Here is a 56689-nt window from a genome sequence, read left to right as displayed (position 1 = left end):
AGCGGGCCGGAGAACCAGGCCGAGATCAGCAGATCGTCCTTACTGAAGAAGCCGGCGGTTAACGGAAAGCCGGCTAATGCCAGCGAGCCGACGATGAACGTCCAGTAGGTGACCGGCAGCTTGTCTTTCAGGCCGCCCATGTGGCGCATATCCTGTTCATGGTGGAGCGCGATGATCACCGAGCCGCAGCCCAGGAAGAGCAAGGCTTTGAAGGCGCCGTGCGTCAGCAAATGGTACATGCCGGCGCTGTAGGCGCCGAGACCGCAGGCCATGACCATGTAGCCGAGTTGGCTGACGGTCGAGTAAGCAACGACGCGTTTGATGTCGGTCTGGGTCAACGCGATGGTCGCGCCGAGCACCATCGTGGCGGCTCCGACCAGCGCGACCACGGTCATGGCGGTCGGCGACAAGTTATAGAGGGGAGCCAGTCTGGCCACCATGAAGACGCCGGCGGTCACCATCGTGGCGGCATGAATCAACGCAGAAATGGGCGTCGGGCCTTCCATGGCATCCGGCAGCCAGACATGCAGCGGCACCTGCGCCGATTTGCCGATGGCGCCCGTAAACAACAGCAGGCAGATCAACGTAAACACCGACACAGTCCAGGTTCCGCCGAAGGGGCCCAGCACATTCATCGTCAGGTTGGCCGCTTCATGGGCTGCGGGAAAAATCTCCAGATAGTTCAGCGAGCCGAAGGAGTACCAGACCAGCAGGAGGCCCAGCATGAAGCCGAAGTCTCCCACGCGATTGACGAGAAACGCTTTGGTCGCGGCGGCGCAGGCCGGGGCGCGTTCATACCAATGGCCGATCAAGAGATACGAGCAGAGCCCGACCGCTTCCCAGAAGACGAACAACTGTAACAAGTTGTCCGCCAGCACCAGCATCAGCATCGAGAACGTGAACAGGGCGATGTAGCTGAAGAAGCGGGCATAGCCCGCTTCCCCGTGCATGTAGCCGATGGTGTAGATGTGGACGAGCGAACTGACGGTCGTGACCAGCAGGAGCATCACGACGGTCAGGCGGTCGAGATAGAGTCCGATGTGGATGTCGAGATGGCCGGACGTCAGCCAGGTATAGAGCGGTTGGCTGATCGGAGAGCCCTGGGCGACTTCAAAGAATGCGAACGCGGAGAGGAACCACGACAGGACCACCGCCGGCACGGCGACGAGGTGCGCGCGTTCCTTGATACGGTTGCCGGCCAGGCCCAGAACGAGAAAGGCGGCCAGCGGGAGCAATGGAATAAGTGCGTACAACATAAGTGAAAGCCGTCAAACGTCAATCGTCATTCGTGAAGAGGAGCCGGTGGCCGACTTCCCCATACTCCCACGCGTGACGCTTGACGAATGACCATTGGCGATTTTTACCATTTCAGCAGATTGAACTGTTCTACGTTGATCGTGTCTTTGGACCGGTGCAGCGCGATGATGATCGCCAATCCGACCGCCACTTCGGCGGCCGCCACGGTGAGGGCGAAGAAGACGAAGACCTGTCCGCCCAGATCGCGCAGATGTTCGGAGAAGGCCACGAAGTTGATGTTCGTGGCGTTCAGCATCAATTCCACCGACAGCAGAATCGCGATGATGTTGCGGCGGATGAGCACCCCCACCAGGCCCGTCAGAAAGACGACGGCGCTCAAGACCAGATAGTAAGTGATTGGGATGGTCATCGTGCTCTCGTGATGGGTGATGCGTGATGGGTGATAGGCATGTTATGAAGCGAATGTCTTTGCAGTCTCATCACTGATCACCCCTCACTCTTCACTTCCCCAATGTCTCGTTTCGCCAAGACGATGGCGCCGATCATGGCCACCAGCAGGATGAGCGAGGCTACTTCAAACGGAAATAAGTAGGTCGAAAAGAGGGTTTCTCCGATCGCCAGCGTGTTGTCTCCGGTCTCGATATCCACCCGAGGCAAGGCGGCGGGCGGAGCGGACAGGCTGCCGGCCAGGAGCACGAAGAACTCAATGAGCAACGGCCCGCCGACAAATGCGGCGGCCCGCCACTGACTGTGGTAGCGATCGTCCGTCTTGAGGTTGAGCAACATGACGACGAAGAGGTACAGGACCAGGATGGCGCCGGCATAGACAATGATCTGAACGGCGGCCAGAAATTCGGCGTGCAGCGTCACGTACAGCCCTGCGACGTGGAAAAACATGATGAGCAGCGAGAGGGCGCTGTAAATCGGATTCTTGAACGCCACGACGAACAGGGCCGTCAGAGCGATCACGCCGGCGAAATATCCAAAAAACAAGTGGTCCACGTCGTTTCCTCTAGGACCGTGCCCTGTCGTGTGACGGGCACAGCTTCATCACAGCCCGGCCTCTCCGTTTGAGAGCCGGGGCACCTTCAACGGCCCGTCCTCAATTCGGTTTTTGCGGCACGTGTTTGAACGCCACATTAAAGAAGGCCACGTTCGGGTGCTGGAGTTCCAGCCGCTTCTCACGGACGGGGAACGACCGGTCGCCGATGGCGAGCAGTTGTTGTTTGTTCAGCTGGAGGTCGCGCTTGTCGTAGACCGCCCACTCGAACTCCCGGGTCATGCCGAGGGCATCGACCGGACAGGCATCGACGCACATGCCGCAAAACAGGCAGCGGGTCATGTCCATGTAATATTCTTTGGAGTAGCGTTTCGTGGGTTCTCCCGGAATCTCGGCACTCACGACACGAATCACGCGCGACGGGCAGGCGGCTTCGCAGAGGTCGCATCCGACGCACTTCTCCGTCCCATCGTCGTAGCGCAGGAGCGCAAGCATGCCGCGGTAGTTGTCCGGCAGGGTCCGCTTTTCATGCGGGTACTGCAGCGTGATGGGCTTGTAGTGAATGAGATGCGACATCGTGGCTTTCATCCCGACCAGGAGTTCGTAGAACGTCATGGTCTTGAGCCAACCGAGGAAGCGCTCTGTCGTCGTTGCCTGGGCCATAGTCGTCGGCGGTCTTACTTGAACTGGTTATAGATGTACATGGCGATGGCCGTCACCACGATGTTGGCCAACGCGATCGGGAGCATGACCTTCCAACCGAATTTCATCAGCTGGTCGTAGCGCAGACGCGGCAGCGTGGCGCGCAACCAGAAGAACAGAAACAGGAACCCGTACACTTTCACGGTGAACCAGGCCACCCCTTCGATCCAGGCGAAGGGCTCCAGTCCGATATGCGCGAGAATGGTGCCGGGATAGGGCGCATTCCATCCGCCGAGGAACAGAGCCGCGGCGACGCAAGAGACCAACACCATGTTGGCGTATTCCGCGATGAAGAAGAACGCGAAACGCATCCCGCTGTATTCGGTGAAGAAACCGGCCACCAGCTCGCTTTCGGCCTCGGGCAGGTCGAAGGGCACGCGGTTCGTTTCCGCGACGGCTGAAATCACGTACACGACGAACGCGAAAATCTGCGGAGCCGGGAAGGCGAACACGTACCAATGCCAGAATCCGCCTGCCTGGGCATCGGTGATCTTCACCAGACTGAGCGAGCCGGCCATGATTAGCACACCCACGATGGCCAGGCCGACGTTCAATTCGTAGCTGATGATCTGCGCGGCCGACCGGAGCCCGCCCAGCAGCGAGTACTTGTTGTTGGAAGCCCAGCCGCCCAGGATGATGCCGTAGGCTCCGATGGAGGCAAAGGCCAGAATGTAGAGAATCCCGATGTTGATGTCGCTGATGATGAAAGGCTTGATCGTGATGCCGAAGACCTCGATCGTCTGATCGGGGCCGAAGGGAATGACGGCAAAGCCGATCAACGCAGAGACCATCGCCAGAATCGGCGCGAGGCTGAACAGGAACTTATTGGCGCCGGCCGGGACGATGTCTTCTTTGAAGAAGAGCTTCAGTCCGTCGGCGATCGGTTGAAGAATGCCGTAGGGGCCGACTTCCATGGGGCCCATCCGATCCTGCATCCATCCGAGCACTTTCCGCTCGGCGAGCGTCAGGATCATCACGGTGAGCATCACAATGCCCATGACCGCGGCGATTTGTGCAAGCGAGACAGCGAGACGCAAGCTGAGTTCAGTCACGATGACACCCCTGGATTAACGACCGTCAACATCGACACAGTTTTCTCACGAGACTTTCACCATCGAGACGGAGGTCGTCCGGATATACGGCACCTTGGTCTCGGTATCCATGACACAGGCAAACAGGTTGTTCACTTCCTGGCTGAAATGGTCCGGGAACCAGGCGTGGCCTTCCGGTACTCGGTCCGCGACTTTGACTTCCGCGGTGACCTCGCCCTGCGAATTGGAGAGACGGACGCGGTTGCCGTCGACCAGGCCAAAGCGAACGGCATCGCGCGGGCTGAGGCGCAAGGAGCTTCGGCCTTCGATTTGGATCAGCCCCTTCGACTTGGTCGACAACTTGCCCGAGTGGAACAAGCTCTGTACGAGCTCAATCTGTACCGTCCCGTCCGGACGCGACGGCGTCCGCGGTATCTGATAGCGCCCGGCGAGATCGCGTTCAAAGCCCTGGCTGAGATAGCGATCCATGGTCGCGCGATCGACTTTCGCCGGGACCGGAGCCGGTCCTAAGGAGCCGTATCCCGGGATCAGACTGCGAATCTCCTTCAGGATCTCACGGCTCTCGCTATAGTCCAGCGGGGTACCGAGCAACCCCGAGAGGGCGGAGAAGATTTCCCAATCCGGACGGGCTTCGCCGACCGGCTCGACGGTTTGTCGGACCGCCTGGACGTGGCCTTCCGTATTGGTAAACGTGCCGTCTTTTTCGAGCGACGAACAGACCGGCAGGACGACATGGGCCAGCGCGGCGGTGTCGGTCAAGAAGAGTTCCTGGCAAACCAGCAGTTCCAGCTTGTCGAGCGACTCGCGCACTTCTACCGGAGCCGGCAGGCTGGCCAGAGGGTTTTCGCCGACAATGAACATCGCTTTAAGCTGGCCGGATTTGGCGTGGGCCAGCATGTCGATCAGTGTATGGCCAGCAGTAGACGGTGGCGCTTCTTTCCAGATATCCACGACCCGGTCTCGTCCGCTTTTATCGGTTACATCGACAGGACCAGGCAGGAATTCGGCGACCCCGCCCATTTCAATCGCGCCCTGGTCGTTGTTTTCTTCCGCCAGCGGAGCCAGCCCGCATCCCGGCTGATCGAGCTTCCCCAGGAGGAGCAGCAGATCCAGCAGATTCATGGCGCCGGCATAGCCCTGATCGCTGCGCAAGAGGCCCTGTCCGGTGACGACGACGACGCGCTTCCCTTTGGCCAGCGCCTGCGCGGCGGCGGCATAGACTTGCTGGCCTGCTCCCGTGGCGGCCTGGATGTCCTGCCAGGACAGTGGTTGCAACCGTGCCGTGACGGCCGTGACGAAGCTCGTTCGTTGTTGCGTCAGGTCAGCGGTCACTAGATTCTGTTCGACCACGGCTTTCTGCAAGCCGAGGATGGCGGTGCGGAACAGCGTGGGTGACACGCAGAAATGGTGCTGCGAGAGATTCGCGATGTTGCTGATCGTGCCGATCGCGGGCAGCAGCGATTCGATCGTCATCAGCGTCGCCTGTCGTTTCTTGACCGCTTCTTTGATGGCAAGCCCGGTGATCGGATTCGTTTCCGTGATGTTCGTCCCGACCAGTAACAGGACATCGGCGGCTCCGAGATCCTCGAAGGTCACGGTCCAGCGAGGCGTGCCCTGCACCCGGCGCATGGCCTGTATGCTGTTCATGTGCCCGTACCGGGCGCTGCTGTCGAGATGGTTGGTGCCGAGCGTCAGCCGCATGAATTTCTGGAAGAGATACAGCTCCTCATTCGTGCATCGGCCGGTGATTAGACCGCCGAAGGCCTGGCCGCCGTGCGCCTGTTTGATCCGGCCGGCTTGCTCGGCAATGAACTCCAGCGCCTCTTCCCAGGTGGTTTGCACCAGGGTGCCGTTCTTGCGGATCAAGGGATGCGTGAGCCGCTCGGGATGGCTGGTGGCGTGAAAGCCGAAGAACCCCTTCGCGCAGAGATCGCCGTTGTTGCGTCCGGCGCCGTAGGCGGAGTTCACTTCGATCAAATCATTGTTCTTGGTCTGGACGGTAATCTGACACCCATCGCCGCAATAGCCGCAGATCGTCTCGGCGCGTTTCAGCATCCAGGGGCGGTATTCATACATGGACAGGCGGCTGGTGATCGCGCCGACCGGACAGATCTGCACGCAGCCTCCGCAGAACTCGCAGTCCAGCGGATGGGCTCCGAAATGTTTGATCTCCGTCATCGTCCCGCGGCCGACCGGAGCCAGGGCTTTCACGTCCATGACTTCATCGCAATAGCGGACGCAGCGCAGGCACTGCACGCAACGGTTCATCTGCGTTTCGATCAACGGGCTGAAATATTCTTTCTGGAAAATGCGTTTCGTCTCGGCGAACCGGCTCGTCGTCGCGGTGTATTGATGCGAAAAGTCTTGCAGGTCGCACTTCCCGCCCTGGTCGCAGACGGGGCAGTCCAACGGATGATTCGCGAGAATGAATTCCAGCACGGATTTATGGGCGTCGTTCACGACCGTCGTCGCGGTCCGGACGCTCATGCCGTCCGCGACCGGCGTGCTGCAGGCTGTCTGGAGCTTGGGCATCTTCTCAATTTCGACCAAGCACATGCGGCAGTTGGCGTCCGGCTTGAGCTTGGGGTGGTAGCAGAAATGCGGAATCATCGCGCCGACGCGCCGCGCGGCTTCGATCAGCAACGTGCCTTTGGGCACGCTGATCGCATGGCCGTCGATCGTCACGCGAACTGTTTCAGACGTATTCGGCATAGTCTCAGTGTCTGGTCCCGACGGATTCCGGGCGGATCAAGTTGGCCGCCTCGGCTTCGTGAATCAACGTCACGTATTCATGCCGCCAATGTTTCAACGTGCTCATGATCGGCGACACCTCGGCATCGCCGAAGGCGCAGACCGTGCGGCCCGCGATGTTCTTGCACAGATCTGTGAGGGTTTCAAGGTCTTGCATCTGGCCGCGTTTGGCCATAATCCGGCGCATGGTCTGCACGAGCCAGGAGCTGCCTTCCCGGCAGGGGCTGCATTTGCCGCAGGACTCGTGATAGAAAAATTCCATCAACCGGAGTGCGGCCCAGACCATACTGGTACCTTCCTCCATGACGGTGACTCCGCCGGAGCCGAGCATCGACCCGGCCGCTGCGACGGACTCAAAATCCAGCTTCACATCCAGATGATCGGGTGTCAGAAAGGGGGCCGAGGCCCCGCCAGGGATAAAGGCTTTCAGCGGCTTGTCCGACCGCATGCCGCCGGCATGTTCAAAGACCAGCTCGCGAATAGTCACACCCATCGGCAATTCATAGTTGCCGGGGCGTTTCACATGGCCGCTCACGCAGAAGACGCGTGTGCCGGTGCTCTTGGGCGGCGAGCCGATGGAGGCGAACCATTCCGGCCCGCGCGACAGGATATGCGGCAGATTGGCCAGCGTCTCGACGTTGTTGACGACAGTCGGCTTGTTGTAGAGACCGTGGGTCGCCGGGAACGGCGGCTTGACCCGCGGGAGGCCCCGCTTGCCTTCCAGCGATTCGAGCAACGCTGTTTCCTCTCCGCAGATGTAGGCGCCGGCGCCGCGATGGACCCAGACGTCCACCGTGATGCCCGTTCCAAGGATGTTCTTGCCGATGTAGCCGGCGGCGCGGGCTTCCCCGATGGCTCGTTCCAGGATCTTGGACCCGAGGACCATTTCGCCGCGGATATAAATGTAGGCGGATTGGGCGCCGATCGCATAGCAGGCCAGCACAATGCCTTCGAGGAGCTGGTGCGGATCCCGCTCCATGAGCTGCCGGTCCTTGAACGTTCCGGGTTCGCTTTCGTCGGCGTTGCAGCAGAGATAGCGCGGGCCTTGATAGTCTTTCGGGAGAAATCCCCACTTCACGCCGGTCGGGAAACCGGCGCCGCCCCGGCCGCGCAGACCGGATTTCATGACCGTGGTGGTCACGTCGGTCGGTGCGATTTTGCCGAGCGTGTTGCGCAAGGCTTGATAGCCGCCGGTCTTTTCGTAGTCCGCCAAGGACCCGGTGTATCCGAGCTGCATCATATTTTTCAGAAGGACCAGTTCGTGTTTCGGCATCTCAACAACCCGTTGTTCGTGAAGCGTCGCTCGTGAAGCGCGATCCGGACCGGTTCCTATTTGCGAACGACGAGATACGCTTCACGCTTCACGCTCCCGGTTTCGCTGATTCCGGCCACATATAGGGGCCGCTTTTTAGCGGGCTGGTTCCGGTGGTCCGGAGGTCCGCCAGGATTTTGTCGACCTTCTCTTCCGTCAGCCGTTCATAAAAATCATCATTGATCTGCATCATCGGCGCGGTGCCACAGGCCGCCAGGCATTCGACGGCGGTCAGTGTAAACAAGCCGTCTGCCGTCGTTTCGCCGGGGCCGATTCCGAGCTTGGTCTTGATCCAGCCGATCACGGTATCAGAGCCGACCAGGGCGCACATGAGCGATTTGCACACCTGGATATGGTGTGTGCCGACCTTCTTGAGGTTCAGCATCGTGTAGAAGGTCGCGGTCTCATAGACCTGCGGCGGCGTCAGCTTCAACAAGCCGGCGATTTCCGTCATCGCCGCTTCCGTCACGTAGCCATGCTCACGTTGCGCGAGATACAGCAATGGAATCAGTGCCGACCGTTTCACGGGGTACCGGGAGAGAATCTCCTCGATTTCCTTTCCGTACTTTTCCTTCAGCACCTTCTCCCCCCACTTTTCTTCACCGAGGTGGCGGCCAGGATGTTCCAAACTGCGCGCATTGCCCGAGCGCATTCCCATCGTGCGCGGGCAGCGAGCACAGGAGCATCCTGGCCGGCACACCTCATCTATCGCACTCCCCCATCACGATGTCATAGGACCCGAAGATCGTGATGATGTCGGAAATCAAATATCCCCGCGCCATATGATCGAAGGCGCCCATGTGGACGAACGAGGGAGAGCGGATCTTCAATCGATAGGGACGTGGGCTGCCGTCGCTGATGATGAAGAATCCCAACTCGCCCTTCGGGGCTTCGGTGGCGCAATAGGTTTCGCCTTTCGGCGGCTTGAACCCTTGCGTGAAAATAATGAAATGGTGGATCAGGCTCTCCATGTCCCGCATGACTTGTTGCTTGGGCGGCGGGATGTATTGCGGCACATCCGCCATGATGGGCCCCTGAGGCATTTGATCCAGGCATTGCGCGATGATCCTGGCGCTCTGACGCATTTCTTCCATCCGGACCCAGTACCGGTCGTAGGTGTCGCCATGTTTTCCGAGCGGCACATCCCACTCCACCTTGTCGTAGACTCCGTACGGTTCCAGCTTGCGAATATCGTAGTCGACTCCGGAGCCGCGGAGCGTGGGGCCGGTAAGCCCGAAATTGATCGCATCTTCACCGGAAATGACGGCCACGTTCTTCGTGCGTCCGATCCAGATGCGGTTGGAGGCGATGAGCGAATCGTATTCGGCCACCTTCTGCGGGAACGTGCTCAGGAACGCGCGCAGCCGCAGGACCAGCTCCGGCGTGAAGTCGCTGTCGACTCCGCCGATCCGGTAATAATTGAGCGTCAGGCGCGCGCCGCAGAGCTGTTCGAACAGGTCCAGTAGAATCTCCCGCTCGCGGAAGGTCCAGAAAAAGACGGTCATGGCGCCGATGTCGAGCGCCTGCGTGCCCAGCCAGAACAAGTGGCCGATGATGCGCTGCATCTCCGCCACCAGCGTACGGATGTATTCGGCGCGCTCAGGGATAGTGATGTCGAGCAGTTTTTCCACAGCTCGTACGTAAGCGTAATTGTTGGCCATGGCGCAGACGTAATCGAGCCGGTCGGTATGCGGAATGACCTGCATGTAGGCCAGGCCCTCGGCCAGCTTTTCGACGCCGCGGTGGAGATAGCCGAGATCCGGCGTGGCTTTCACGATGCGCTCCCCGTCGAGTTCCAGTACGACGCGCAACACGCCGTGGGTGCTGGGATGCTGCGGCCCCATGTTCAAGAGGAGTTCTTCACGCCGGCGCGATCCGGGAGCGCCGTTCGCGGCAATGAACGGTTTCTTTTCCGCTTCCGAATACTCGCCTTCGGTCATCTCCTCCGGCGCTTCGTCGAGGCGCGGAATAAAGTCGAACTGGCTGCGCCAGCCGCGGCCCTCCGCGGGGAAATCTTTCCGGAGCGGATAGCCTTCGGCATAGTCTTCCGGCATGAGAATCCGGCGGAGGTCCGGATGGCCTGTAAAAATGATGCCCATCATGTCGAACACTTCCCGTTCGAGAAATTCCGCGCCGCGCCACACGCTCGTCACCGAAGGGATTGACGGGTTGTCTTCGGTGACACGGGCTTTCACCCGGATCCGGCGGCCGTGCGGCAGAGACAGCAGATGATAAATCACCTCAAACCGGTTCTGGTCTGCGGGGTAATCCGCCGAGCAGATATCGGTAATGTGGTCGAAGGCCAGCTCGGGCGCGTCATGCAGGTAGCGGGCGACTGTCAGCATGTCCGCTGCGCGCACCTGGGCGGCCATTTCACCGCGGCCCGTATCGAGATCGACGGAGAGCACGGCGTCCGGAAATTGTTTCACGAGCCTGTCGGCCAGCGCTTGCAACATTACTTTACGAACACCTTTTCGCGTTGAATCTTCTCTTGGAGTTTCAGCAACCCATCCAGCAGCGCCTCCGGCCGCGGCGGGCAGCCCGGCACATACACATCCACCGGAATGATCTGATCGACGCCCTGTACCACCGCGTAGCTGTTGTAGTGATTGCCGGAAGTGGCGCAGGAGCCCATCGAAATCACATAGCGTGGCTCCGGCATCTGGTCGTAGATCCGGCGGATGACGGGAGCCATCTTGCGGGTGACCGTGCCGGCAATGATCATCAGATCCGACTGGCGCGGGGAAGCGCGGAACACGCCGGCGCCGAACCGGTCGAGGTCATAGCGGGACGACACGCTGGCGATCATCTCGATCGCGCAACAGGCGAGACCGAAGGTCATCGGCCAGAGGGCCGACTTCCGCGCCCAATTCACGACCGCGTCCAGATTCGTCGTGAGGATATTGGCTTCGAATTGTCGTTCTAAAAAGCTCATGTCCAACCCCGTGACACGTGACAGGTGACGCGTGTGATGCCCGCTGCACTCTTCAGTCCCATTCCAGTGCTCCCTTTTTCCAGGCGTACCAGAATCCGACGACCAGGATGCCGATGAAGGTCACCATTTCCGCGAGTCCGACGAACCCGAGCTTTGAAAATGCCACGGCCCAGGGAAACATGTAGACGATCTCGATATCGAAGATCACGAACAGCATCGCGATAATGTAATAGCGCATCGGGATCTGGACGCGGGCATCCTGAAACAACGGGCTGCCGCTTTCGTAAGGAGCCAACTTGGCGCGGTAAGGACGGCTTGGCCGGACGAACCACCCCGCCAGCAGCGACACGGCGCCGAAGGCGATCGCGATCCCGATAAACAGGAGGATCGGAAGATAGTTCGCTGGAACTGCGGCGTTTCCCATAGCGTCCCTTAGGCTGCGTGATGCAACGTCAATGCGGATCCGAAGAACGGCTTGAAGGCCAGTCCGTCGAGCGTCGGCATCTCGATGCCTTTATGCTGAATGAGCACCTTGAATGTGCGCCCCATCCCTTCCGGTCTTACCAGATGAATGGCCGCGCGAAACTCGGCGCCTTCGGGATCCATCTTCGAGAGAACGTCTTCCAGGCCGAGCCCCATCAGGAAGCTCATCTGATTGGTAAAGCCGGTCACGCGTAGACCCTGTTTTTCGCCGACGGTGGCGAGGGTCGAAAAGTCCACATGGGAGGTCATGTCCTGGAGACCGACCCGCTCATAAGGATTTTCCGAGGTCATCTGCGAGTAGTAGCAGAGCAGCGTTCCCTTCGCGCGATCGGGGCCGTAGAGATCCTGCGCGGTGTGGCCGTAATCGATTGTAATCGCCAGGCCGCGGTCAATCGCGCGGGCGACCTGTTCCATCCAGCGCACCGCAGCCGTGTTGATCTCCGTCTGGTAGCCGTCCGGAAGCGTCAGCTTCAGGTTGTCCAGATACTCGTGGATCTCCGGCGACGACAAGGGGCGGAGACATTCCACGAATGTCGTGCCGTCATAGTCGACGTAGATTTCCTGCGCCCGGCCGTTCTCGATCTGGATTCGGTGGACCGGAAACGCATCGGGCAATTCGTTGCTGAAGCACAGGCCGGTGACGCTCCGTTCTGCCAGCGAATCGAGTCCTTCAAGCCAGGTAATGCGGCCCGGTTCACAGAGCCCGTGTAACAGATTCTGGCGTTGCAAATCCTGCATCGCCGGGCTGCGCTCAATGAGGACATAGCGGAGGCGCTGGCTGAACGAGTCATCCGGATTCACGCGGCAGGCCGACAGGAAATGCTTGGCCAGTAAGCCTTTTCCGGGTCCCATCTCGACGACGGTGAAGGGATCGGGATGTCCGAGGATGGCATCGAGCTGTCGCGCCTGTTTCGCCAGCGCCTGGCCGAGAATCGGATGGACGTCTGAACTGGTATAGAAGTCGCCGGACCAGCCGATGCGCTCGGCGCCGGACTCCGGCGGACGCATGTAGTAGCCGAATTGGGGATGATAGAGCGCCAGTTCCATAAAACGGACGAAGGGTATCGGCCCCGAGGCGGCAATCTCGGCGGTCATGGCGGCAACGAGTTCAGGATGCCCGATCGTCACAAAGAAGTCCGTTTCTCTGCTGACAAGGCGCGTCAGTGAATACACCAATCCACGACCGGTAGACTTCACCCGTCGAGACGGTCAAAAAGTGGGCTAGAGTAGCCTTCCAGGCTTCGCTAAGTCAAGGCAGAATCAGGCAGAAAGAGAACCGTGGATAGACGTCTGGCAGTCGATGCTGCCTTGTTGTCGCAGGGTTGTCAGAGAGGAAGAAAAATGAGGCGTTTCCGGGTTCTGTGTGGGTACAGGAACGAGGTTGCGCAGTCGTAATGATGCTGCCCATCCCTTTCAACCCCTCCTTCGTAAGGAGGGGCGAGGGGGAGGTCGAAGCCTGGGGGCGGCCACAGGGGCACGTGGAACTGTCTGACCACCGCTTCCAGTGAGGCGCTCTACCCCTCCTGGCCTCCCCTTACAAAGGGGAGGTCGGGGAAAGGTGCAGGCTACAAGATGTTGACGAACGAGATGAGTGCCCCTCTCGATATCCGCAAGCGCCAAACATGACCTGGTCTCTCGGAGTCACGCGTGGGGGGCCGCAGCTGAGCGGCGCGTTGCGAGGCGTTGTCGGAGGTTTGTCACAAATGCGGTGTGGGTAGTTTCTAGACTCTTCCGGATTTCTGCCGTGACCTGAGCCTGCTCTCGAAGATAGCTTTCGACCTCAAGCTGGTGAGTAAGGTAAAAGGCCAGCACATCGTAAACCTGAGCCAAGGCGAGGGCCGGAAAGTCTTGGCAGATCTCCTCCGGAGTGGCGCCGTCGAGGAAGCCCTGAACGATGGAGTCAATGGTGACCCGCGTTCCGGCAACATGGAGCGCTCCTGAAGGGGCGCTCGACAGCAGATTTGGACGCATTTCGTTCAGCTTCATAAAACTTATCGTAATCCCAACCGAAATCGAAGGCAACTTCTAATCTGCTCTCTGTTGCAACGCTAGGCTTGTCTACATTTCGAAGTATACTGATTTGTATGCGAGTGAGGCTGTGCGTCATTATATTTGTCGGCTGTTGTAGCCTGTGGCTGCCTGTCTTAGATGCCACGGAACTTGTGCGTGAAGAGCCCATCCCGATTCAATCGATTCTCGCCAATCCTCAAGCCTTCAATCTGCGGGTCGTACGTCTACAGGGTGTTGTCCAGGCCTTAGAACGAATCCCACACACCGGTGGTTGCGGGCCAGCTGATGATTCATACATCTTTACGCTTAATGATACAACTGGAGAACTCGCAATCGTCGACCATGGGACATGTCAAAATGAGTTCTCGTTGCCGGCGAAACCCCTGATGACGGATTTTGCAGTAGGTGACAACGTTGAGGTCGTCAGTGATGTCTCCTTACTGTTTTCTCCAAACTTCGATTCGCGTAAATTGGAAGGGAAGCTACGATGGGTAAAACGGATACCCAATTCGCAGGTATTTGATCATCCCTGAGCCGATGATCTTTGTGATTGCCCGCAGGATTCAACGACTCGTTGCTCGTGCACTCGATCAGTGATTAACACGAGCTTTTCGAGAGAGGGTAGGAGCACGCATATTTCATCCCCTTGAGATCGATCGGTATTTCCTATTTGCTGAATGGTGTGCCTTTCGTTGAATGAGTGAGTACCCACCGAGACTTCGGCAGGATAGATCCTCCCGTTCCGAACATCTCCACTTTGTATACCAGTTAATGAAGAAGTTGGTGGGCGTTCTTGATGATCCGTGAGGCGATGGCTTCTATGGATAAGAGGGAAGCTCCTTGGGGAACGGGTTTGATCTGTATAAACGTGTCCACCGATACAATATCGCCATCTTCGATGGAGAGAGGTGCGAGGGGGGGCTGTCCAGGAACGCAAGGGAATCTTGGCCGAACAGAGATGACGAGAGCCCCTGTTCCATCGTCGAGGGTGAATTGATAGGCGGGGTGAACAAAGTAACACCGTTGTGGCAAGTCAAGTGTGCCTCCATCAGCCCGATTTAGTCGAATGTCCTCGTCGGTTTGCGGAAGAATGGTCACGTCCCGCACCGTCCCTGAAAACAGAACGGTGCGGGCATGAAAAGCTTCTGGCTGGGCGAGCACGTTGACAATCAAAACAGTGTCGCTCGCTCTCGCGTATAGCGGGGTCAATAGGACCAGAAGGGCAAGCAGGACATGCATAATCATGGTCTTCATGCTCTCAGAGGAAGGGTGGCCCCTTCTCTTGCTGGCCAGCACATACCGCTGCGACTCTTATTCCTGTATCCAAACAAGCTTCCCCCAGATGTATCGATTGCAATAACGGATTAGTATTGCGTCAGGGAATGCCCGAGAATTCGGTTGCGCTGAAGGGTTCCGTTGCTTATCGGTGCACCCGTCGATGATCGCAATTCCCAAGTTCCCGCCGATGAATTCCCGCCGGTAATCAGGACATTGCCCGTGTCCGACTGTACCTGAGCTCCATGTCCAAAGCGACTCGCCCATAGCGTCCCGTTCGAGACAAGTGCGCCGTTCTGATCGCGGATTTCCCAATTCTGCAAGTTGGCTTGTCCCCCTATGACAATAATATTCCCGTTCAAGAGACGGTTACAGGTGAAGTAAAAATCCCGACTTGCCCAGAAGAACCCTGTGCTGACCAAACCACCCGCATTGTTGCGGATTTCCCAGGAGCCCAACGAGCCGCCCCCGCCCCCAATGAACACATTACCGTTGGTTAGTTCAACGGCGCAGTGATTCCACCGAGTCGCAAAAGGTGTTCCACTTGACACTAGCCCACCAGCGCTATTGCGAATCTCCCAACTAAAGGTAGAGATGGAGCCACCCACAATGAGGACGTTTCCGGTTGAAAGCAATGTTGCTGTATGATCCTTGCGAGAGGCATTCAAAGTTCCTGTGCTCACGAAAGCACCTGAGCCGTTGCGTATTTCCCAGCCATTAGGGGTTGCTTGTCCTCCAGCGATAAAGATATTCCCGCCACTGAGGACGGTGCAGGTAAAGCCGTTATCTCGGCTTGCTGCCATGCTGCCATTGGAGACAAGGGCGCCACTAGAATTCCGAATTCCCCAGGTGCTCGCCGATGACGTTCCCCCTCCCAGGAAAATATTACCCGTTGAAAGTCGTACGCCGCACTGGTAGAGACGGGCAGCAAGTAGGCTCCCCGAGGAGATGAGGCCTCCTGCATTATTTCTGATTTCCCACGTTGTTGAAGGCAAGGCCCCGCTTCCACCAGCAACAAGATTATTGTTTCCCAAAGCCCATACCGGCGAGAAGACCAACCATGCTGTGGCAAGGGAGATGTTAAGGCGTTTCATCACCAACCTCCTTTGCGTGAGAGCATTGCTGAACGAATACAGGGTATCTGCCTCAATGAGCATCTAGCTTCTTCCCTAAGTAAGGCCTTTGGGTTTGTGGGGTAGTTGGTCTTGATCTGCTAATGGCCCACATGCTCCGACGGACATTTGCTCGTGCGTTCTGTCAGCGATCAGAACCAGAGCGTCCCTATTGGCAAGAAGGACGCAGAGTTCAGCGCCTTTCGCTGAGTCGAAATCAGCAACCTGCTGAATGGTTGGATTGTCACCAGAGAAACTGTAATCACTGATCGATTCTTCCCGGTCATGAATGACCGCAATCCCATTTGCCGATTCCGATGTATAAGAAACAACTATCTCCATGCCGGGTTGCCCGTCCGTGTCCACTAGTTGATTTACCGTTCCTGAATGCCAATGAGATTCATTATAGATTTTAGCCTGCTCATTCTGATCATGAATGATGCAGACGCAGGCCAAGCTATTGTTGCGGTCCCTGATTTCTACGATGAGTTCTTTCCCCGGGCGTCCGTCCGCGTCTTCTATGTAATAACTTCCGAGTGTCGACCAAATCGGGCTGTGATAGGTATGAATGGTCCGCTCCCGATCGTGAATCACACATATACATTGGAGCGCATCCTGGTTGTCGCGAGCCAAGATGAACACCTCAGATGCCTTGTCCCCATCGATATCAGTTGTGGCGAAGATGCTTGCTGTGTGCCAGCCTGCAGCGCGATAGCTCTCGACCGCCCCAGTGCGTTCATGGATGACGCAGATACAAGCCAGGCTAGCGTCTTTGGAAATAGCTACCACGATTATTTCGCTTCCCGCTTCTCCGTCGGTGTCGTGTACGGCCACCAACGACACGGTTTGCCAGTTCGGGTTTGAATATATGGATGGAGATGAGAGGCCGTCATGCTTGATGCAGACTCTGGCTGATCGGCAGAGATAGACTTCTTCCTGTGATCCGTCTCCGTCAGTATCTGCCTGAAAGTATGCGATCTCAGGCCGTTCGTGTGGTGCCAGGCCAGCCAAGCCGCCGGAGTTTTCCCCGGAGACCGATTCTTGCCAATCAGCTGTCAGAAATTCAGGCGTCTCAACCGGATCAAGAGTTAGGCCCGCCGCTTGATGCTGATTAGGTCCATTTTGCGAAGGGGCATCTGATTGATCGCACGCCGTCAGGCTGGAGCCAGCAAGGATGAATAGAAACCCAACAACTATGCTTGGTACGGCAGGGAGAAGCACGAGACTCATGGCGTCACCATCCCTACGCCCGCGATGATCGTGTTAACTCACATGGGATGTAGTTCACTGGATGTTCAAAATGGTGTAGGGCTCATATCATTCAATGGATTATCTGATTGCTGATGCAAGGTACGCTATCACTCGAACCTTTCAAGCGCACCTGGCGAGTTCGCCAGGTAGCGGTTGAATACAGAGCTGCGTGAGAAGCGCAATGCATTCATAATCAAGCGCTTCCATGCCGATCAGAATCGACCGCTATTTCTAATCAGTGAGAGATCTATGCTGGAAGGGCTGTGAACCAAGTGGTGCGGCAGGTTGAAGGGCGGCTTTTCTTCCCCTTCCTTCTCAGCGGCAGATGATACTGCCGTGTCCTTCGCGGTTCTGCCGAGACTCTGGCAGGATGGAAAGCGGACGCTGCGACTTTCCTCTACTTCCCCTTCCTTTGCTGGGCGATGGGGATCGGAGCTTCGGTGCTTGGCATGCGTGGTAGTGGTACGAGTGGCCTTGTAGGCCAGGCGCACCGGCACTGCGACGCTTCGGCGCAGTTTTACAGGCGGGTTCGGAGAAGAACGGAGAGGATCAGTAGTAGTGGTGGGTTGTCACGTTATGCCGAAGAACGAAGCTCTGGTCCCCATGGCCCAGCTATCCCCTCTTCACGTTCCGTGGCACTTTTTGTACTTTTTCCCGCTCCCGCAGGGGCAGGGATCGTTCCGGCCGACTTTATCGTCGACCCGCTCCACGGTCTTGGGGGCTTCGGCGGCTTCGCCGCGATTGAGCGTCAGCGTCGGCTGCGGACGGGCGATGACCGGAGGGAGAGGAGGCGGCGCGGCAGGGGCGGGCTCGCCTTCCTCATGTTTTACGGCCTGGACGCGGAACAGCCGTTCCAGGGCATCCGATTTAACCCGCTGCATCATGCCGGCGAAGAGGTCGTAGCCTTCCTTCTTATATTCAATCAGCGGATCCTTCTGCCCGTAGCCGCGGAGGCCGATGCCGTCGCGCAGATGGTCCATGCCAAGGAGGTGGTCTTTCCAATGGTGGTCGATGACCTGGAGCATGAAGGTCTTTTCCAGGAAGCGCATCAGCTCCGAGCCCAGCTCCTGTTCCTTCCGCTCGTAGCCGTCGTGCACGAGTTTTTTGAGATCTTCGATCAGCGCGTCGCGGCCGAGATCGCGGAGCGAATCGCCGTGGTCCTGCTTGCCTTGCGTGATGTCGAGCCCGAATTGGCCGTGCATCATTTCGACGAGGCCGGGCATGTCCCACTCTTCGGGATATTGTTCGGCCGGACAGAAGATGGCCATGGCGGAGTCGATCATGCCCGCCATCATGTCGAGGAGGTCGGCTTTCAGATTCTCGCCGGCCAGCACGGCATGGCGGTGCTGATAGATGACTTCGCGCTGCTTATTCATCACATCGTCGTATTCGAGCAGCTGCTTGCGAATCTCGAAATTGTGCGCCTCGACCTTCTTCTGCGCATTGGCGATGGCGCGGGTGACCATGCCATGTTCGATGGGCACGCCTTCTTCCATGCCGAGTTTCAGCATCAGTTGCGAGACGCGCTCCGAGGCGAAGATCCGCATGAGGTCGTCTTCAAGGGACAGGTAAAATCTGGATGATCCGGCATCGCCCTGACGGCCGGCGCGGCCGCGCAGCTGGTTGTCGATGCGGCGGCTCTCGTGCCGTTCGGTGCCGAGGATGTGCAAGCCGCCGGCGACGACGACTTCCTGTTTGTTCTTCTCGCAGTCGCTGCGAATCTCTTCGAAGACTTCCAGCTTGCGCGATTCCGGCAGGTTTTCTTCGCGATAGAGGATCTGCTTGAACATGAAGTCGGCGTTGCCGCCGAGGAGAATGTCGGTGCCGCGGCCCGCCATGTTGGTGGCGATGGTGACGGCGCCTTTGCGTCCGGCCTGGGCGACGATTTCCGCCTCGCGTTCATGCTGTTTGGCGTTGAGAACGTTGTGTTTGACCCCGTTCCGGTTCAGCAAGCCGGAGAGCTTCTCTGACTTTTCGATGGAAATTGTGCCGACGAGGACCGGCTGTCCGCGCTCATTGCAGTCCTTGATCTCCTCGACGATGGCCTCAAACTTTTCCTTCTCTGTCCGATAGACCACGTCGGCGTAGTCGAGGCGGACCATCTTGCGATTCGTCGGGACGACGTTCACGTCGAGATTGTAAATCTTGGCGAACTCTGCGGCTTCCGTGTCGGCCGTGCCGGTCATGCCGCTGAGCTTCTTGTACATGCGGAAATAGTTCTGGAATGTGACGGAGGCCAGCGTCTGATTCTCGTTGGCGATCTTCACGCCTTCTTTGGCTTCCACGGCCTGGTGCAGTCCGTCGCTCCAGCGGCGGCCGGGCATGAGGCGCCCGGTGAATTCATCGACGATGATGACCTCGCCGTCTTTCACGACATAATCGACATCGCGCTTATACAACGCATAGGCCTGGAGCGCCTTGACGACGTGGTGAACCAGATCCATGTTGTCCGGATCGTAGAGGTTGTCCACACCCAGAAGCTTCTCAACCCGGATGTTGCCCTCTTCCGTCAACGAGGCGGTCTTGGTCTTCTCTTCGATCGTAAAGTCGTGCTCGGGCTTCAACTGCGGGATCACGGAGTTGATCCGGTAGTACAGATCGGTGGTCTGATCGGTCGGGCCGGAGATGATCAATGGCGTGCGGGCTTCGTCGATCAGGATGCTGTCCACCTCGTCGACGATCGCATAGTTCAGTTCGCGCTGAACGCACTGGCCCAATTCGCTCACGATCAGGTTGTCGCGCAAATAGTCGAACCCGTACTCGTTGTTGGTTCCGTAGGTGATGTCCGCGTGATAGGCCTCCCGCCTCGTGCAGGGGCGGAGGGACTGCAAGCGCTTATCGGCCGCGTCGTATGCAGGATCGTAGAGGAACGAGGCGTCGTGCTGGATGATGCCGACGGACAATCCCAGCGCATGATAGAGCTGCGCCATCCATTGGGCATCGCGCTTGGCGAGGTAATCGTTCACGGTGATCAGATGCACGCCCTTGCCTTCGAGCGCATTCAAATAGATCGGCAGGGTTGCGACGAGGGTTTTTCCTTCACCGGTCTTCATTTCCGCGATGCGGCCCCGGTGCAGGATCATGCCGCCGATGAGCTGGACATCGAAGTGCCGCATATTCAGCCTGCGGCGGGACATTTCGCGGCAGACGGCAAAGGCTTCCGGGAGGATGTCGTCGAGCGTCTGGCCGTCGGCCAGCCGTTTCTTGAACTCCTGGGTTTTGCCGACCAGGTCCTGATCCGACAAGGGCGTAAGGCTGGACTCCAAGTCGTTGATGCGCGCCACAACGGGCATCAACGCTTTGATTTCACGATCGTTCTTACTGCCGAAGACGAGATTCAGGAGTTGTGTCAGCATAGAGGATGTCGTCGAGCATTAGGATAGTACTTGCGGGAGAGGTCGATCTACCGCACAAAATAGTCCGCGCAGTATACAGCAAACTTTTTACGAATCCTACCAGGAAGACACCGGGTTTCGACTGAGCCGGTGGCTTGACTCTTTCGGCGGCACTCCAGTACCATCCGCCCGCCGGTCCTGTTTCAGTGAGAGTTATGATGCACGGTATGATCACACGGCTTCTTGCCTGTCTACTTGTTGTATGTATTCTTGTGGTCGGGGGGCTGGCCTCGGCCCAGTCGATCTCGCACGAATCACATCATAATAATCAGCACCATCAGAAAGCCACCCACAGCACGTCCCTCTGTGCCTGGATGTGCGCGGCCGGGAATGTGCTGGACAACGGCACTGCTCCCTATCTCATCGATCTCGCCCCGGTGGCGTGGTCCGAGCTCTACAGCACGGTTTCAATCCTCACTAGTCCTCTTCATCGAACGACCTCTCGTGGGCCTCCAGCTTCTTTGACCATCTAGTTCATCCTGCTCTGTGTGAATGTCCGTTGACCCCGATCTAGTCGGGAACAGCAATCGTTCAGATAGAGCGAGAGTCCCGGGTATTCCACTCTTAGAATGTCGCGTGATGTGCCTGTTGGTGCAGAGCGAAGAAGCCAAGGTTAAACAGAAATGAAGGTTTCCGGTCGAGTCCTTCTTGCCGCAGCCATTGTCAGTATCGTGAGCTCTCTGTCCTTTGCTCCCAGCTCATCAGCCTCTTGCGGAGCGGTGAATTGTTTTGTCGTTATCGGGTCTCAACAGCAGGTTCCGCAGGCGGGCCTGCTCACGGTCAACGGCATCTACAATTACACGCCGATGCGAGTCTTGGGGGGGACCTCCGGCGTGATTCCGGCCGTCGACCAAGCCAGCCGACAGATGATTCTGGATCACCACAAGGAGACGCGCACCATTACCCAGCAGGCCACGCTGGATCTGAACTATGGCGTGACTGACCGGCTGGGCGTGCAGCTGACGGTTCCTTATATGTGGCGCACGCATAAACACATCGATGGCCTTGGAGAGGGTGGCGCGAACGGCGAGGGAGATCCGAACCCGTTCTCGGCCAACGGGATCGGAGACATCCGCGTGGGTCTGAAGTACAACGTGTTGCCGACCCTTCGAAGCATGGTCGTGCTGGGCCTTGGCGTCTACCTCCCGACCGGCAATACCCACGCGCATGACAGTGAGGGAGGTATCATGGAGTCCCCGACGCAGCTGGGGCGTGGACAGGTTGGGCTGAATCCTACGATCTATCAGACCTACGAGTTGATCCCCCATTTGCTGAATCAGTTTTCGTCAGCCAGCTATCGGCATACCTTTCGGAACAATGACGGGTACCAGTTCGGCGATGAGTACATGATCAACGCCGGCTTGAACTATGTGGCGGCGCCCTGGCTGATCCTGACCGGCCAAGTAAATTACCGTTATCTCGTGCACGACAATTTTAGTTCTTCTCTCTCCCGTTCCTTGACGCCTGCCGACGCTGGGTTTCCTGGCGAGGCGGAGGTGGTTGATCCGACGATCAGAAACCGCAGAGTTCCAACGACCGGTTCGACGTACCATGCATTTTCTCCAGGCTTTCAGGTCAACCTCGGCCAGCTCGTTGAATCCAGCTGGACGAACATGACCTCGATGTATTTCTTCGCGCAGATTCCTTTTGCGCGAGATTCGAACGATAGCTTGGCCCAAGGCACCAGTTTCGTCTTTGGACTCACCCGCTCATTTCAAATGGTGAATCCGTCGTAGTTCGACAGTGATGACTGAGGAGGATCGTATGAGGTCACAGAAATCTCGAAGTGCATTGGCTGCGGCTCTGGTGGTTGCAGCCTTGATGGCATACCCTTCACTCGATGGCTGGAGCATGGGGTCGCGCGTCCCCGCCGTCGGCATGCCGGTCGATGAATTTCGCCTCGTGGATCTCGACGGCAAGACGCATAGCCTGAGCCAGTATCGCGGCAAGGTCGTACTGGTGAATTTCTGGGCCACCTGGTGCAAGCCCTGCACGACGGAAATGCCGGCCATGCAGGCCAGTTTCGACAAGCTGCGGGATAAGGGATTTGTCGTGTTGGCGATCAACGAACTTGAAGACGATGCCAAGGTGCGGGATCACATCAAGCAGTATGGACACACGTTTCCGGTCTTGATGGATCGCGACAATAAGGTGGCGAACCAGTTCGGTGTCTTCGGCTTGCCCGTGAGCGTGTTTATCGATCAGCAGGGCCGTGTGCAGGAATATATCAAGGGTGGCTTGCTGACGGAACAAATGATCAATGATGTGGTCGCGAAGATTCAAAAGCAAGAACCGATCAGGGCCGCGTCGCTCCGATAACCCTATGATGGTGAGATTGAAACAATCCTGGTTGGTCTGGTCGCTGCTGCTCTGCCTCGTGCTCGTGAACGGGCTCCTGGCGGTACCGGCGGTCGCCCACGCCGATCACCATGCGAAGCATCAGGCCGGCACGCATTCGACCGGTCTGTGCGCTTGGGAATGTGCCGCCGGGCAGAGCCTCGACACGGCGACGGTGGTTTTCAGCTCATCCCTGCAGTTCGTCGAGCTGGCCGATACTCAGCCCATTGCTCGCGTAGCCACTACGTCACCCGTCTCCCTCTTCTTCCGCGGACCTCCCGCGTTCCTCAGCTAATTTCTTCTATTCACGACAACCGTAACGCGCAGAGAGGCGGTGGAAAACCCACCGCCCCTCGAATGCCATCACCTCAACTACTGTGAGACTTATGATGTTCCTTTCCCGATCCCGGCGGCTCGTTCTTCTCTCTCTTAGCATCTTCTTTCTGGGCGTGGGGGCCGTGCGTTCGGGCTCGGTTCAGGCCTCGTGCGGTTCTGTGAGCTGCTTTGTCGTGATCGGATCGCAGCAGCAGGTTCCGATGGCCGGCCTGCTGACCGTCAACGCGATTTATAACTACACGCCGATGGAAGCGCCGTCGGGGCAGGGCGGCAGCATCCCGTTTTCCAATCAGGGGAGCAAGACCCTGACGCTGGCCAACTTGAACGTGAATCAGATTCGCACGCTCATGCGCACCGCCACGCTGGATATGAATTACGGGTTGACTGAGCGCTTCGGCCTGCAAGTGACTGTGCCGTATAAACAAGTGAATTCCGATGCGCAGATCGGCGGGGTTACGCCGGTGCCCTACAGCGACAAAGGGATCGGCGATGTGCGCGTCAGCCTCAAGTACAACGTTCTGCCCACGCTGCGTAGCATGATCGTGGTGGGCATGGGCGTCGATCTGCCGACGGGCGACTACGGGCAGCGGGTGCAGGGGACCTCATTGGCCGAATCGACTTTGCAGATCGGCAAGGGTAATTTTGGATTTGTCCCGTCGATCTATCAAAGTTACGAACTCATCCCACATCGACTGAACCAGTTTGCCTTGGCGAGCTACCGGCATACGCTCAAGAACAGCGATGGCTACAAATTCGGCGACGAGGTCAATCTCAGCGCCGGGTTCAACATCATTCCAATCGAGCAGGCGTCCTGGTTCGTGCTGACTCAACAAGTCAACTATCGCTGGATGCAGAACGATGCGATGGACGCCTCCCTGTTTCAGTTCAATCCGGGCGGCGCGGCCATTCTCCTCGATCCGACGGTGAAGTTCCGCTCTGTCCCGACGACTGGGTCCACCTACATGGCCTATTCGCCCGGCATCATGCTGAATCTTTGGAATTATGCGTCGATGTATTTCATCGCGCAGATTCCGGTCATGCGGGATTTCAACGGCAACTTGGAACAGCAAGTCAGTTATGTATTCGGACTCACGAAATCATTTCAACTGTTGGGCGGGTCATAGGCGACGTAAGTCAATGTTTGCACGAGCGACAGAACATCGAAGGGTCGTGATGCCGGGGGCGGTCGCCCGCACGCTGGCAGGGTTTTGCGCGCTGCTCTGGGTGGCGGGATCAGTTTCCGCGGCCTACGGCAGTCTAATGCCGCAATGGACCACGCCCCATTGCCCGCAAGGGACATCCCATCATGCCCAGCACAATCAGAGCCATTGCGTATGGCACTGCGACGGCGTCGATGCGCAGGCATCCGCCGGCAGGAATCCCGGCGCTCAGGCTGATCCCTTCGGATATCTGGCGAATACAGGAGGCCGGTCCCTCCGGACAGTAGCCCATCGAACGGGAGCCACCCCTCGCGGCCCGCCGGTAAGAAGTGCGCGCGAACGGGATCCAAATTGTTAAGGGTGCAAGAAACATATCACGTCAAGAAATGGGGAAGGTACACACCATGAGATTCATCAGCGCGAGAAAGGGTTATTCAACGTATGCCAAGACCGGCCTGCTCGGACTGGCCGTCATCGGCCTCGTCAGTTGCAGTTCGGGCGATTCCACCACACCGGTCGTCACCTCCAGCGGCAGCGCCGCGCTGCAGGGGCCGATCGCATTCGTGAACAACCGGGACGACAAAACGATCTCGGTGGTGGGTACGGACACCCAGGGGAATCTGAAGATCGTTTCGACGATGCCCAGCGTGGAATTTGAGGGGAATGCGTTGGGGGATATGCAATTCTCAAGTGAAAACTGGGTCTTCGTAAACCTCGGTGCCGGGAACAAGGTGGCAACCATCGATCCGATCAGCGGCGCGACCCCGATCCATGAAGGCAATCTGCCTACGGGCACGCGACCCGTCCACATCTATCGGGATCCGACTGACGGAGAAGTAATGTGGTCGATGAACGATGGCGACCCGACAAACGGGAACGATCCTATCAATTGTGCGACAGGCACCTCGGTCACGGTTTTGCATAATGCCCACATTGGGCCAGGCGGAAATCCTCCCAAAGTTGTGGGGACTACGTGCGCTCTCGCGTCCGGCCATCAGGTCATGGCGTTTTCCCAACCCACAGCGACTGACGCGACCATTCCCAAGTACGCCGCCATCACCCAGGAGAAGGGCGGCCAAATCGCGTTTCTCGATAACAATCAAGCATCTCCCACGTACCGTTCTTTGGTTGCCCGTCTTGATCTCTGCACGGATGCGGGCCAGGCAGGTCTGACTCCGGCGGGAGCGGCTTGCGACAACGAGAACGCCACAGCGATCACCGTTCCGTTTACGGCGAACGGCTCAAACCCGCACGGCATCCGCTGGTCGAAGGCCGTCGGCAAGATTTACAGTATGCAGACTGCGTACAAAGAGATCGTCGAAGTCGATCCCAAGCGCATCGTGCCGGGCCCTGGCGATCATAAGGCTGCCATTACGAGGCGGCTGAGTTATGCAGGGACACCCTATGCTTCCTACGGAATCACGCCCGATGGAAGATTCCTCTTCCTCCGCGGGAGTGATCTTGCCGCCGATCCAACGAAAATCATCGGCAAGCTCGCCGTCGTCGATCTCGCTGCAGCCGGACCGCTTGTGATCATTCCGGTCATGGATCTTGATAACGTGGTTCCCTCGACCTTCAAGTTCACGCCGGATGGTCAACGGATGTATCTGTTGGCGTCTGATACGACGACGGGCAATGCGGCACAGTTGGCTGCACAGAAAAAGAATCGCTTGTTTGTGTTCAACCCGTCGACCTTCCCTGCCGCACCGCAGTTGCTGGCGGAGATTACCCTGTTGTCAGCCGCTGGGCACAATTTCGACGTGTTGGTTCAGGGGACGGGCCAAGCGAGCGCAGTTCTGGTGTCGAACGGGACGGCAGGGACAGGGTCCGTGTCACGTATCAACAGCAATCATCAGATAACGGGAAGCCTGTTGGTCGGAGGAAATCCAGGTGCGGTCATGTACTTCGCCTCCGGTGCTGCGACCTCCGGGAATCAGGCGACGTCATCTTTGACCGGCGGGTCGGCTACGGCGCCGGTGGCGTTAGCAGAGCGGCTGGACGATCACGGGATGCCGGAGTAATAGGCCTAATAGAGTCTCTATCACCAGGGATGTGGAAGGAGGCGGGGCATCCCGCCTCCTTCCCGCAACCGAAAGTGAGAGGATCATGAACAAATCACTGTTACGTGTCGAAGAGGCGGCGCAAGCGCTGGCCGTCAGTCGGTGGACGATCTACCGCTGGGTGGAGCAGGGCCGGTTGGAAGGCACCAAGATCGGCCGAGGCAGTCTGCGGGTGTTCAGCCGTTCGATCGAGAGGCTCGTCGAGCAGAACCGGACGGATGACGTGGCGCAGGGCGCGCTCGTTCATCACGGAGGGATGTCTCCTGTAGGGGGCGCGATCCATTAGGTTTGGCAGGATGTCCGATGCCGACGGAGGCTTGTAGCATCCGTCGGTAGACGGATGTGCGAGGCAATCTTTACAACGAGGGGCCATGGCTCTCTCAGGCAAGAGCAGTGCGGGTGTCTTTCACAAGGTGATGATTTCATGATGGCGGAACAGCAGGACCGGTTTCCTTTTTCAGCCTGGGGCGTGTCGTTCGCGGTACACGGACTGGCGCTCTGTGTTGCGTTTGTGTTGGCGATGCAAGCGCAGCCCATCATCAAAGAAGAACTCTTCCAGTGGGAGGTCGCGCTCGTACCGCCCTCACCGGACGTTCCTCACGCCGAGACGCCGGAGTCCACGCCGACGGTTCAGCCGGCGAAGCCGACCCCGGTTCGAACCGTTCAGACCCCGCAGCCTGTTCAGCCGGTAGAACCGCCGCCTGACATGGCCATGACCCGTGTGGCGACCCAGTACAGTCCGGAGATCGTTCATCCGACGATTGCCCCGCCTAAGCCGGAACCTGTGTCGGAAATCATTCAGGCAAAGGTCCAACCGGTTGCGCCGCAAGAAACAAAGAAAGAAGACATCAAGAAGGAAGAAGTGAAGCCGGAGCCGGTCCTGCACGAGACTCATCCGGCCCCTGTCGTCAAAGAAGTCGCGCAGCCGGTTGAAACGGTGGCGACAGCCCAAGCCTATGAGCCTCCCGCGTCGGCACCGGCGCATCACGCGGAGTCTGCTCCTGTCATTCATCATGAGAACCCGTCTCCTGAAGAGATGGCGCCGGAATGGCGACCGCTCGTGGCGGTGAGGGACGGATCTGCAAAGAGGGCAACAGAGCCGGTGACCGCCTCATCTGCTCCGGCTGTGGCTGAATCGGCCCCGGTCCCGGCCGCCGCCGCTCCGGCCCAGGCATCGCCTCACCATGCCGATGCGCCTGTCGTCGCCAACGCGGCTGCCGTTCGCCCGGCGACGAAGGCCGACAATGCCTGGCTGGCGGAGTCGCTCGGCCGGCGCATCAAGGAACTGACACGCTATCCCAGCTCCGCTCGTCTGAACGGATCGGAAGGGAAAGTCGTGTTGCGCGTGGTCCTCCGCGCCGACGGTCATTTGGTCGATGTGGTAGTGCATCGGAGTTCGGGCCACGACGTGCTCGATCGCGCGGCGATGGAGACGGTGCGACTGGCCTGCCCCATCCATATGAAACAGGCGTTGAGCGCCCCGGAAGTCGCGGTGTACGTGCCGATTGTCTATAGCCTTGCGGGATAGGAACCATCCATGAGACGCATGACACGAATATTAATGGTGCTTCAGGAAATCGAGTGGGTCAAGTATCCCTTGCGCCAGAGTTTCCCAGCGTCTTGTGGCCAAGCCGCTCCCCGCCCTCCCCTTTGTAAGGGGAGGCAAGGAGGGGTAGAGCCTCATGGGCGACGGTGCAGCTCACGAATCACCGCGCTGATGACGGTAGCCGACGGACTCGACCTCCCCTTGCCCCTCCTTACGAAGGAGGGGAAGGCAAGAGAGGCTAGCATCGTTCCGAATGGGTCTCTGCGTTCATCGACTCACTCAGAATCCAGAAGCGCCATAGTAAAGAGCGCAATGTATGGGTGCATAGGAGTCGGCAGCAGCCTGATGCTCTGTGCCACGATCGCGTTGGCCGAGTCTGCGCCGACATTTGTGCTCGGCCCCAAAGTGACGACAGACCGCAAAGTACGCAGCGTCGTGGGGCCCTCCGTTCGGATCGATGACCAGGGGCAGATCTCTCTTGCCTGGGTCGAGGAAGAGAAGGAGACTCGCACGGTGCTGTACTCACGCATCGAGAAGGCCGGGGCTCCAATTGGTGAGTTGGTGCGTGTGAACGGCCCGGGTGAGGTGCCCTATAGCCGCCAGGAGGCGCCGGCGCTGGCCGTATCCGGGGATGAAGTGCTTATGACCTGGGCCGTGACCCATCCGAAGATGACGCCGGACAAGCCCTTCTCTAACGATCTCCGTTTAAGCCGATCGACCGATGGCGGCAAAATCTTTCAGCCGTCGGTGTTGGTGAATGACGATCAGCAGGTCATCGGGCACAGTTTTGATTCGATCCACGTGGCGCCAGACGGCGTCGTCCACATGGCCTGGATCGACGGGCGGGAGGGCAAGAAAGAATCCGGCACGTTCGCCACACGTTCCAGCGACCACGGTCGTACGGTCGAGAAGAATCTCAAGATCGATGAGGGTACGTGCGTCTGCTGCAGGACGTCGATGACCAGCAGCCCCGACGGAACACTGTACATCGCCTGGCGAAAGATTCTGCCGGGCGATCTCCGCGAGACGGTCGTGGCGCGTTCGACCGACGACGGCGGGACATTTGCAGCTCCGGTGATCGTCGGCCATGATCGATGGGTCTTCCCCGGCTGCCCTCATCGACCGGCGTCAGTGGGGACGGATCGTCAGGGACGTCTCTATGTGGTCTGGTACACGGAAGGGTCGGATGAAACCCCCTCGATCTATCTGGCCTACTCAGATGACAAGGGCGAAACATTTTCTCCGAAGCAGAAATTGAATCTCTCCAAGGGCACCTTCCCGGACCATCCGCAGATGGCGGTCGATCCCGCAGGCCGGCTGGTCATTGTCTGGGAAGAACAGTCGCCGGTCCGGCGCGAAATCGTGATGAGCGTCTCGCTCGATCGCGGGCAGACCTTCAGTGCGCCGCAGAAATTGAACGACAAGAAAGGGCAAACGCCCTCACTGTCCATCAATGCGCAGGGGCTTGCCGCGCTGGCCTGGATGGAGCATGCGATGCCGGCGCATCGGATCGTGGTGCAAACGATCCAGATGCCGGCGACTCCGACCATCGCGAGACAGGAGCCGTAGCAGGATGCTGAAAAAGTCCGCCAGCGGCGTTCCCTGCCTTCGCCGAAGCGCTTCGCGCAGGCAGGTCGCATCGTTCAGACCCTCAACGTACGGAGAATATTACGTGAGGCAAAGGACCTCTCCGCTCGCAGATGATCGAAGCGAGCGGATCAAGCGAAGCTTGGTATGTACCTCCTCGGTCCTTCACTCGCTGCGGCCTTGCTGGACGGCCATTTTGAGCATCCTGCGGGTAGCGATCTCGGGGGCTTCGCCGGGAGGATTATCGCTGCGGGTTGTGATGGCGATCGCACTCTCATTCTTGGCACTCACCGTCGCGGAGCCAAGTGGTGCACACGATCCCTTTACCGCGCTCAAGATGAGTCGGCTGCCGGCTGGGAGTATGGCCGTGCCCTTCGAGCTCACGGCGCTGGATGGCACGCGGGTGAAGTTGAGCGATCTGGCAGGGAAAGTCGTGCTGGTGAATTTTTGGGCCACCTGGTGCGGCCCCTGTAAAGAGGAAATGCCGTCGCTGGCTCGCTTGCAGCAGCAGCTCGATCCCAAGAAATTCGTTCTGCTGACCGTGACGACGGACCTGCAGCGTCAAGGCATCGCCCAGTTTCTCTCGCACCTGGGCGTCACGCTGCCGGTGCTGTTCGATGAAGATCAGGAAGTGTCGCGATCCTTTATGGTGCGCGGATTGCCGACCACGATCGTGATTGGCCGCGACGGGACATTGTCCGGGCGGGCGGTCGGGCCGCGTGTGTGGGACAGCCCTGAGGCGGTGGCGATGATTCGGCAGGCGATGGAACAGGCGAAATGAAGAAGTGGACCCTGCCGCTGGCGCTCGCCACCGTCGTCGTCTATCTGACGCTGTCGGTCAGTGCCGCGGCCTGTCTGTTCACGCATCAGGTGCAGCCCCGTTCAACCCATCACCAGAGCAGCGGGGTGACCCATTCACCCCTCTGTGCCTGGGCCTGCCAGGCCAATCAACCGGTTGACGGTCCATCCGCAGCCCCGGATTCGCAGCCGCTGGCTTTTGCGGCGCTAGTCCTGTTAGTCGGGGCCATCCGGCCCTCTCTGTGTTTCACGACTCTTGCGCAGCCCCGCGCGCCGCCTCGCTTCTAACAGGATGCTGAAAAAGGCCGCCAGCGGCGTTCCCTGCCTTCGCCGAAGCGCTTCGCGCAGGCAGGTCGCATCGCATAGAGGCTCAACGTACCGCTGTGTACGCCTCGCCTCCATGCTCGCTGCGGCCTTGCCGGACAGCCTTTTTGAGCATCCTGACCACTAAACACATCGTTCAATCGTCGTTCTCTGGCGCGGATTGTGCCGCCTCTGTGCGGTCTTCATCCGTCCCGGAGGACTGTGTGTCATCATCATTCACTGTCGGGAGAGGAGTACGGGCCATGGTGTCGTTGAAGTGCGTTAGTCGGATCGCAGTCGTCATGACAGTCGTCGGAACGTTGGCGGCGGGGCAACCCCTTGCCCCCGCACAGGCGCAGGAGCCGAATCTAGCGGAGGCAACCGCGTCGCCGCGTGAGCAGGAACTGCGCGGACAGCTCAAGGGCATTCTTCAGGAGCTGGAAGAGCTTCAGAAGGGACGGGAGAGTGCCGTCCCGCCGGCGGAGCGGCCGAAGACGGTGACAGAAAAGGCGAAACCGGAACAGACCGAGGCGGTCGAGGCAGCCGGAGCCATGCCGGAATATGAATTGGCCGACACGAGCATCGTCAGCAAGCGATTCCAAAAGCGGCCGGAAGGGGTGTCGCTGTCGGCGACGATTCAGGCCGAGACAGATTCGCAGCCGACACGCACGATGAAGGAGTCGATGGAGTCGCTGCCGGGCATCATTTTGCGGCAGGCGAACGGGCCGCGGGATTTCAGTATTGCGATTCGAGGATCCGGCGTAAAGACGTCCTTTGCCGTACGAGACATCAAGATGTACGAAGACGGGTTTATCCAAACCCAATCCGATGGATTGTCGCGGTTGGATATCCACGACCCCTGGTTCATGCGCAGCGTCGAAGTTTTGCGCGGCGCCTCATCATCCCTGTACGACAACTACGCGCTCGGAGGCATGGTGCACTTCCGCACCAGGCAGGGCAGCGACATCAACGGATTTGAAACGTTCTTGTCCGGCGGTTCCTACGGCTATCACAAGGAAGCCTTCGCCGTCGGCCAGGAGACCGAGCATCTCGATATCTCCATGTTCGCCAGCAACGTTCAGGAAGACGGGTATATCCGGAACAGCGGATACAAAACGCAAACGCTCAACTTCAATATGCGATTCAAGATCGACGACAAGCAGAATTTCTATTTCAAGGCCATTTCGAACTGGCTGGACACCCGTGTGCCGACCAGACTCACGCAGGCGCAGTTTATCGCCGACGACCGGCAGGTCGGCGGCACCGGCGCGACGACGGCGGACCGGCTTCATCAACAGCGGGTCGACCGCCGGACAATCGTCGGCGGCATGTACGAGCGCCAGCTCAACGCCAACACCGTGCTCACCGTGGAAGCCGATTACGATGTGAAGGATATCAATCAGACCTTCAATCAGATCAGCGACAACATCAACCCCAACTACAAGCACTACACCGATTTGCGGCATGATGGCCGCCTCGGCGACATGCCGTTGAAGAGCTACATCGGGTTTTTTGCGAACAGCATGGAGCAGGAGGGGCAAACGTTTCAAAATCTCGCCGATGGCCAGGGGACGCGAGGATTGCTGCTGCAAAACAACCGGGGGAACATTCGCAATATCGGAGCCCGGTTTCGCGAGGAACTGGAATTTGTCCCGAAATGGACGTTGGCTGCCGGGTTGGGATTCGAGCAGTCGCATCTGAGCATCGAGACGATCAACTATACGGGGGGAGCCGTCTCGTCGAGGCCCAATGCCCACCGGGACTTCACCAATCTGGCGCCGGAAGCCTCGCTGACCTGGAAGCCGGCGGAGGGCTATCGCCATTGGGTGCGCGCATCCACGGGCTATGGCTTGCCGACGTTCGGTCAGCTCACGAGAGATCCGGTGACCGGACTGCCCGGATCGAACTTTGACTTGAAACCGCAGAAAAATCTCAATACGGAAATCGGGACGGAGTCGAAGCTCACGAAAGATCTCAAAGTTCAACTGGTCGGGTTCTGGGTCTTTTTCAAAGATGAGATCATCACGCAGACGATCAGCGGGAACAACACGACGTCCATCAATGCCTCCTCCTCTGAGTATCGCGGCATTGAGGCCGCGTACGATTGGCGGCCGGTATCAGGCTTGCGCCTGTCCGGTGCCTATACCCACACCGATGCGCGTTACGTGAACTTTTCCGACCGGACGGCCGCCGGATTTCTGGTGCGTGACGGGAAGAAAGTGGCCAACGTGCCGACTGATGTGTTGAACAGCAAGGTCGAGTATGACCATGCCGAAAGCGGCTGGGGCGGTTGGGTGGAAGGGAGCTACTACAATAGCTACTTCTTAAACAACAATAATACGTTCGGCATTCCTGCCTACATGATCGGCAATGTGAATATTCACAAGAACGTCGAGCTGAAGCATTCGTGGTTCCGGTTCGCCAAGTTCTATCTGGAACTGGACAACATCGGCGACAAGAAGTACGCGGCATCCGGCCAGGTTATTTCAGGCGAGACTCATGGGCAAGCCGCCGCATCGCAGGCCTTCTTTGCCGGCTACGGGCGAGCCATTTATGGCGGTGTGACGCTGGGATTGTTCTAGGGAGTACGTCATCCGGACGGGGCCGCCATGCGGCGGCCCCGTCCGGATGAATGTTCATAGAGGAAGCGCTACGGACATAAGTCTGATGGGAACCGACGCAGAATTCTGTAGCACAAGTGAGCAGCCATCGGTAGACAGTCTCGGGGGATCGGCGTACATGAGTAGGCTGAAAGGGTAGAGAGCGTATGAGCGGTCGTTCGATCAGATCATTCGGGACTGTCGTCGCCGGAATCACGGCGGTGATGTACTTCGCCCTGGTCTGTTTGGCCGCCACGTGCTCGCTGGCCCTGCCGGTGTCCGCCTCTGCCGGCGGGCATGAACAACACCACGACAGTCACGAGACGACACACTCCTCTCTCTGTGCCTGGGTCTGCCAGACCACTCCGGAGAGCGGGTTAGTGGCGTCGGCTCCTGCCGACGTTGTTGAGTCGGTCGTGCTTGTTCCGGTTGTTTCTCCCGTTCAACTGGTTTCAGTCTCTTCGGTGTCACTCCTCCGCTCTCGTGCTCCTCCAGTGCTCCCGCTCGGATAATTCAGGCGGGACGCGTTCGTTCCAATTCAATGTTTTCATGCTGCGGCCATAAGTCTCCCGAGGGAGTCTGGCCGGAGCTTCACTGAACGCCTTCCACCTGAGCGATCCGGGGTGCCCCGGTCTGTCTCGAAACATCTGTGTGGTCCGGGTATGGCGGCCTCCTTGCCCGGACCCACTGGGGCGCAGGCTCTCTCCACTGAGTCTCCGCTTCGGCCATTGGGTGAATATCTGTGGATCAACCAAGAGGAGAGGGAGCTATGAAGCTTGGTCTCGTGGGGGTGGGATTGGCTGTGGGCTTGAGTGTGTGCCTGCCGGTTCAGGCGGAGGATTCGTCGCGGGCGGCGACCGGGCCGGAGCAGAAAGATGCCGCTGCCAGTCAGGTCATCGTCCAAATCGGGGGGCGGTTCTGTGAGTACCATCGCGAAGAGGTCGAAGGGGCGCTGCGGCGTTTCCCGGCGGTGCAAGCCGTCGAGTTCTTGAACGATCACGGTACGGTGCTGGTGCGCTCTCAGCCGGACGGAGTTCCGCCGGTGCAATTGGCGGCGTCGGTTGAGCAGGCGCTGGCCTCAGGGATCGGCTGCAAGGCCTGGGTGGATCGTGGCGGGTCACGGGAAGCGAAATCATAAATCATCGAAACGGAGGCCGGCGATGAAACACGGAATCGCAATCATGATGGTGCTGCTCCTGTGGGGTTGCAGCGAAATGGGGACGACTCCGACGGCGAAGGCGCCGGCGAAGCCGAAGGACGGCGAACTGGCGTACCCGGCAGACTATAAGACCTGGCCGAAGTTCCTCTCCGAGGTGCAGCGGCCGGATGCGAAACAGATACGCGAGCTCTTTGTGAATCAGGTCGGCGCGCGCACGAACCAGGGTCAGATGTTTTCTAACGGTACGGTCATGGTCATGGAGTTGCACAAAGCCAAGATGAACGGGGATGTGCCGGAGACGGGGGCGGACGGCAAGCTCATCAAGGGCGATCTCGGGAAAGTGTTCGTGATGGCCAAAGGCGACGGGTGGGGGCAGGACGTGCCCGACAATCTGAAAAACGGGAACTGGGTCTTTTCCGCCTTCGGTCCGGACGGGAAGCCGTTGGCCGAAGATTTCACGAAGTGCCGCGCGTGCCATGCGCCGCTGGCAGCAAAAGATTTCGTGCATCGCTATGACGAGTATTTCGACAAGCGCATGGCGCGCTAGTCGAGGGATGAGGTGAGACGTTGGGATCTGCGGATGGGTTGACCTCCTGACGCAGGTCTCACCAGGGGGAGCGCGGGTTGGGCGCTCCCCCGCCACCCCTTCGAGGCAAGCATGATGGAACTGCCGTTGTTGCGTGTTCAAGAGGCGGCTGCGCTGCTCAGAGTGAGTAAGTGGACGATCTATCGATGGATCGAAGAGGGCCGTTTGCGCGCGACGAAGATCGGGCGCGGGAGCCTGCGAATCTTTCGCGTGTCAGTGAACGGACTCATCGAAGGCCAGCGGACCGATCCGGCGAGTGCTGAAGCGGATAGGCGAGCCAAGGTGGTCCGCGTGCGATCGAGCCTGCGCGCGAGCAAGGGGCGAGGATGAGTCGGAACCGGGTCTGGTAGTTGTGCACCCTTCTTCCAGACCTGCCCGGGGAGTCGGAGGTGGCCTCCCTCCGAGTCCCCGGCCCTTCGGGGCTACACAAGAGTCGGGGCTACACAGGAGATGGTGTGCTTGTAAGGTGTCCTGCGCGTCGGAGGTGTATTCCTCCCAAGTCCCCGGCCCTTCGGGGCTACAGTTGTGATGAGCAAGGCGAGACTCGTGAGCAAGGACATACGCAGTGCGCAGGTATCTTGCCCGGGGAGTCGAAGGTGCATTCTTCCCAAGTCCCCGGCCCTTCGGGGCTACACAAGAGTCGGGGCTACACAAGAGATGGTGTGTTTGTAAGGTGTCCGGGGCGTCGGAGGTGCATTCCCCCCAAGTTCCCGGCTCTTCGGGGATGCAGTTGTGATGATCGAGGCGAGAGAGTTGAGTAGGGGTGTCATGCGTAACCGAGGCGAGGCATGCGTAACCTGCATGGGCACTCGCAGGTAAGTTCTTCCTAAGCCCCCGGCCTTTCGGGGTGCAGCGAGGTGATGTATGGCGGTCATGATGTCTGCGGTCTCGTCCATTCCCCGGTCGTCCACGGCGGAGACGTTGCGCTCTGATGCCTGGTTGCATGTCGTGGTTGTGCGGCTTCTGGCCGTGGCCTTGACGATGACGCGCCGCCGGCCCCGCCGGTCCGACGGCATAGGTAAGGGATTGCCCAAGGGATATCGCGCCTGGCCGATGCTCGATTCCTCTACGGATCCCTCGGAGCCCGGCGCGTTCCGGCGCTTCTATGTCTGCGCGAAAGGAGCGGGTACCGTCGACGATGAAGCGTTTCCGGTCGGCACGGTGCTGGTCGTGGAAACGTATCGTGCGCACGGAGGCGAGGGATCGCTCGCTACGGGCACGGGCGCTCTTTGCGGGCTGGAGTCGATCTTTGTTCTGGAGAAATTTGCGAGTCTGCAAGTCTGCTGCGACGCGCACGATGAACAGGGGGCCTGGTCTTATGCGACGTACGGCGCCGATGGCCGGCTTCCGGCCAACGGCGCGACGGTCTCCGGAACCGGACGTGTGATGGCGCTGCAATCTGCCAGGGGCGCGCGCTGCCCTCCATCCTTCAGTCGGTGACGATCTCGACAGTGAATTGGGACACGGGGTCCGAGATCGCGTTCGGGTTCCAGCTTTCTCCCGGTATGGTCGGGGTGGCCCTGCTCTTCGCCCTGCTCATGAGCATGGTCGGTGGCCTGATCCCGGCGACGCGTGCGGCCCGCCTCGACATCGTGCAGGCGCTCGGCGAACGGACGGTGTGATGGGCTTGTATTCCCTTTCCTCTATCGATTGACGAGCCCGCACCGTTTGCCGGACAGCCTTCCATAGCATGAGGTCATCCGCACCTCGCGGGAAGTCGGGAGAAGGCAAACGGCGGAGCGCCGCGCCAGTGGTTTGACAGGTGTGCCGACCTGGCGTACGCTCTGTGTCGCCGCGACACATGGAGGAAACATGGCCACGAATCTCGCGATCGACGATGTCTTACTTGAACGCGCTCGCCGGGTCGGGAAGCTCCGCACCAAAAAGGAAACGGTCACCCAAGCGCTGACCGAATTCATCCAGCGCCGCCGCCAGCGGAATATTCTGAAGGCGCTGGGCACGATCGAATTCCGGAAGGGATGGGATTATAAAAAGGATCGTCGCGACCGTGAATCTGGTCGTTGACACATCCGTGTGGTCTCTGGTTCTTCGGAGGCCTCGGGTCGATGAAGACGACCTCCATGTCCGCGCTTTTCGCCGGTATCTTGAGTCAGGTGCCGGACTTTTTCTGATCGGCACGATCCTCCAGGAACTGCTCGACGGACTCCGCTCGGCGAAACAGTTCGACCGGTTGCTGGGTCTTCTCGATCCGTTCCCGCTCCTTGAACTGGACCGGCAAACCTACGTCGCCGCCGCCCGTCTGCGCGCAGTCTGCCGGGCGAAGGGCGTCAATGCGGGTCCGGCGGATTTCCTGATCGCGGCGACCTGTTGTCAGCATGGGTTCCCTCTGCTGACCGCAGACAAGGACTTCAGCCGCATTGCCCGCCATTGTGATCTCATCACCTTGCCCACGTCATCCTGAACAGCGCGTCATCAACGGCCCGTCTCGACATCGTGCAGGCGCTGGGTGAACGGACGGCGTGACGATGCCGGTCGACGCTTTCTAATTTCTCACGATCTCGATACAATTCGATCCGTCGCTTCAGCCTATCCACATTTCCAAGGAGGATTCGTTATGTTGAAAGCTCGCGTGTTGTTGGCGGTAGTCGCGTGCGGTGCGTTGATGGTGGCCGGGCCGGTCGGAACGGCGTTCGCCGGAAATGCGCATGTGAAGGAAACGATCGCGCATGCCAAGGAAGCTGTCGCGCATGAAAAAGAAGCGATTACGCATCTGGAAGAAGCCGTGAAGGGCAGTGCCGATGCGCATGCGAAGGAAGCGTTGGAACATGCCAAGGAAGCCGTGAAGCATGCGGAAGAAGCGTTGGCGCACGCCGAGCAGGCGGAGAAGCCGGCGAAGGGCAAGAAGGGTAAGTAGTTTGCGTCGTTCTGCTTCCTGATCAGTCTCTCAGGCACGGCCCCGGCAGGCGGGCCGTGCCTCCCGCTTCACGGTCCATTTCTCAGTCGCCCCCCTCTCTACAACCCGTCGCCATAGCCCGGTTCCGGATGATTCCGATCTTCTGTTGCATCGGTGTGCATCAGTTAGCAGGCATCGGTGGACAGGGTTTGAGGGGGTGGCTACAGTAGCCCCTCCTCGGAGACTGTCTTGTGCGTCTTTGGCTTGCCACGATGCTCACCTGTACGATCCTGCATACAGGGCTGTCCATTGCCGCTCCGGACCAGTCGCTGGAGCAACTGCTTCGCGGGCACACGTTCAATCATGCCTTCGAGGGCTTCGACTACTATTCAGTGACTATTGAAGAGGACCGATCGCAGGCTGACGGGTCGCGGGAAGTGACCGCGGTCGCGAGCGGGCGGTTCCTTGAGAATGCCAAACGATTGAAGATTCTGTTTCTGCCGGTCGGCAATCATGTCATCGGGAGGCAAGTGCTGGAAGAGGCGGGGTTGCCTCCGTGTCACGGGTCCGAAGAGCCTCGTACGTCCTAATCGTTTTTAACTCAGGAGGAGGTTGCGTATGGTACGGAAGTTAGGTGTGGGTCTTGTCGGCTGTGCCGCGGTGTTGATGATGGTTTCCGGGGCCTGGGCGTTGCAGTCCGGGGGTGTGGAAGTCGGCGATCTGGAGACCGGATCGGTGGTCGGCCAGTCGTTCAAAGAGTTGCCGGTCGATCTGGATATCTATGCGACCGAGGTCGGAGCGCTGAAGATTCTGTATCCGCCGACGTCGGTGTTGGACCTGAAGAACCGGCCGGGGACTCCGGTCTTGGTGCGGGTGACCAACAAGTCCGCCGTCGAGCGCGGGTTTCATATGACGGCGGCGGAGAATCAATCGGCGCCGACCGTGTTGAATGTGAAGATCGTGCTCAAGCCGGGGGAGACGAAGTATATCGGCATTCCGACAAGCGATCTGTTGTACGCGGCCGGCAGCACGTTTGTGTATCGGGATCAGCTCAATCCCAAAGATGCCGGCGGGAAGCTGATGTTGTTGAAGTAGTCGAATCTTCGATGCGGGGAGCGACGCTGATTCGGCGTCGCTCCCGCATTCATCCGGTATGGTGCCGTCCGCACGTTGATTTCCCTCCTTCGCCCCGTTTATAGTCCGCCGAGAGTTGTTTGTGTTGAAGGGGGGGGACGCCTTGATTTCAGACCGCCGAACTCAGGTTGCGACCGTCCTTGGTTTCTGTTGTGGTTTCCTTCTTCTCTTCCTCTTCCCTTCTGTCTCTGCCGCTGGTCTTCAGGAATCGCTTCAGCATGAGCTGGATCTGACGCGCGCCGCGCTGGCTCGCGGCGATCTGAAAGCCGCCGATGAGGCGGTGCAGAAAGCGCTGCATCTCAATCCCGGGTCGCCTCAGGCGCTGCATCTCCACGGACTCGTCTTACTGAAAGGCCGGAAGCCGGCCGAAGCGGCGGAGGAGTTTGTGCGCGCGCTCAAAGCGAAGCCGGCCTTCGCCGAGGTGCTCAACGATCTCGCCGAAGTCTACGCCGCGCAGGGCAAGTCGGCCGAGGCGCAGCAGGCGCTCATGAAAGCGATCGAAGCCGATCCGAAGCATGCGGAGTCGTATCTGGATCTGGGCAAGCTCCATGAGTCGCAGCGTGATGTACCGGCTGCGATCAAGACCTATCAGGGGCTGTTGTCGATTCAACCAAACCATCCGGAAGCATTGTTCTCTCTGGCGACACTTCAGGATCACGCCGGCGAGACGAAGGCGGCTGCAGAAACGCTGGCCCGCTTGACGAAGGCCCATCCCAAACATGCCGATGCCTGGTATCTGACCGGTCGGATGGCGGAGAAGCGCAATGATCTGGTGGAAGCGGCCTATGCGTACAAACAGGCGGTTGCGGCTAAACCCGATCTGGTTGATGCGCATTACAATTTAGGTTTTATCTATCGCAGCCAGGGGAAATCCACTGAGGCTGAGCGGGAATTCCTGGAAGTGCTCAGATATCAGCCGGGCTATGCGGAAGCCCATTTGAATTTGGGCGTGGTCTACACGAGCATGGGCATGCTTGATGAAGCGGAGCGCGAGTATGCCTCGGCGGTGGCGTTGAAACCGGAATATGCCGAAGCGCACTACAATCTCGGCGTCTTCTACGAGCTGCACCGGAAGGACATGCCGCGTGCGCTGGCGCAGTATCGCAAATATCGGGAGCTTGGCGGGCGGGATGATCGGGTCGAGCGGATCGTCGGATCGACGTTCCGGTGACGGAACGTCGCGTTATTCGTCACACGTCATGTGTCAAACGTGGTGGGAATCTGATCAGATCATTCACGGTTGACGACTGACGCTTGACGAGAAACGTCTGTCAGTTACCAGTACGGCCAGGGCCTCCAGTAGGGAGACCAATAGGGTCCCCAGTAAGGTCCGGGTCCGATGTGGGGTCTGATGCGGATACGTTGGTCTTCTTCCGTTCTTACCCAGACTTGCATGGTTTTGAGTTCGACGATCGGGTAAGCATATTCCGTCTCGTCCAAGGGCAGGGTGATTGAACCGGCCACTTCTCCGGTGATGGTGACAAACGTTCCGGCTGGAATGGTGGCCGGGTCGAGGAATTCCCGCTGGAGTGCGACAAAGCGCCCCTGAGACTTGTTCCGTTCCAGCGTCGGTTGGAGCGAGGAGTTGAGGGGGAGCTGTAGAATCTCGATGCGGGTTCCCTCCTTCAGGCGCCGGGCGCTCAAGATTTCTCCACCCCAGGTGACGGTTTGATTTTTATAAGAATCGGGCGCTGCCTTGACCTGCATGAAGGTGACCTGGGGCGGCTGCGTACTGTCGGCGGATTCTTGGCTGGTGGCACAGCCTGTGGCGCCAAGTAACGTGGCGCTGAGGAGGATGACGCGAAGTCTATGCATGATTCCAGTATAACAGAGGGCAGGTTTGACAGGTATCCGTTATAATGAGCGGCACGGTTTGGATATTCTAGAAAGGAGCAGGACATGATGCAGGGGAGCAAGTGGAGCAGGCGCCGGGTGCTCGCGGCCGTCGGTGTGGTCTTGGCGCTCGGGATGTCCGTGAGTGCATCGGCTGCGACACCTGAGCTGAAGGGGAAGTTCGAGATTCTGAAAGACGAGAAATCCACCCATCAACCGGGGAAGGTGAAGCTGATCGAGTTTGCCGATTTCTATTGCCCCCATTGCCATCGCTTTGACGGTGAAGGCGTGGCGCTTCTCAAGAAAGAATTCGGCGACAAGATCGACGTCACGATGGTGGGCTTCCCGGTCTTCCAGGGCAAGTTGCCGACGCCGTTCGATATGTATGAACAGGCCCGGACCATGGGCAAAGGGGACGAGATGAAGAAGGTCCTCTTCCGGACGATTCATACGGACAAGATGACCGGTGTGCTGGATCGGTCGTTGCGCGAAGTCCTGATCAAGGAAGTCGGGCTCGACCCCAAGGCGTTTGAAGAGGGTATGGCCAGCGGGAAGCCGGCCAAGGCCTTAGAAGAGAGCAAGAAGTGGGGCGAGCGTATTAAGGTGCAGCAGACGCCGACGGTCTTGATCGACGGCAACATCAAAGTCGAACAGATCGACCCGGACAATCTGAAGCTGGTGATCCACAGCATCCTGGATGCAGACAAGAGGAAGTGACGCGTAACCAGTGACGGGTGACGAGTGCAGGATAGGACGAGCGAGAAGCTCAAGGCGCCGTTTTTCATCACCCGTCACCTGTCACACTTCACAAGGCCATGATGGCGATTGATCCAATCTGCGGGATGACGGTCGATCCGGCCACGGCTGCCGGCCGGTTTGAGTACAAGGGCCAGACCTACTACTTTTGCGCGACCTCCTGCCTCGATCGGTTTCGTGCCGACCCTGAGAACGCCTTGAAGAAGGCTCAAGCCCCTCTCATCACATTTCCTAAGTCTCCCACTGCACGAAAACCGCTCCCGATGATGATGCCGGCGGCGCCTGCCGCCGCCGGTGTACTCGATCCGGTCTGCGGCATGACGGTGCAGCCAGAAACGGCGGCCGGCTCGCACGTGCACGCCGGAAAAACCTATTACTTCTGTGCGACGGGTTGCCTGACCAAATTCAAGAACGATCCCGCCTATTACTTGCTGCCGCCTGATCAGCGTCCAGTCCGCGAGGTGGCTATTCCGGCCGGTGCGGCAGTCGAGTACATCTGTCCGATGGATCCCGAAATCCTTGAGACGAAGCCGGGCGCCTGCCGTATCTGCGGGATGGCGCTGGAGCCGAAGGTCGTCACGATGGAAGAGGGGCCGAATCCGGAGCTTGACGACATGAGCCGGCGGTTCCGGTGGAGCATCGGGCCCGCCGTCGTGGTGATGATCCTGGCGATGTCGGACATGATTCCCGGTCAACCGCTGCACCAGTGGCTGGGCGGCGCACGACTGAACTGGGCGCAGTGGCTGCTGGCGACCCCGGTCGTGCTCTGGGGCGGGTTTCCGTTTTTTCAACGCGGGTGGGTCTCGATCGTCAATCGGGCTCCGAACATGTTTACCTTGATCGCCATCGGCACCGGCGCCGCCTATGGATTCAGCACCGTCGGTACGGTCGTCCCCGAGTGGCTGCCGGTCTCCTTCCATCAGCATGGCGGCGGCGTGGCGGTGTATTTTGAAGCGGCCGCAATGATCACGGTGCTGGTCCTGCTCGGTCAGATTCTCGAGCTTCGTGCGAGAAGCCAGACGTCATCCGCTATTAAGGGGCTCTTGCGACTGGCTCCTACCACGGCGCGGGTTGTGCGGGACGGCCGGGAGATGGATGTGCCGCTCGACCAGGTGCAGGTCGGGAGCCGGCTGCGGGTGCGGCCGGGTGAGCGCATCCCGGTCGACGGCATCGTGGTCGATGGAGGTTCGGCTGTTGATGAGTCGATGCTGACGGGTGAATCGATGCCGGTGGAGAAGACGGTTGGCACAATGGTGACCGGGGGCACGATGAACGGTACCGGCAGTCTCCTGATGCAGGCGCAGAAGGTCGGCCGAGACACGCTGCTTGCCCGCATTGTGCAGATGGTCAGCGACGCGCAACGGAGCCGGGCGCCGATACAACGGGTGGCCGATACGGCGGCGGGCTACTTTGTTCCGCTGGTCGTCGCAGCCGCGGTCATCACGGCGGGTGCCTGGATCTGGTTTGGCCCGGAACCGAAGCTGGCCTACGCGCTGGTCAATGCGGTGGCGGTGCTCATCATCGCGTGTCCCTGCGCGTTGGGCCTGGCGACACCGATGTCTATTATGGTGGGGACGGGCCGTGGGGCTACGGCCGGTGTGCTGGTGAGGAAAGCTGAGGCGCTGGAAGTGCTCGGCAAGGTGGACACGATCCTCTTCGACAAGACCGGCACACTGACCGAAGGGAAGCCGGTGCTGGCCTCCGTCCGGTTTGTGCCGCCCTATAGCGATCAGGATGTGTTGCGGTTTGCCGCCAGCCTCGAGCAGGGCAGCGAACATCCGCTGGCCGAGGCCATTGTCTCCGGTGCGCGGGCGCGCGACATCACGTTGGCTCCGGTGACGCAGTTTTTGGCTGTGACCGGAAAAGGCGTGACCGGCACCATTGATGGCCAGCCGGTGGCGATCGGGACGGCGGCGTTCTTGAGCGCGAGCGGCGGCGTGGTGGGGCGGACTCTGGACGTGCTGGAGGAAGAGGCGTCCGCATTTCGTGAGCGGGGGCAGACGGTTATGTTTGTGGCGGTGAACGGGAAGGCGGCCGGTTTGTTAGGGGTGGCCGATCCGATTAAGGCTTCCTCGGCGGGCGCCGTCAGGCAATTGAAAGCCGATGGCCTTCGCTTGGTCATGGTGACCGGGGACCATCAGCGCACGGCGGATGCCGTCGCAAAGCAACTCGGGATCGATGAGGTGAGGGCGGGAGTGTTGCCGGAACAGAAGGGGCAGATTGTCAGAGAACTCAAAACCGGCGGTCGGATCGTGGCCATGGCGGGAGACGGAGTGAACGACGCGCCGGCCTTGGCGCTGGCCGATGTCGGCATCGCCATGGGTACGGGTGCCGATATTGCGGTGGAAAATGCCGGCATGACCTTGCTGAAAGGCGATTTGCAGGCGCTCGTGCGGGCGCGCCATTTGAGCGTCGCGACGATGCGCAACATTCGGCAGAATCTCTTCTTTGCCTTTGCCTACAATCTGCTGGGCGTGCCGATTGCCGCCGGGGTACTGTATCCGTTCACCGGGTTGTTGCTGAGTCCTATGATTGCCAGCGCCGCGATGACGTTCAGTTCGGTGTCGGTGATCTCCAATGCGCTCCGGCTGCGGCATATCGAATTATAAGTGCGCTCGTTATTCCTGCATGGTACGCTGGCCACGGCATTTCACTGATTCCACGGCAACGGGCCATTTCGCCATATAACTATGAATCGAACGACGGTTGTCACGGTCTGGACTCTGACTCTCTGCCTGGGAAGCCTCCTGGTAGCCGGGCCGGGCCTGGCTGCGACGCATCTGGTGCCCGTCGCCAACGGGCACGACCTGCAAAACCAGGTGAAGGCGACGGCCATCAAAGTTATTCCTGCTGTCGTGAGCATCGCCTCTACGGTGATGGTGCGCGATCAGGCGTTCAGCGACGAGACGCTCCCGTTCGGTCTGTTCAAGGAACCGCCGGCGCGCCGCCAGTACGGGCAAGGCTCCGGCGTGATCGTTTCGCCGGACGGGTACATCATTACGAACAACCATGTTGTCGCCGACGCGGTGGATGTGGAAGTGATTTTGGCCGATCGGCGGCAATATAAAGGAAAAGTCGTTGCCACCGATCCGAAGACCGATGTGGCGGTGGTGAAGATCAACGCCACCAATCTTCCGACCGTGCCCTGGGCGGATTCCAGCACGTTGGCCGTCGGAGAGTTTGTCTTGGCGATCGGCAACCCGCTCGGGCTGAGCCGGACGGTGACGTTCGGCATCGTCAGCGCGGTCGGGCGGGCGGATGTGGGCGTGGCCGACTTCGAAGATTTCATTCAGACCGATGCGCCGATCAATCCGGGGAATTCCGGCGGGGCGCTCGTGAACGTCAACGGAGAGCTGGTCGGAATCAATACGGCGATCGCGAGCCCGACCGGCGGCAGTGTCGGTGTCGGCTTTGCGATTCCGAGCAATATGGCGCGGGCTGCGATGCAGAGTTTGATCAAGACCGGCCGGGTCGTCCGGGGATTTCTCGGGGCCTCGACTCAGGACGTGAGTCCGTCGCTGGGGAAGATCTTTCGCTTGCCGGACGTCAAGGGCGCGATCGTGACCGATCTGCAAGCCAAGGGATCGGCGGAGCGAGCCGGGCTCAAGCGTGGAGATGTGGTGGTGCGGTTCGACGGCCGGGATGTGATGGACAGCGGGCAGTTGCGCAACCTCGTGGCGCAATCGCCGATCGGCAGCAAACACCGGCTGGACCTCATTCGCGAGGGCAAGGCCTATCAAGCGGAGTTGACGGTGCAGGAAGCTCCGCGTGAACGGGCGAAGAAAGCGCAGAACCCATCCGCCGCTGCTTCAACGGCGCACCCGCTGACGGGCGTGGTCTTCGACGACGTGACTCCGCCGCTGGCCCGTCAGATGGATCTGGCCGTCAACAGCGGCGTGGTGGTGACGGATATCGAAGAAGGCAGTCTCGCGGAGTCCTCAGGCCTGCAACCGGGCGACGTGGTGCTCGAACTCAACCGGCAGGCCATCCACAACTTTGCGACCTTCCAGCGCCTTGCCGACCCTCTCAAGCCCAGCGATCTCGCGCTCCTGCTCGTCAACCGGCAGGGCAATGCGTTATACATCCCCATCCAGGGCGAGTAGTTCTCCCGCCATTGCCGAGCAGGCCGATCACGGGCCTTGCCCTGTCTTGACGCGTGCGTTCCGTCAGTGCTACGTTCCTTAAAATCGTAGCACTGGAGAAGCATGAAAAAGCTGGTTCGGTTCGGCGTCTCTCTCGATCATCATCTGCTCGATGCCTTCGATCAACATATCGAGCGGCGGAAGTATACCAACCGCTCTGAAGCCCTGCGCGATTTGATCCGGGATAATCTCGTCGGGCAGGAATGGGATCAGAATAAGGAAACGGTCGGCACGATCACGTTCGTCTACGATCATCATGTGCGCGATCTCACGAGCAAGCTCACCGATATTCAGCACGACTATCACGGAAAGATTTTGTCCGGCATGCATGTGCATCTGGATCACGACCATTGCCTGGAAGTGCTGGTCGTGAAGGGGAAAGGCTCGGAGATCAGGAAGATCGCCGACGCGTTGGTGAGCGTGAAAGGCGTGAAGCACGGCAAGCTGACCATGACCACGACCGGTAAAGGTCTGGATTAATCCGTGCGGGTCTGTGTGATCGATGGTCGAGGCGGGGGCCTGGGCTGTCAGTTGGTGTTGGGGCTGAAGGCGGCCTTGGGGCCGGAGTGCCAGATTGTCGCCCTGGGGACGAACGTGGCCGCCGCCGAAGCGATGAAGCGTGCCGGGGCCGAGCAGGCGGCCGCCGGCCCCCAGGCTATTATGAGCACGGTTCCGACGGTTGATGTCATTGTGGCATCGTTGAACATGGTGCTGCCCGGTGCCATGTTGGGTGAGGTTACTCCTGAGATTGTGACAGCGATTCTTGCGGCAAAGGCCAAGAAGGTGTTGTTGCCGCTGAATCGAGCTCAGGTTGAGATTGTGGGAAGCGAAGATCGGACCTTGGATATGTTGATCGCCCGATCTCTCACGCGTGTCCATGCCTTAGTGCAGCCGGCCTACCGGGCGTAACAACGTGTATCATTCGGTTGTGAGTTGCGAGGCCACGAGGGTCTACGCCAGTCGATGAGTCGGCTGTCGCTTGATCATCGTGGGCGTCTCATCCGTCCACACAGGTGCCATAGGGAGTGGTGGATATGAGGCGTCATGTAGTCGCAGTTATCGTTATGTGTCTTGCGGTGAGTGGCATTGAGCGAGCCGCGGCCCATGATCCGGATGTGCCGGAATTGGAAGTCCCTGAGGTCTCCGTGATCGGCGAGCGGCCGGTGGCGGCCTCCTCTCAGCAATTCATTCCCGATAAAGAATATCTTCTTCAGCCGCAGGGCCGTCCGGCCCAGGTGTTGCGGTTGATTCCAGGTTTTCTCGCGGTCGAACATTCCGGCGGAGCGGGGAAGGCCGATCAATACTTTCTGCGCGGGTTCGATGCCGATCATGGGACCGATGTCGCATTCTTTGCCGACGGGATGCCGATCAATCTGCGCTCGCATGGCCATGGCCAGGGGTATACCGACCTCAATTTCATCATTCCTGAAACCATTGAAGGCCTGGACGTCAACAAGGGGGCCTATCTTCCCGAGTACGGCGACTTTGCGACGGCGGGGGCCGTGAACTTTCGCACCCGCGATGTGGTCAAGGAAGGGGTGGTGCAGTCGGCAGGCGGACAGTTCAGTACCACTCGCAATCTCCTGATGTTCTCGCCGACGACAGAGAAGGTTCGCACGCTCATTGCCGCGGAAGGCTATTACACCAACGGTCCGTTCCAGAGCGACAACCGCTACTTCCGCGCCAACCTCTTCGGGAAGCTGACGACGAATCTCAGCGGGCGGGATGAACTGAGCATCACCGGGACGTTTCACAAGGCGCAGTGGAATGCCTCCGGTGAAATTCCGTTGCGCGCCGTCACCGATGGGTCTCTCGATCGGTTTGGGGCGATCGACCCGTCGGAGGGCGGTAAAACCATGCGCAGCACGGCCAAGCTGAAATACCACTACGACACCACGTCAGGCGGGCAGTTCTTTGCGAATGCCTATGCCCAGCACTATCAGCTGGATCTCTATACGAACTTTACGTTCTTCCAAAACGATCCGGTCAACGGCGACGGAATTGTCCAGTCCGATCGCCGGGTGGTGTACGGCGGCGATCTCGGCTACAAGCAGCGTGGCGAGGTGCTCGGGTTGCCGGCCATCGGCACGATCGGCTTTCAAGCCAGAGTGGACGACATCCATGCCAAGCTTGGGACGCAGACGACGCGCGTCATGACCGGAACCACTACCGATACCGACATTCTGGAAGCGTCCTATGCCCCCTTCGTCAAAGCCGAGGTGCAGCCGACGGACTGGCTGCGGCTGGCCGGCGGTCTTCGCGGTGAAACTTTCACCTTCGATGTCCGGAACCGCTGCGCGACCTGTGCGGAGCAACCGGCCGGTCGGAAGAGCTCCGGCATTGTTTTGCCGAAGATGAATCTGATTCTGGGTCCCTGGGCCGGCACCGAGTTCTTCGCGAACTACGGAGAGGGGTACCATAGCAACGATGCGCGGTCTGCGGTAGCGCTAGGCTCATCGCCCCTTGCGCGAGCCAGGAGTTATGAAGGGGGCGTGCGGTCGAGACCCTTCGGCGCCGATGGCGTGGAATTGATCGCGACACTGTGGCGCCTCGACCTCAAATCGGAACTTGTTTTTGTCGGCGACGAAGGCACGACGGAGATTCGCGGGGCGACCAGACGGGAAGGCGTGGAAGTCGCTGCCCGAGGGCAGGTGTGGGGGCCGCTGTACTTCAACGGGAGTGTGACCTGGACCAAGGCGGAGTTCCGCAACGGCGATGCCATTCCCTTGGCCCCTGAAGTGACCGCGTACGGGGCACTCCTCTTGAAGTGGCCTGAGGGTCTGACGTCGCAACTGCAGGCGACCTATCTCGGTGTGCGGCCGCTGATCGAAGATCGCAGCATCAAGTCGCCGGCCTGGATCGACTTCGACTTGTCGGAGCGCTATCAACTGCCGATCAAGCTGCCGCATGGTCGCATGGAGGCGTTCCTGTTTATCCAGAATCTCTTCAATACGAAATGGGAACAGGCGACCTTTGCGTTCTCCTCTCAGTTGCGCAACGAAACGGCGGCCGTGCAAGATATCCATTTTGTGCCGGGGAATCCGCGGATGGTCATGGGCGGTCTAGCCTGGTACTTCTAAGGTGCCTGCTGAAAACGTCTTCTCACGGCGTTCTCGGCTCGAAAGCATCCTCACCGTACCCCACCGGGGAGGAGCTGCATCGCAGCTCGGGGGTGGGCGGGTGAGAAGGGTACGCCTCCGGTGCTTTCGTCGCCTGCGGCCTTGTGAGAAGGGCGTTTTGAGCAGGCACAGGAGATGACGATGAGGATGCACCGAAAAGTTCTTTCCCGGCAGCACTTCTCTCGTCCCACCGTTCAAGTCGCTCGGTCGTTGATCGGCAAGTATCTCGTCCGGTTCATTGACGGGCGTGAGATCGCGGGAAAGATTATCGAAGTCGAGGCCTATGTCGGCCCGCGGGATAAGGCCTGCCATGCCTCCAAAGGAAAAACGCAAAGAACCGAGGTGATGTTCGGTCCAAGCGGCATGGCCTACGTGTATCTCATTTACGGGATGCATCACTGTTTGAATGTCGTGACGGAGCGGGAGGAGTTTCCTGCGGCGGTACTGATCCGGGCGATTGAAGTCGATGAAGTGCTGATCGATGGTCCCGGGCGGCTCTGCCGCGCATTGCACATTGACCGGAGCTTGAATCGAATCGATCTGACGGCTCGGGAGTCACTCTGGTTTGAGGATCGGGGAAGCCGGATCTTGCGGCGGCAGGTAGCCGCGCTCCCCAGAATCGGTGTCGACTATGCCGGTGCTTGGGCGAAGAAACCTTGGCGATTTCGATTGCACCGGGCGGAGAATGCGAGGCCGAGGCGAAGCCAGGAGTAGGAGTCGAAGGGGCGCAGAGCTCGTCCAGGGATTTGGCGATGGGGGCAAAAGAAAACGGGGCCGTCGTATCACTTACGACGGCCCCGTTTCATGTGCGATAGCAGGTCGACTACTCGATCTTGCGATCGGTGCCAATCTTGGTGGCGGAAGTGACCGGAGGAGCAATCTGGATCTGCGGACCCTGCACCTTCGGAAGCCGTCCGGCTCCGGCGCTCTCGACGATCCGGGCATTGTCGGTCTTGGTCAGGTTCTGCTGGGAGCTCTTGATGGAGTCCGCGGATTTGAGTAGGGTTGCTTCGCCACGGGCATCGGATTGACCCGGATCATTGGCCGTTGGTTGGCCAGTGACGGGGCTGCCGCTGTTCTTCATCGGATAACCCTCATGCTTTGGGAGCAGCGCGGGGTTGGCCGAGGCCAGCGACAACGTGAAAAGCACACCGGACAAGGTCGCAATAGTGCCGAGTACGAGCTTCATACCCTACTCCTTTGAAAATGGTGACTGGAAAAAATACGTTTAAAAACAGTAAATTTCTTAGGCCGAATCAAGTGGGGGCGATCATAGCGATGGGGGGGTATCTCTGTCAAGCGAGAAAGCGAGGCCAAGAATCATGGCGCGGGGGAACTATCCTACTGAAAAGAGTCGCCGGTCCGGAGCGACGGCCATCTGCCGACGAGGAGAGGCTGTAGCGGCCATGAGAGGCTAGGCCGTAGGTCTCCGAGCCGGTCTCCGGCCCCGCCCGCGATGGCGGAAAGCCGGTCCTCGGCTCACGCCGGGGAGGCGAATCGTCAGCGTGGTGCCTTCGCCGGGGGCGCTGGCAATGGCAATCGATCCGCCATGCTCTTCGATGATTTTCTTGACGGTCGCGAGGCCCAAGCCGGTTCCGGACCGCTTCGTCGTAAAGAACGGCTCGAAGACCTTGTCGAGAATTTCAGCCGGAATAGGGGCGCCATCGTTCTTGATGAGGATCTGTACTTCAATGCCGCGGCCGGCGCGATGTTGGGTCACTTGAATGTGCAGATGGCCGCCGGGAGTCATGGCCTCGCCGGCATTCTTGAAGATGCTCAGAAAGACCTGCTGGAGTTTTGCTTCATCGCCGCGCACCGGGGCGATTTGCGTCGCGTAGTCCTTTGTGACTTGGATGCGCGTGACCTCCAGATCGGTTCCCACCACTACTAACGCGCTTTCGAGCACTTCGGGAATGCGGCAGAGGCGTCGGTTCAGTTCGAGTGGCTTTGCGAAATCGAGGATCTCGTTCAGGATCGCTTCGACCCGGATCAAATCACGCATGGCGTTTTCGACGCGGGTTTGCGGATCAAAATCAAGAATGCCTTCGGCGGTCACTTCTTCCAGCTGGGAACGGATGGCTCCGATCGGCTCCCGGATTTCCGTGGCAAGGAAGGCGCTGAACTCTCCGATGGCGGCTTGCCGCTCCTGCTTGCGGATCACCGGCTCCAGAATCGTCGGCGCCGCATCGGAGACGACGGCGTTGTCGGATCCGGCTTCCGGCTGGGCCACCGGGACTACGACCGGGGCTGGCGGCGCTTGGAGGAGGTCGGCGAGCTTCAGGATGATCGGTTCCAATGTGCGGGCGTCAGTGGCTTGGTAGCGCCCTGCCTCTTTCGACCCGAGCGTCAGCGTTCCGCCGACTTGCCCGCGGACAAAGAACGGAACCACGAGAGAGGAGACGAACCGTTCTTTATACAGATGCTTATGGTCGAGGAAGCGCCCTTGGGTCGAGGCCAGGTCATGGTCGACACGAGGCTTCCGGTGCCTGACGGCCCAGCCGGAGGCCGAGCTATCGAGTGTGAGCCGGTGCCCGGCGCGCATGTCCTTCTTGCTGTCCTTCTCGCTCTTCTGATCGCCGGCCACGCCGAGCACTTCCATGCTGCCCGCGAGGGGATCGTAATAACAGGCCCAGGCCCGGTCATACGTCGTGTACTGGCTCGCTTCTTCCAGCACCTTGATGATTTTTTCTTCCAACTCAGGCGTGAATTGCGCGGTCGGTGCGGCAAACATTTCCGCGACCGCCGGAGCGGCCGGTGCCGGCTCGCGAGACACATAGGGGCGGCTAAGCACCACATTCATGTCGAACAGGCCTTCGCGCTCCAACGCCTTCGTGATGTCGTCGCCGGCCTGTTCAATCAGGCCTTTTTCCTTCTTGGCGAAGGTGGCATTTTCTTTTCGGGCGATAACAAGAAAACCGTAGGTGCGCTGGCGATGGCGGAGCGGCATGCCGAGGAGCGACTTGGCGCCAGGCGTAATGAGCCGCAATCGGACGGTGCGCCCGGCTTCCTGATCGTTCGGTATGGATTGGATCGCAGCCTGGGTTGAGAGCGTCCGTAAAATGGCTTGCACGTCGCGCGGGGTAAAGCCGCGGGCGGCATGGCTGACGAGCGGCCCTTGATCCTGGTGGAAGATGGCGGCGAGCGCCGAATCCGTCCCGAGTTCATTCAGGGCGGTATTCAACGTCCGTTGCAAATGGGTTTCAGCGTTCTGTTTCGATTGCGTCGCAGGCATGGTCATGGGTAGCGTTCTCGATTAAGGGATCGCATTCTAGCAACGATGGAGGGGTGATGCAATGACACGGGTATAGATAGTTCAGTCTGGATTGATAATCTTCGGAGCCCGGCGTTCGACGATGACCTGCTCAACCGGCGGCGGTTCGAGTCGGCGCATGTTCAAGAGGCTGGTGACGATGCTGATGACCAGCGCACCGCCGACGGCCGGCCAGAATCCCGACACGGTAAAATCTTTCACGAGGTAGGCGGTGAATTCCAGAAGCAGGGCATTCACCACCACGAGGAACAGTCCTAGCGACAGGACGATCAGCGGGAGCGTGAGGATCAAGAGAATCGGCCGCAGGATGAGATTCAAAAACGTCAGCACCAGGACGGCGGCCACGCCCGCGGTCAACGTCGCGGCTTCGATGCCGGGCACGATGGCTACGGCCAGAAAGACCGCAATACCGGTCGTGATCACGCGGGTGAGCGCGGCCCGCAGCCCGCCGTGGAAGGGGGAGGCCTGCGCGAATCGGGATATCTGAATCCTCTCCATGCCGGACGGAGCCTCTATTGCGCCGCAGGCGCCTGCGGCGGTGCCACTTTTTTCGCCGCGGAGTAATGCACTTCCGTTGCCGTCAACGTCTTTTTGTCCTTGGTCGCTTCGATCACCACACGATCGCCAATCGCAGGGAGTTCCGTCGACGACGGATTGCCCTTGGCCTTGAAGTGGGTTTGTTTGGTCAGCGTCACCGAGACCACTTTCCCCTTGGGAGTTTTGACTTCGATGTGGGTACCGTCGATCGCCGTGACGGTGCCCAGCACATGCTGGCCCGACCCGTGGGCCCAGGCGGCGGAGGACGTGAACACGAGCGCGAAGGCCAATAGAAGGTGTCGTACCATGGTCGGTGCCAGCTCCTTATGAAAAGTATTAATGATGATGACCGGACCCTGCTGTCGTGGCAGCCGAGTCATCGCCTTGAAGAAATTTATCGAAGGCCGCTTCCTCGTCCGCCGCATGCTGGGACTTCGGATTCAGCGACTTCATCGTGTCCAGTTCCTGAGGTGTGAGTTTGGGCAAATGGCGAATGAAATGCACCAGCTTCCAGCTATCGAGATCCTGCTCCGGATCGCCTTCGCCCCAGGCCGGCATGGCAGTAAAGCGAATGCCATTATGAATTACCCAGAAGAGTTCGCCGTCCGACATGGTCTGGGTCGGTGATTCGCGCAGATCCGGCGCTTTCGGATAGACATTCTTGCCGATCGGCGTTTGGCCGCTGCCGTCGTTTGCGTGGCAGGTGGCGCAGTGATCGGCAAAGTGGGCCAATCCATCCTGCACCACGTCCGGGGTGACCGGCACAGGATTCGGCTTGTTGCGGTGCTCAAGCGGAATAGCCAGATAGCGGACTTGCCGCGCCAGTAAGACTTCAAGCGGATTGGGTTCGGCTTTGGCGCTGAACCCGGTTGTGAACATCTGATAGCCGAACCAGCCCAGCAACGCCAGTCCGCCGACAACCAGGATCATGATCATACCGATGAGTTTGGCTTTCATACGAGCAAGTCACTATACAAAGTCTGCCGGAGAATTGCCAACGACTACGAGGCGACAGGGCGCTGCGATGTCTCGACCAGGCGAGATGCGAGCAGGATGAGCATCGGCACGTGCATGAGCAAGCCGCTCAACCCCATGAAGGACTCGCCGATCCAGAAGGTCATCGCGAGGTTGAAGACCAAGACTCCGTAGTAGAGACCGACTCCAAGAAGGAGCGTGAGCGTGGTGGCGGCCGAGGGGAAGGAATTCAGCGCGGGCAACCGGCGGTCGAGGGGAAAGTAGATGGCGAGCGAAATCAGTCCGACGACGGCCCAGCCGACGTAGTTGGCGAAGGGCACACCGAAGTGCCAGCCGGGATCAGGGTAGTAGTAGATCTTGCCGAGGAACCAGCGATCACCGCGGAGCGCGACCGGGTCGATGACCATATCGATGAAGGCAAATAGCAGCGCTGTCAGAATCCAGAGGCGCCAGCTTGTGCGTGTGTTGATGTCCAGGCGCAGGGATCTCAGAGGCAGCGCGGCGGCGGTGCGATCGATCGGCTGCAAGAGACAGAGCGCCACGCAATAGGCGGCGTAGAGCAGGAAGCTGAACGAGATCGAATCCATGAACGGGATGTTGGAAAAATACAGTTCCTGTCCAAGCGTCGAACCGTTGTAGTGGTACCAGCCGAAGGGGATGCCGTTGCGCGTTGAGGAGTATTCGCAGACGAAGGCCGTGGCCCAGCTGATCAACCAGAAGCGCCAGGTGCGAGGCCAGCCGATCAATTGGATTGCGGCAAAGAGAAAAGCCGCCAGGAAGACGAAGACGTAGGGACGGAAGAGGATAGTTTTGAAGAAGAGGGTGACGTACTCCACAGTGGCGGAGCCTCAGGCGTAGTGGTGATCGCGGAACCATCGCACCGCTTTTTCGAGCGCGACTTCCGGCGGTGTTTGGGGGATCCCGAGTTCGCGGATCGCTTTGCTGCAATCGTAGTGCATCTTGTACTTGGCCATCTTCACCCCTTCCAGCGGAATGCGCGGGGGGATGCCGGTCACCCAGGAGAAGGCCAGATTCAGGTAGGCCAACGGGAGAATGAGCTCCCGCGGGAGCTTCACGGTTGGCATGTTGACGCCGGTCAAGCGACTCAAGATCTCGAAGACTTCCCGCAACATCAGATTCTTCGTGCCGAGAATATAGCGTTCGCCGATTCGACCTTTCTGCATGGCGAGGAGATGGCCGGCGGCGACATCATCGACATCGACGATGTTCATGCCCGTCTCAATATAGGCCGGCATGCGGCCTCTCATGAACTCGACGATCATCTGCCCGGTGGGAGTCGGCTTGACGTCGCCTTCGCCGACCGGCGCGCTGGGATTGACGATCACGACCGGCAGCCCCTGTTGGGCCAGCTTCAGGACTTCCAGCTCGGCCAGGTACTTTGAGCGTTTGTAGTGGCCGGCCATTTGTTCGAGCGACACCGGCGTGTCTTCGGTGCCCAACCCGCCTCCCGGCGGCAGCCCGATTGCGCCGATGGTGCTGCAGTAGACGATGCGTTCCGTACCGACGTCCCGCGCGGCTTCCAGCAGATTTTTCGTGCCGGTCACATTCACATCGTAGAAGATGGCCGGATTGCGAGCCCAGAGCGCGTAGTGCGCGGCGACGTGGTACAGCTGCTGGCAGCCGATGAGGGCCTTGCGCAGCGATTCCTTGTCGCGCAGGTCGCCGTAGGCTCCGTCGATCTTAAATTGTTGCAGATTGGAGAAGTCGCTGTCGCGGCGGGCCAACACACGAACCTCGACGCCGGTCTTGATCAAGGCGCGGACGACTGCCGCGCCGACGAATCCAGTTGCGCCTGTGACCAGAGCTTTCATAGGGGAGTGACGGGTGACCAGTGACGGGTGACGAGTGACAATAAAATGAGGTCGTTCGAGATGCCGGCGTGTCTTCGCTTGTCACGCGTCACGCATCACCTGTCACGTTTAGTTCCGACGGCTGGTGATATACCGCGCAATCTCGCGGAGCGGATCGGCCGAAGGGCCGAAGGATGACAGCCGATTGATCGCGCGTGCGACGCAGTCGTCCGCCAGTTTCTTGGCGCCATCCACCCCGTAAAACGTCGGATAGGTTTTCTTGCCCCGCTCGGCATCTGTGTTGGGATTTTTGCCGAGTTCTTCGCGGGTGCCGGTCACATTCAGGACATCGTCGGCGATCTGGAAGGCCAGGCCGATATCCTCGGCGTAACCTGTCATGTCGTCGAGCTGCCGATCGGTCGCCCCGGCGGCGATGGCACCCATCCGCACGGCTGCGCGCATCAACATGCCGGTCTTGTGTTTGTGAATATTCTGCAGCGTCGGCAGGTCGATATCCTTGTTCTCGGCTTGAATGTCGAACACCTGGCCGCCGACCATGCCCACGTTGCCGGAGCCGTAGGCCAGTTCCTGAATCAAGCGGACCTGCCGCATCGGATCGCAGCCCTTCATCAGATCGGGCCGGCTGCAGAGATCGAAGGCCATGGTCAGCAGGGCGTCGCCGGCGAGGATCGCCATCGCTTCGCCGTAGACTTTGTGATTGGTCGGTTTCCCGCGGCGGAAGTCGTCGTTGTCCATCGAGGGCAGATCATCGTGAATCAGCGAATAGGTATGGATGAACTCCAGCGAGCAGGCGACGGCCATCAATCCCGGTGGTGTCGTTCCCAAGGCTTCCGCCGCGGCGATCGTCAGAATCGGCCGCACTCGCTTGCCGCCCGCCATGAGGCTATAGCGCATGCTCTCGTGCAACGTCGTCGGCGGCGTCGTGGCCGGGGGGCTCACGTCATCCAGGAAGCGATCCACCGCGATCCGCTTTTGTTCGAGATAGTCCTTAATGTTCATGGAGATAAAAAGAGGTTTATCACGACCGGCTCTGAATTTTTTGGAGAGTAACAAAAGGCCTGGTGGGTGTCAAACGAGGAGAAAGGCGGTGTCAAGCCACAGTAGAAATGTCCTCTTTCTCCCATAGTAGAAATGTCCGGTTTAGGCGATGCCCGCCGCCGCGCGTGTTGTCCCTTCCGGCAGCAGGCGTTTGCGCCACGGATGAGCCGAGGTCGGCTTGACCGGACGCC

At 59.4% G+C, this 56689-nt stretch carries 59 protein-coding genes (1 of these 59 cut by a window edge); 31 read left to right on the top strand and 28 right to left on the bottom strand.

Annotated elements, in window-relative coordinates:
* The 17 genes from nuoL to secA form a co-directional block, all read right to left on the bottom strand.
* A protein-coding gene (gene nuoL, locus Q8N04_05010; GenBank protein ID MDP3090014.1) for an NADH-quinone oxidoreductase subunit L crosses the window boundary here: on the bottom strand, positions 1-1256 show its 5' portion. It extends 643 nt beyond the left edge of the window; 1256 of the gene's 1899 nt are visible here — the first part of the coding sequence; its start codon is at positions 1254-1256; its stop codon lies off the left edge, out of view.
* A 104-nt stretch (positions 1257-1360) separates the two neighbouring features.
* Positions 1361-1666: an NADH-quinone oxidoreductase subunit NuoK gene (gene nuoK, locus Q8N04_05005; protein MDP3090013.1), complete on the bottom strand. Its 306-nt coding sequence runs from the start codon at positions 1664-1666 to the stop codon at positions 1361-1363.
* A 77-nt stretch (positions 1667-1743) separates the two neighbouring features.
* The gene (locus Q8N04_05000) at positions 1744-2259 is read right to left on the bottom strand and encodes an NADH-quinone oxidoreductase subunit J (protein MDP3090012.1); all 516 of its coding nucleotides are present in this window, start codon (positions 2257-2259) and stop codon (positions 1744-1746) included.
* A 100-nt stretch (positions 2260-2359) separates the two neighbouring features.
* Positions 2360-2920, bottom strand: coding sequence for an NADH-quinone oxidoreductase subunit NuoI (nuoI, locus tag Q8N04_04995; protein MDP3090011.1), 561 nt, complete (start codon positions 2918-2920; stop codon positions 2360-2362).
* A 14-nt stretch (positions 2921-2934) separates the two neighbouring features.
* The gene (gene nuoH, locus Q8N04_04990) at positions 2935-4011 is read right to left on the bottom strand and encodes an NADH-quinone oxidoreductase subunit NuoH (protein ID MDP3090010.1); all 1077 of its coding nucleotides are present in this window, start codon (positions 4009-4011) and stop codon (positions 2935-2937) included.
* A 45-nt stretch (positions 4012-4056) separates the two neighbouring features.
* Positions 4057-6723, bottom strand: a complete 2667-nt coding sequence (gene nuoG, locus Q8N04_04985; GenBank protein ID MDP3090009.1) for an NADH-quinone oxidoreductase subunit NuoG — start codon at positions 6721-6723, stop codon at positions 4057-4059.
* 4 nt (positions 6724-6727) lie between these two features.
* Positions 6728-8035, bottom strand: coding sequence for an NADH-quinone oxidoreductase subunit NuoF (nuoF, locus tag Q8N04_04980; GenBank protein MDP3090008.1), 1308 nt, complete (start codon positions 8033-8035; stop codon positions 6728-6730).
* A gap of 88 nt (positions 8036-8123) precedes the next feature.
* Complete coding sequence (gene nuoE, locus Q8N04_04975) at positions 8124-8726, bottom strand: NADH-quinone oxidoreductase subunit NuoE (protein ID MDP3090007.1); 603 nt, start codon at positions 8724-8726, stop codon at positions 8124-8126.
* Positions 8727-8775: 49 nt separating this feature from the next.
* On the bottom strand, positions 8776-10530 hold the full coding sequence (gene nuoD / locus Q8N04_04970; protein MDP3090006.1) for an NADH dehydrogenase (quinone) subunit D: 1755 nt from the start codon (positions 10528-10530) through the stop codon (positions 8776-8778).
* Positions 10530-11009, bottom strand: a complete 480-nt coding sequence (locus Q8N04_04965; GenBank protein ID MDP3090005.1) for an NADH-quinone oxidoreductase subunit B family protein — start codon at positions 11007-11009, stop codon at positions 10530-10532. The genes nuoD and Q8N04_04965 overlap by 1 nt, the downstream gene beginning before the upstream one ends.
* A 52-nt stretch (positions 11010-11061) precedes the next feature.
* A complete protein-coding gene (gene ndhC, locus Q8N04_04960; GenBank protein ID MDP3090004.1) occupies positions 11062-11433 on the bottom strand; it encodes an NADH-quinone oxidoreductase subunit A in 372 nt (123 codons plus the stop codon).
* An 8-nt stretch (positions 11434-11441) separates the two neighbouring features.
* Positions 11442-12665 carry an SAM-dependent methyltransferase gene (locus tag Q8N04_04955; protein MDP3090003.1) on the bottom strand — a complete coding sequence of 408 codons (1224 nt, stop codon included), beginning with the start codon at positions 12663-12665 and terminating at the stop codon, positions 11442-11444.
* Positions 12666-13133: 468 nt separating this feature from the next.
* Positions 13134-13478 (bottom strand): DUF433 domain-containing protein, encoded by a 345-nt coding sequence (locus Q8N04_04950; protein ID MDP3090002.1) that lies wholly within the window; start codon positions 13476-13478, stop codon positions 13134-13136.
* A gap of 792 nt (positions 13479-14270) precedes the next feature.
* Complete coding sequence (locus tag Q8N04_04945; protein ID MDP3090001.1) at positions 14271-14756, bottom strand: hypothetical protein; 486 nt, start codon at positions 14754-14756, stop codon at positions 14271-14273.
* Between the two features lie 110 nt (positions 14757-14866).
* Complete coding sequence (locus Q8N04_04940) at positions 14867-15871, bottom strand: hypothetical protein (protein ID MDP3090000.1); 1005 nt, start codon at positions 15869-15871, stop codon at positions 14867-14869.
* Between the two features lie 75 nt (positions 15872-15946).
* Positions 15947-17119 carry a hypothetical protein gene (locus tag Q8N04_04935; protein ID MDP3089999.1) on the bottom strand — a complete coding sequence of 391 codons (1173 nt, stop codon included), beginning with the start codon at positions 17117-17119 and terminating at the stop codon, positions 15947-15949.
* A gap of 644 nt (positions 17120-17763) precedes the next feature.
* Complete coding sequence (gene secA, locus Q8N04_04930; GenBank protein MDP3089998.1) at positions 17764-20496, bottom strand: preprotein translocase subunit SecA; 2733 nt, start codon at positions 20494-20496, stop codon at positions 17764-17766.
* Positions 20497-20702: 206 nt separating this feature from the next.
* On the opposite strand from secA, the gene Q8N04_04925 reads away from it, so the two are divergent.
* The 5 genes from Q8N04_04925 (at position 20703) to Q8N04_04905 (ending at position 24332) form a co-directional block, all read left to right on the top strand.
* Positions 20703-21008 (top strand): hypothetical protein, encoded by a 306-nt coding sequence (locus tag Q8N04_04925; GenBank protein ID MDP3089997.1) that lies wholly within the window; start codon positions 20703-20705, stop codon positions 21006-21008.
* Positions 21009-21158: 150 nt separating this feature from the next.
* Entirely contained in the window at positions 21159-22271 is a 1113-nt protein-coding gene (locus Q8N04_04920; GenBank protein ID MDP3089996.1) for a transporter, read from the top strand.
* Between the two features lie 28 nt (positions 22272-22299).
* Positions 22300-22854 carry a TlpA disulfide reductase family protein gene (locus Q8N04_04915; GenBank protein MDP3089995.1) on the top strand — a complete coding sequence of 185 codons (555 nt, stop codon included), beginning with the start codon at positions 22300-22302 and terminating at the stop codon, positions 22852-22854.
* Between the two features lie 4 nt (positions 22855-22858).
* Positions 22859-23167 carry a hypothetical protein gene (locus tag Q8N04_04910; GenBank protein MDP3089994.1) on the top strand — a complete coding sequence of 103 codons (309 nt, stop codon included), beginning with the start codon at positions 22859-22861 and terminating at the stop codon, positions 23165-23167.
* Positions 23168-23366: 199 nt separating this feature from the next.
* A complete protein-coding gene (locus Q8N04_04905) occupies positions 23367-24332 on the top strand; it encodes a transporter (protein ID MDP3089993.1) in 966 nt (321 codons plus the stop codon).
* A gap of 133 nt (positions 24333-24465) precedes the next feature.
* Here Q8N04_04905 and Q8N04_04900 read toward each other — a convergent pair whose 3' ends face one another.
* Complete coding sequence (locus Q8N04_04900) at positions 24466-24660, bottom strand: hypothetical protein (GenBank protein ID MDP3089992.1); 195 nt, start codon at positions 24658-24660, stop codon at positions 24466-24468.
* A gap of 112 nt (positions 24661-24772) precedes the next feature.
* Here Q8N04_04900 and Q8N04_04895 point away from each other — a divergent pair, with 112 nt between their 5' ends.
* The 18 genes from Q8N04_04895 to Q8N04_04810 all read left to right on the top strand — a co-directional run bounded on the left by Q8N04_04895 (position 24773) and on the right by Q8N04_04810 (position 38956).
* Positions 24773-26389: a hypothetical protein gene (locus tag Q8N04_04895; GenBank protein ID MDP3089991.1), complete on the top strand. Its 1617-nt coding sequence runs from the start codon at positions 24773-24775 to the stop codon at positions 26387-26389.
* An 85-nt stretch (positions 26390-26474) separates the two neighbouring features.
* Positions 26475-26714, top strand: a complete 240-nt coding sequence (locus Q8N04_04890; GenBank protein ID MDP3089990.1) for a helix-turn-helix domain-containing protein — start codon at positions 26475-26477, stop codon at positions 26712-26714.
* A gap of 138 nt (positions 26715-26852) precedes the next feature.
* Positions 26853-27956 (top strand): TonB family protein, encoded by a 1104-nt coding sequence (locus tag Q8N04_04885; GenBank protein MDP3089989.1) that lies wholly within the window; start codon positions 26853-26855, stop codon positions 27954-27956.
* Positions 27957-28286: 330 nt separating this feature from the next.
* Entirely contained in the window at positions 28287-29543 is a 1257-nt protein-coding gene (locus Q8N04_04880) for a sialidase family protein (GenBank protein MDP3089988.1), read from the top strand.
* A 214-nt stretch (positions 29544-29757) separates the two neighbouring features.
* Positions 29758-30342, top strand: coding sequence for a TlpA disulfide reductase family protein (locus Q8N04_04875; protein ID MDP3089987.1), 585 nt, complete (start codon positions 29758-29760; stop codon positions 30340-30342).
* A complete protein-coding gene (locus Q8N04_04870; GenBank protein MDP3089986.1) occupies positions 30339-30647 on the top strand; it encodes a hypothetical protein in 309 nt (102 codons plus the stop codon). Before Q8N04_04875 ends, Q8N04_04870 begins: the two co-directional genes overlap by 4 nt.
* A gap of 278 nt (positions 30648-30925) precedes the next feature.
* Positions 30926-33244, top strand: a complete 2319-nt coding sequence (locus Q8N04_04865) for a TonB-dependent receptor (protein MDP3089985.1) — start codon at positions 30926-30928, stop codon at positions 33242-33244.
* Between the two features lie 185 nt (positions 33245-33429).
* Positions 33430-33774, top strand: coding sequence for a hypothetical protein (locus tag Q8N04_04860; protein ID MDP3089984.1), 345 nt, complete (start codon positions 33430-33432; stop codon positions 33772-33774).
* 257 nt (positions 33775-34031) lie between these two features.
* Positions 34032-34400, top strand: a complete 369-nt coding sequence (locus Q8N04_04855) for a hypothetical protein (protein MDP3089983.1) — start codon at positions 34032-34034, stop codon at positions 34398-34400.
* Positions 34401-34422: 22 nt separating this feature from the next.
* On the top strand, positions 34423-34968 hold the full coding sequence (locus Q8N04_04850) for a cytochrome P460 family protein (protein ID MDP3089982.1): 546 nt from the start codon (positions 34423-34425) through the stop codon (positions 34966-34968).
* 111 nt (positions 34969-35079) lie between these two features.
* Positions 35080-35337 (top strand): helix-turn-helix domain-containing protein, encoded by a 258-nt coding sequence (locus tag Q8N04_04845; GenBank protein MDP3089981.1) that lies wholly within the window; start codon positions 35080-35082, stop codon positions 35335-35337.
* Positions 35338-35871: 534 nt separating this feature from the next.
* A complete protein-coding gene (locus Q8N04_04840) occupies positions 35872-36447 on the top strand; it encodes a cytochrome P460 family protein (GenBank protein MDP3089980.1) in 576 nt (191 codons plus the stop codon).
* A gap of 11 nt (positions 36448-36458) precedes the next feature.
* Entirely contained in the window at positions 36459-36629 is a 171-nt protein-coding gene (locus Q8N04_04835; protein MDP3089979.1) for a hypothetical protein, read from the top strand.
* 190 nt (positions 36630-36819) lie between these two features.
* Positions 36820-37032 carry a type II toxin-antitoxin system VapB family antitoxin gene (locus Q8N04_04830; protein ID MDP3089978.1) on the top strand — a complete coding sequence of 71 codons (213 nt, stop codon included), beginning with the start codon at positions 36820-36822 and terminating at the stop codon, positions 37030-37032.
* Positions 37016-37429 carry a PIN domain-containing protein gene (locus Q8N04_04825; protein ID MDP3089977.1) on the top strand — a complete coding sequence of 138 codons (414 nt, stop codon included), beginning with the start codon at positions 37016-37018 and terminating at the stop codon, positions 37427-37429. Before Q8N04_04830 ends, Q8N04_04825 begins: the two co-directional genes overlap by 17 nt.
* A gap of 153 nt (positions 37430-37582) precedes the next feature.
* The gene (locus tag Q8N04_04820) at positions 37583-37882 is read left to right on the top strand and encodes a hypothetical protein (GenBank protein MDP3089976.1); all 300 of its coding nucleotides are present in this window, start codon (positions 37583-37585) and stop codon (positions 37880-37882) included.
* Between the two features lie 230 nt (positions 37883-38112).
* Positions 38113-38451, top strand: a complete 339-nt coding sequence (locus Q8N04_04815; protein ID MDP3089975.1) for a hypothetical protein — start codon at positions 38113-38115, stop codon at positions 38449-38451.
* A gap of 28 nt (positions 38452-38479) precedes the next feature.
* Complete coding sequence (locus Q8N04_04810) at positions 38480-38956, top strand: hypothetical protein (GenBank protein MDP3089974.1); 477 nt, start codon at positions 38480-38482, stop codon at positions 38954-38956.
* Positions 38957-39104: 148 nt separating this feature from the next.
* Here the strand turns inward: Q8N04_04810 and Q8N04_04805 are convergent, their stop codons facing one another.
* Positions 39105-39293, bottom strand: coding sequence for a hypothetical protein (locus tag Q8N04_04805; protein MDP3089973.1), 189 nt, complete (start codon positions 39291-39293; stop codon positions 39105-39107).
* Here Q8N04_04805 and Q8N04_04800 point away from each other — a divergent pair.
* Positions 39276-40166, top strand: a complete 891-nt coding sequence (locus Q8N04_04800) for a tetratricopeptide repeat protein (GenBank protein ID MDP3089972.1) — start codon at positions 39276-39278, stop codon at positions 40164-40166. The two genes, Q8N04_04805 and Q8N04_04800, sit on opposite strands and share 18 nt — an antisense overlap.
* Positions 40167-40270: 104 nt before the next feature.
* On the opposite strand, the gene Q8N04_04795 is transcribed toward Q8N04_04800, so the two are convergent.
* Entirely contained in the window at positions 40271-40810 is a 540-nt protein-coding gene (locus Q8N04_04795) for a Slp family lipoprotein (GenBank protein MDP3089971.1), read from the bottom strand.
* Between the two features lie 84 nt (positions 40811-40894).
* Here Q8N04_04795 and Q8N04_04790 point away from each other — a divergent pair, with 84 nt between their 5' ends.
* The 7 genes from Q8N04_04790 (at position 40895) to Q8N04_04760 (ending at position 49559) form a co-directional block, all read left to right on the top strand.
* Complete coding sequence (locus Q8N04_04790) at positions 40895-41545, top strand: thioredoxin domain-containing protein (protein MDP3089970.1); 651 nt, start codon at positions 40895-40897, stop codon at positions 41543-41545.
* A 98-nt stretch (positions 41546-41643) separates the two neighbouring features.
* On the top strand, positions 41644-44193 hold the full coding sequence (locus tag Q8N04_04785) for a heavy metal translocating P-type ATPase (protein ID MDP3089969.1): 2550 nt from the start codon (positions 41644-41646) through the stop codon (positions 44191-44193).
* Between the two features lie 81 nt (positions 44194-44274).
* Complete coding sequence (locus Q8N04_04780; protein MDP3089968.1) at positions 44275-45687, top strand: Do family serine endopeptidase; 1413 nt, start codon at positions 44275-44277, stop codon at positions 45685-45687.
* Positions 45688-45789: 102 nt separating this feature from the next.
* Positions 45790-46206: a nickel-responsive transcriptional regulator NikR gene (nikR, locus tag Q8N04_04775; protein MDP3089967.1), complete on the top strand. Its 417-nt coding sequence runs from the start codon at positions 45790-45792 to the stop codon at positions 46204-46206.
* Between the two features lie 3 nt (positions 46207-46209).
* Entirely contained in the window at positions 46210-46635 is a 426-nt protein-coding gene (locus Q8N04_04770; protein MDP3089966.1) for a DUF3842 family protein, read from the top strand.
* A 125-nt stretch (positions 46636-46760) separates the two neighbouring features.
* Positions 46761-48806, top strand: coding sequence for a TonB-dependent receptor plug domain-containing protein (locus Q8N04_04765; protein ID MDP3089965.1), 2046 nt, complete (start codon positions 46761-46763; stop codon positions 48804-48806).
* 180 nt (positions 48807-48986) lie between these two features.
* Positions 48987-49559: a DNA-3-methyladenine glycosylase gene (locus Q8N04_04760; protein ID MDP3089964.1), complete on the top strand. Its 573-nt coding sequence runs from the start codon at positions 48987-48989 to the stop codon at positions 49557-49559.
* 109 nt (positions 49560-49668) lie between these two features.
* On the opposite strand, the gene Q8N04_04755 is transcribed toward Q8N04_04760, so the two are convergent.
* The 8 genes from Q8N04_04755 to Q8N04_04720 all read right to left on the bottom strand — a co-directional run bounded on the left by Q8N04_04755 (position 49669) and on the right by Q8N04_04720 (position 56459).
* Positions 49669-50034 (bottom strand): hypothetical protein, encoded by a 366-nt coding sequence (locus tag Q8N04_04755; GenBank protein ID MDP3089963.1) that lies wholly within the window; start codon positions 50032-50034, stop codon positions 49669-49671.
* A 225-nt stretch (positions 50035-50259) separates the two neighbouring features.
* Positions 50260-52083, bottom strand: a complete 1824-nt coding sequence (locus tag Q8N04_04750; GenBank protein MDP3089962.1) for an ATP-binding protein — start codon at positions 52081-52083, stop codon at positions 50260-50262.
* A 75-nt stretch (positions 52084-52158) separates the two neighbouring features.
* Positions 52159-52614 (bottom strand): phage holin family protein, encoded by a 456-nt coding sequence (locus tag Q8N04_04745; GenBank protein MDP3089961.1) that lies wholly within the window; start codon positions 52612-52614, stop codon positions 52159-52161.
* Between the two features lie 14 nt (positions 52615-52628).
* Positions 52629-52961: a DUF5666 domain-containing protein gene (locus Q8N04_04740; GenBank protein ID MDP3089960.1), complete on the bottom strand. Its 333-nt coding sequence runs from the start codon at positions 52959-52961 to the stop codon at positions 52629-52631.
* Between the two features lie 28 nt (positions 52962-52989).
* A complete protein-coding gene (locus Q8N04_04735) occupies positions 52990-53610 on the bottom strand; it encodes a cytochrome c (GenBank protein ID MDP3089959.1) in 621 nt (206 codons plus the stop codon).
* A 44-nt stretch (positions 53611-53654) separates the two neighbouring features.
* Positions 53655-54464 (bottom strand): carotenoid biosynthesis protein, encoded by an 810-nt coding sequence (locus Q8N04_04730; GenBank protein ID MDP3089958.1) that lies wholly within the window; start codon positions 54462-54464, stop codon positions 53655-53657.
* 12 nt (positions 54465-54476) lie between these two features.
* Positions 54477-55460 (bottom strand): NAD-dependent epimerase/dehydratase family protein, encoded by a 984-nt coding sequence (locus tag Q8N04_04725; protein MDP3089957.1) that lies wholly within the window; start codon positions 55458-55460, stop codon positions 54477-54479.
* 108 nt (positions 55461-55568) lie between these two features.
* Positions 55569-56459, bottom strand: coding sequence for a polyprenyl synthetase family protein (locus Q8N04_04720; protein ID MDP3089956.1), 891 nt, complete (start codon positions 56457-56459; stop codon positions 55569-55571).
* Positions 56460-56689 lie beyond the last annotated feature (230 nt).

The sequence above is a fragment of the Nitrospira sp. genome (assembly GCA_030692565.1).
Classification (GTDB): domain Bacteria; phylum Nitrospirota; class Nitrospiria; order Nitrospirales; family Nitrospiraceae; genus Nitrospira_D.
Note: the sequence above shows the minus strand (reverse complement) of the source record. Positions and strands in the feature narration are given on the sequence as shown.

Bases quoted from the DNA above. Each gene is read 5' to 3' on its own strand.
- Q8N04_04900 (MDP3089992.1), bottom strand. From the start codon at position 24,660: ATGGGCTACTGTCCGGAGGGACCGGCCTCCTGTATTCGCCAGATATCC.
- ndhC (MDP3090004.1), bottom strand. From the start codon at position 11,433: ATGGGAAACGCCGCAGTTCCAGCGAACTATCTTCCGATCCTCCTGTTT.
- Q8N04_04735 (MDP3089959.1), bottom strand. From the start codon at position 53,610: ATGAAAGCCAAACTCATCGGTATGATCATGATCCTGGTTGTCGGCGGA.
- Q8N04_04785 (MDP3089969.1), top strand. From the start codon at position 41,644: ATGATGGCGATTGATCCAATCTGCGGGATGACGGTCGATCCGGCCACG.
- nuoF (MDP3090008.1), bottom strand. From the start codon at position 8,035: ATGCCGAAACACGAACTGGTCCTTCTGAAAAATATGATGCAGCTCGGA.
- Q8N04_04880 (MDP3089988.1), top strand. From the start codon at position 28,287: ATGTATGGGTGCATAGGAGTCGGCAGCAGCCTGATGCTCTGTGCCACG.
- Q8N04_04950 (MDP3090002.1), bottom strand. From the start codon at position 13,478: ATGAAGCTGAACGAAATGCGTCCAAATCTGCTGTCGAGCGCCCCTTCA.
- Q8N04_04920 (MDP3089996.1), top strand. From the start codon at position 21,159: ATGAAGGTTTCCGGTCGAGTCCTTCTTGCCGCAGCCATTGTCAGTATC.
- Q8N04_04795 (MDP3089971.1), bottom strand. From the start codon at position 40,810: ATGCATAGACTTCGCGTCATCCTCCTCAGCGCCACGTTACTTGGCGCC.
- Q8N04_04810 (MDP3089974.1), top strand. From the start codon at position 38,480: ATGGTACGGAAGTTAGGTGTGGGTCTTGTCGGCTGTGCCGCGGTGTTG.
- Q8N04_04855 (MDP3089983.1), top strand. From the start codon at position 34,032: ATGAAGCTTGGTCTCGTGGGGGTGGGATTGGCTGTGGGCTTGAGTGTG.
- nikR (MDP3089967.1), top strand. From the start codon at position 45,790: ATGAAAAAGCTGGTTCGGTTCGGCGTCTCTCTCGATCATCATCTGCTC.
- Q8N04_04890 (MDP3089990.1), top strand. From the start codon at position 26,475: ATGAACAAATCACTGTTACGTGTCGAAGAGGCGGCGCAAGCGCTGGCC.
- Q8N04_04925 (MDP3089997.1), top strand. From the start codon at position 20,703: ATGATCACACGGCTTCTTGCCTGTCTACTTGTTGTATGTATTCTTGTG.
- Q8N04_04805 (MDP3089973.1), bottom strand. From the start codon at position 39,293: ATGCAGCGCTTTCTGCACCGCCTCATCGGCGGCTTTCAGATCGCCGCG.
- nuoD (MDP3090006.1), bottom strand. From the start codon at position 10,530: ATGTTGCAAGCGCTGGCCGACAGGCTCGTGAAACAATTTCCGGACGCC.
- Q8N04_04820 (MDP3089976.1), top strand. From the start codon at position 37,583: ATGTTGAAAGCTCGCGTGTTGTTGGCGGTAGTCGCGTGCGGTGCGTTG.
- Q8N04_04870 (MDP3089986.1), top strand. From the start codon at position 30,339: ATGAAGAAGTGGACCCTGCCGCTGGCGCTCGCCACCGTCGTCGTCTAT.
- Q8N04_04740 (MDP3089960.1), bottom strand. From the start codon at position 52,961: ATGGTACGACACCTTCTATTGGCCTTCGCGCTCGTGTTCACGTCCTCC.
- Q8N04_04915 (MDP3089995.1), top strand. From the start codon at position 22,300: ATGAGGTCACAGAAATCTCGAAGTGCATTGGCTGCGGCTCTGGTGGTT.
- Q8N04_04755 (MDP3089963.1), bottom strand. From the start codon at position 50,034: ATGAAGCTCGTACTCGGCACTATTGCGACCTTGTCCGGTGTGCTTTTC.
- nuoI (MDP3090011.1), bottom strand. From the start codon at position 2,920: ATGGCCCAGGCAACGACGACAGAGCGCTTCCTCGGTTGGCTCAAGACC.
- Q8N04_04945 (MDP3090001.1), bottom strand. From the start codon at position 14,756: ATGAAGACCATGATTATGCATGTCCTGCTTGCCCTTCTGGTCCTATTG.
- Q8N04_04910 (MDP3089994.1), top strand. From the start codon at position 22,859: ATGATGGTGAGATTGAAACAATCCTGGTTGGTCTGGTCGCTGCTGCTC.
- Q8N04_04865 (MDP3089985.1), top strand. From the start codon at position 30,926: ATGGTGTCGTTGAAGTGCGTTAGTCGGATCGCAGTCGTCATGACAGTC.
- Q8N04_04765 (MDP3089965.1), top strand. From the start codon at position 46,761: ATGAGGCGTCATGTAGTCGCAGTTATCGTTATGTGTCTTGCGGTGAGT.
- Q8N04_04720 (MDP3089956.1), bottom strand. From the start codon at position 56,459: ATGAACATTAAGGACTATCTCGAACAAAAGCGGATCGCGGTGGATCGC.
- secA (MDP3089998.1), bottom strand. From the start codon at position 20,496: ATGCTGACACAACTCCTGAATCTCGTCTTCGGCAGTAAGAACGATCGT.
- Q8N04_04935 (MDP3089999.1), bottom strand. From the start codon at position 17,119: ATGAGTCTCGTGCTTCTCCCTGCCGTACCAAGCATAGTTGTTGGGTTT.
- Q8N04_04725 (MDP3089957.1), bottom strand. From the start codon at position 55,460: ATGAAAGCTCTGGTCACAGGCGCAACTGGATTCGTCGGCGCGGCAGTC.
- Q8N04_04780 (MDP3089968.1), top strand. From the start codon at position 44,275: ATGAATCGAACGACGGTTGTCACGGTCTGGACTCTGACTCTCTGCCTG.
- Q8N04_04895 (MDP3089991.1), top strand. From the start codon at position 24,773: ATGAGATTCATCAGCGCGAGAAAGGGTTATTCAACGTATGCCAAGACC.
- Q8N04_04790 (MDP3089970.1), top strand. From the start codon at position 40,895: ATGATGCAGGGGAGCAAGTGGAGCAGGCGCCGGGTGCTCGCGGCCGTC.
- Q8N04_04830 (MDP3089978.1), top strand. From the start codon at position 36,820: ATGGCCACGAATCTCGCGATCGACGATGTCTTACTTGAACGCGCTCGC.
- Q8N04_04965 (MDP3090005.1), bottom strand. From the start codon at position 11,009: ATGAGCTTTTTAGAACGACAATTCGAAGCCAATATCCTCACGACGAAT.
- Q8N04_04845 (MDP3089981.1), top strand. From the start codon at position 35,080: ATGATGGAACTGCCGTTGTTGCGTGTTCAAGAGGCGGCTGCGCTGCTC.
- Q8N04_04760 (MDP3089964.1), top strand. From the start codon at position 48,987: ATGAGGATGCACCGAAAAGTTCTTTCCCGGCAGCACTTCTCTCGTCCC.
- Q8N04_04840 (MDP3089980.1), top strand. From the start codon at position 35,872: ATGGCGGTCATGATGTCTGCGGTCTCGTCCATTCCCCGGTCGTCCACG.
- nuoE (MDP3090007.1), bottom strand. From the start codon at position 8,726: ATGCGCTCGGGCAATGCGCGCAGTTTGGAACATCCTGGCCGCCACCTC.
- Q8N04_04885 (MDP3089989.1), top strand. From the start codon at position 26,853: ATGATGGCGGAACAGCAGGACCGGTTTCCTTTTTCAGCCTGGGGCGTG.
- Q8N04_04850 (MDP3089982.1), top strand. From the start codon at position 34,423: ATGAAACACGGAATCGCAATCATGATGGTGCTGCTCCTGTGGGGTTGC.
- Q8N04_04750 (MDP3089962.1), bottom strand. From the start codon at position 52,083: ATGACCATGCCTGCGACGCAATCGAAACAGAACGCTGAAACCCATTTG.
- Q8N04_04745 (MDP3089961.1), bottom strand. From the start codon at position 52,614: ATGGAGAGGATTCAGATATCCCGATTCGCGCAGGCCTCCCCCTTCCAC.
- nuoG (MDP3090009.1), bottom strand. From the start codon at position 6,723: ATGCCGAATACGTCTGAAACAGTTCGCGTGACGATCGACGGCCATGCG.
- Q8N04_04860 (MDP3089984.1), top strand. From the start codon at position 33,430: ATGAGCGGTCGTTCGATCAGATCATTCGGGACTGTCGTCGCCGGAATC.
- Q8N04_04940 (MDP3090000.1), bottom strand. From the start codon at position 15,871: ATGAAACGCCTTAACATCTCCCTTGCCACAGCATGGTTGGTCTTCTCG.
- nuoK (MDP3090013.1), bottom strand. From the start codon at position 1,666: ATGACCATCCCAATCACTTACTATCTGGTCTTGAGCGCCGTCGTCTTT.